Source organism: Rhodovulum sp. YNF3179 (genome assembly GCF_050586465.1).
Taxonomy (GTDB): Bacteria; Pseudomonadota; Alphaproteobacteria; order Rhodobacterales; family Rhodobacteraceae; genus CAJXYS01.
In genome coordinates this window covers 6,856-60,739 of sequence record NZ_JBOCEG010000004.1, presented here as the reverse complement: position 1 = coordinate 60,739, position 53,884 = coordinate 6,856, and the positions used below count along the sequence as shown (strand labels likewise).

Genomic DNA, 53,884 nt, shown 5'->3' with positions numbered 1-53,884 from the left:
GAGGACGAAACCGGCGCGGAGGTGCCGCTCAGCCATGCCGAAGGCGAGGTGCTGCGGCTCTTCCTCGACAGCCCCAAGCGGCTGATCTCGCGCGCGCAGATGCAAGAGGCGCTTGGCGGCGCGGCGGGCGAGAGCTTCGACCGCGCGATGGACGTGCGGGTGTCGCGCCTGCGCACGAAACTTGGCGAGGATCCGCGCAACCCACGGCTCATCAAGACGATCTACGGCGCGGGCTACATCTTTCTCGGCGAGGTGGACTGGGCGTGACCCTCAGCCGAGCCGGGCGGCCGCACCGGCCAGGACCCGGAGCCCCGTGACCAGGTCACCCTCGCCGGTGTCCTCGTCGAAGCTGTGACTGATCCCGCCGATCGAGGGCACGAACAGCATCCCTGCCGGCATCAGCCGGGCCACGCTTGCGGCATCGTGCAGCGCCCCCGATGGCATCCGCCGCCAGCGCCCGGGCACCTCCGCCTCGGCGGCGCCGGCGAAGGCCTCCTGAACGCCCGCATCCATCGCGACCGGGGGAAGCCCCAGCATCGGCCCGCTGCCGACCTCGAGTCCCCGGTCGGCGGCCGTCTCCTGGGCGGTCTCGCGGATGATCTCCTCCATCCGGTCGAGCCGGTCCGCATCCCCGTCACGCCACTGCATGGAAAAGGTGACCGCCCCCGGCACCACGGAAGCGGCGTTCGGATGCACCGAGACGTGACCGATGGTCCAGACGGTTTCCGGGGCCACCACGCCGGCCAGGCGCGCGTTCAGCGCCGTGGCGAAGGCCGCCAGCCCCTGCACGGCATCGCGGCGCAGATGCATCGGGGTGGTGCCGGCATGGTTCTGCTGCCCGGTGAAGGTGATGCGCATGTCGCGGATCCCGACGATGGAGGTGACGACGCCGATGGCCTCCGCCGCCTGGTCCAGAACCGGCCCCTGCTCGATATGCATCTCGAGGAAGGCGCTGAACCGGGCCGGGTCGAGGAAATCATCGGCCATGTCCGCCATGCGCCCGCGCGCCTCCGCAAAGCGCGTCCCGCCGGCATCGGTCAGGACATCCACCTCGTCCAGCGGTCGCACCCCTGCCCAGATCGAACTGCCGGTGGTCACGCCGAAGCGGCCTTCCTCGTCCTGGAAGGAGACGACCGATATCGCCGGTCCGCCCGACTCCAGGCTGGCCCGCGCCACCTCCAGCGCGCCGATCACGCCGAGCGCCCCGTCGAGCCAGCCGCCTTCGGGCTGGGTATCGCTGTGCGAGCCCAGGAGCAGCCCGCCACCGTCGGGATGCAGCCCGAAAAGATTGCCGACGGGGTCGAAATGCGGCGCCAGGCCTGCCGCGCGCATGCGATCGGCCAGCCACGCCCGCGCGGCGATGTCGGTCTCGGAATAGGCCGGGCGCACGACCCCGGTGCCCTCGGCCCCAATGGCACGGAGCGCGTGCAGGTCGGACAGGAATCTCTGGGGATCGACGGGGATCATGGGCGGCCTCCTCTGGCGGGTCCGCCGCAGTCTGGCAGGCGGCGGATCGCCCGTCAATTTATCATGATAAATTGACGGGCAACCCTGCCATCCTCGTCGCGCGCCGTCACTCGGCCGCGATCTCCTCGGCCTTTTCGACCCGCACGGCGGCGAACTTGAATTCCGGGATCTTGCCGTAAGGATCGAGCGCCGGGTTGGTCAGCACGTTGGCGGCCGCCTCGACGAAGGCGAAGGGCACGAAGACCATCTCGGGCGAGACGGCGCGGTCGGCCCGCGCCATCAGCCGGATCGATCCGCGGCGGGTCGTCAAGCGCACCATCCCCCCCGGCTCCACCCCGATCTTGCGCAGGGTCGCGGGATGCATGGAACAGTTGGCCTCGGGCTCGACCGCGTCGAGCACGCGCGCCCGCCGGGTCATCGACCCCGTGTGCCAATGCTCCAGCTGACGGCCGGTGGTCAGGATCATCGGGAACTCGGCATCCGGCACCTCGTCGGGCGCCACGACCGCCGCCGGCGCGAAGCGCGCCCGCCCCTCGGCCCGGGGGAACCCGTCGCCGAAGACGATCGCCTGGCCCGGATCCTCGGGCGAGAGGCTCGGATAGGTGACCGCGTTCTCGCGCGAAAGCCGGTCCCAGGTGATGTTGTCGAGCGACGGCATGACCTGCTTCATCTCGGCGAAGACCTCCGAGGGATGCTCGTAGTCCCAGTCGAGCCCCAGCCGCCGGGCCAGGTCCACGGTGATGCGCCAGTCCTCGCGCGCCGCGCCCGGGGGCGCGACCGCGGGCCGGCCCATCTGGACCTGCCGGTTCGTGTTGGTGACGGTGCCGGTCTTCTCGGCAAATGCCGAGGCCGGCAGGATCACGTCGGCGAAATTGGCGGTCTCGGTCAGGAAGATGTCCTGCACCACCAGATGCTCGAGCCGGGCCAGCGCCGCGCGGGCGTGATCGACATCCGGGTCCGACATGGCCGGGTTTTCCCCGAGGACATACATGCCGCGGATCCGGTCGTCATGAACCGCGTCCATGATCTCGACGACCGTCAGCCCCGGGTTCGGGTCGATCTCACTGCCCCAGAGGCTGCGGAAGGTGTCGCGCGCGGCGGCGTCGCTGACTTTCTGGTAGTCGGGCAGCACCATCGGGATCAGCCCGGCATCCGAGGCGCCCTGAACGTTGTTCTGCCCGCGCAGCGGGTGAAGCCCGGTGCCGGGGCGACCGACATGCCCCGTCATCAGCGCCAGCGCGATCAGGCAGCGGGAATTGTCCGTGCCGTGGATGTGCTGGGAGATTCCCATGCCCCAGAAAATCATGCCCGCCCGGGCCGTGGCGAAATCGCGCGCCACCTGGCGCAGCGTCTCGGCCGGGACACCGCAGAGCTCGGCCATCTTCTCGGGGGCGAAGTCCTGCAGATGAGCCTTCTCGGCCTCCCAGTTCTCGGTAAAGGCCTCGATATATTGCTGGTCGTAGAGTCCCTCTTCGACGATCACATGCATGATCGCGTTCAGCATCGCCACGTCCGTGCCCGGCTTGAACTGCACCCGGTGCGTGGCGAAGCGGCCCAGCCCGACGCCCCGCGGGTCCATGACGATCAGCTTGCCGCCGCGCTTGGCGAACTGCTTGAAATAGGTCGCCGCGACGGGGTGGTTCTCGATCGGGTTGGCCCCGATCACGATCGCCACGTCGGCGTTCTCTATCTCGTTGAAGGTCGCCGTGACCGCGCCGGAGCCGACGTTTTCCATCAGCGCCGCGACCGACGAGGCGTGGCAGAGCCGCGTGCAGTGATCGACGTTGTTGTGACCGAAGCCCTGGCGGATCAGCTTCTGGAACAGATACGCCTCTTCATTGGTGCACTTGGCACTGCCGAAGCCGGCCACCGCCGATCCGCCATGGGCGGCGCGCAGCCGCGCCAGCCCGCCGGCGGCGGCCTCCAGCGCCTCGTCCCAGCTGGCCTCGCGGAAATGGGCGGACCAGTCGGCCGGGTCCACGTTCAGGCCCTTGGGCGGCGCGTCGGCGCGCCGGATCAGCGGCCGGGTCAGGCGGTGCGGGTGATGGATGTAGTCGAAGCCGAACCGGCCCTTCACGCAGAGCCGGTTCTCGTTGGCCGGGCCGTCGACGCCGTCGACATACTTGATGCGGCCGTCCTTGACCTTCATCGACACCTGGCAGCCCACCCCGCAGAAGGGGCAGACCGACTGAACCTCCTCGTCGTAGTCGGCGCTGTCGCCGAGCTGCTCCGCGTCGAGGACCGTGGCCTCCATCAGCGCGCCGGTGGGACAGGCCTGGACACATTCCCCGCAGGCCACGCAGGTCGACTCGCCCATGGGATCGTCGAAATCGAAAACCGGGAAACTGTCGTGCCCGCGGCCGGCCATGCCGATCACGTCGTTGACCTGGACCTCGCGGCAGGCACGGACACAGAGATTGCACTGGATGCAGGCATCGAGGTTGACGCGCATCGCCACGTGGCTGTCGTCGAGCAGCGGCACGCGGTCGGGCTCCAGCGCCGGGAAACGGCTCTCGGCCACGCCCTGCAGGGCGGCCATCTCCCAGAGATGGGACGACCGGTCATGCGCCTCCTCGCGCGGCGGCTGATCGGCGAGCAGAAGCTCCATCACCAGCTTGCGGCTCTTCTCGGCGCGGTCGCTGCCGGTGGTGACGACCATGCCCTCGGCGGGCTGGCGAATGCAGGACGCCGCCAGCACCCGCTCGCCCTCGATCTCGACCATGCAGGCGCGGCAATTGCCGTCGGCGCGGTAGCCCGGCGCATCCTTGTGGCAGAGATGCGGGATGCGCGTGCCTTCGCGCTTGGCCACCTCCCAGATGGTTTCGCCCTCTGCGGCGGTGACCTCTCGACCGTCGAGCGTGAAGGTGATCCTGTCGGTCATCGCGCGGCTCCTTCTCGGTCCGGACGCTTCCGGACTTCGTTCTCAGGCCCCAGCTTAGATCATATCCGGACCCGCTCCAAAATGCGGATGCCGACCGGATGAAGCCCGTTTGCGCCAGATCGCCGGGACGGCCTTTCCTCCGCCCGCGGGGCTGGGTAAGGAAGGCGCAAGGAGGTGGGCATGGGCGAGATCATCCTGATCCGGCACGGGCAGGCGAATTCCGCGGCACAGGACGAGGAAAGCTATGACAGGCTGTCGGCGCTCGGCGCCGAGCAGGCTGCGTGGCTCGGGGACTGGCTGCGGGAAACGGAGCCGCGATTCGACGCGGTTCTGACCGGCAGCCTGCGCCGGCACCGCGAGACGCTGTCCGCGATGGGCGACGGGCTGGGCCCGCAGGCCGCCATCGACGACCGGCTCAACGAGATGGACTATTTCAACCTCGGCCGCGCGCTCCAGGAGACGCGCGGGGTGCCGATGCCGGGGCCCGAGGAGTTCGCCGCCCACGCCCCCCAGGTCATGGAGGCCTGGCACCGCGCCGAGATCATGGGCAACGAGACCTTTTCCGAGTTCGAGCTGCGGGTCACCGACGTGCTTCACGAGGCCGCGACGCCCGGTCGGCGGGTGCTCTGCGTGACCTCGGGCGGCGTGATCGGGATGATGGTGCGCAGCCTGCTCGGGCTCGACCCGCGGCGGCTCGCCCATTTGCTGCTGCCGATCCTGAACAGCTCCATCCACCGCGTGCACGTGACGGATCACGGCACCTTCCTGGCCGGGTTCAACGCGACCCCGCATCTGGACCCGCCGGACCGCGCCCATGCGCGCACCCATTTCTGAGGGAGAGAGCCGATGACACATCTCTGGGTCCGGGCCGAAAGCCGCCCGAGCGAACAGCGGGTCGGGCTGACCCCCGCGGGCGCGCGGGCGCTGATCGCCCGCAGATTCCGCGTCACGGTGGAACGCTCCGGCACGCGGGCGATCGGGCTCGCCGGCTATCACGACGCGGGCTGCGAGATCGCGCCCGAGGGCAGCTGGCCCGACGCGCCGGGCGACGCCATCGTGTTCGGCCTCAAGGAACTGCCCGATGACGGCACGCCGCTGCGCCATCGTCACGTCATGTTCGGGCATGCCTACAAGGGCCAGCCGGACGGGCCGCGCCTGCTGGCGCGGTTCAGGGCCGGGGGCGGCACGCTCTACGACCTGGAATACCTCGTCGACGGGGCCGGGCGGCGCGTCGCCGCCTTCGGCTACTGGGCGGGCTATGCCGGGGCGGCGGTCGGGCTGAAGGTCTGGGCCGCGCAGCAGGCCGGCACGCTGCAGGGACCTGCCCGGATCGGCGTCTACGACGGTCGCGATTCCCTTCTGGACGACCTGCGCGGCGACCTGGTCGCGGGCCTTTCCAACGGCGCCGAGGCACCCCGGGTCATCGTGATCGGCGCCCTGGGGCGGGTGGGCACCGGCGCCGGCGACCTGGCCGGGGCGCTCGGGCTTTCGGTGACGCGCTGGGACATGGCGGAGACGGCCCATGGCGGCCCCTTCCCCGAGATCCTGGACCACGAGATTTTCGTCAATTGCATCCTGGCCCGGCCCGGCGTGCCGGTCTTCGTGCCACGGGAGGCCATCACCGCGCCCCGCAGGCTGACGGTGATCGCGGATGTCTCCTGCGACCCGGGCAGCGCCTACAACCCGGTGCCGGTCTACGACCACGCGACCAGCTTCGACGACCCGGTGATCCGCGTCACCGCCGGCCCGCCGCCGCTCGACGTGACGGCCATCGACAACCTGCCCTCGCTGCTGCCGGTCGAGTCGTCCGAGGACTACGCGGCGCAGCTCTTGCCCTCGCTCGAACGCCTCGACAGGATCGGGGCCGGCGTCTGGGGCCGCGCGAAGGCGGCATTCGACGAACACAGCAGAGACATCTGAAAGGAGGCCGGCATGGCAAGGATTCACTGGTGCGGGACGGGACTGTCGGCGGTGCCGGGGCTGCGCCGCCTGATCGAGACGGGCCGGGACGTGACGGTCTGGAACCGGACGCCGGAAAAGGCGCGCGAGGCCGTGGGCGACCTGACCGACCGGATCGAGGCCTTCTCCAGGGACGCGCTCGCCGCACAGCTCTCGGCCGGCGACGTGGTCGTCTCGATGCTGCCGGCCGACTGGCACGTGCCGCTGGCGGAGCTCTGCCTCGAGACGGGCGCGCATTTCATCTCGTCGAGCTATATCGCGCCGGAGATGCGCGCGCTCGACGACAGGGCGCGCGCCGCCGGGCTCTGCCTGGTCAACGAGGTCGGGCTCGACCCCGGGATCGACCACGCCATGGCGCACTGGCTGGTCGCCGACTACAAGGCGAGCGATGCCTTTGACCCGGCCAACAGCGTCTCCTTCACCTCCTATTGCGGCGGCATCCCGAAGCATCCGAACCCGTTCCGCTACAAGTTCAGCTGGTCGCCGCTCGGCGTGCTGAAGGCGCTCAAGTCCCCGTCGCGCTCCATCGCCGGGGGCGCGGAGCTGAACGTGGACCGTCCCTGGGACGCGCTATCCAGCTTCACCGCGCCGCTGCCGGAGCCCGAGACCTTCGAGGTCTACCCCAACCGCGACTCGCTTCCCTTCATGAAGGACTACGGTTTCGGCGCGGACTGGACCGTCGAACAGTTCGTCCGCGGCACGCTTCGGCTCGGCGGCTGGTCGAATGCCTGGGCGGACGTCTTCCGCGAGATCGAGGCGATGGAGGACGGACCGGAGGCCGAGGCACGGCTGAAGGAGATGTCGGACCGCTTCTGGGCAGAGAACGCCTACGAGGAGGGAGAGCCCGACCGGGTGGTGCTCTTCGTCACGCTGAAGGCGGCGCGCGACGGCGTGGCCGTCTACCACAAGACCTACGCGATGGATGCCTGGGGCGACGAGAGTGGCAATGCCATGGCGCGGCTCGTCTCGATCCCGGTCTCGCTGGCGGTCGAGGCCGTCCTGGCCGGCGAGATCGCGCCCGGCGTCTCGGCGGTGCCGAGCGACCCCGAGCTGGTGGCGCGCTGGATGAAGATGGTGGGCCGGCTCGCCCAGCATCTCGAGGTGGTGGATCACCTGGCCGGCTGAGCGCCGGCCGCTTCGCGGCGGATCATGCCTCCGGCGGGGATATTTGGACCACCTGGAGGGCGGGGATCAGAGGATCCCCTCCTCCGCCTCCTCGACGGAGATGCCGAGCCGGTCGAGCCCGTCCTCGAGGTAATCCGACAAGAGCGGGACGCCCATGAGGTAGGATTCGGTCGGGCCGGTGGCCTCGACCTTGGCGGTCTGGATCGCCTCGGCGAGATCTTCCGGTTCGTAGGTCTCGCGGCCGATCCACATCACCGCCACGAGGCTCGCCTTCTCGTCGTCGTTGAGATCGGCGATGTACTGGCGCAGTTCGTCCTCGGTCGCGTCGCTCGGGCGGTTCTCGAGGATCGAGTCGGCATCGGCATCGTCGCCGGGCGAATCCCAACGGCCGACCTTGGCGTCGAGTTCGCGCGCGCGCACGATGACGCGGGCGACCTTTTCGGGACTGATTTCAAGCGCTTCGATCATGGCTGGTCCTCCTGCCGCATGGGGGCGGTTTTGCCTGCATTCTGGGGCCAAGCGCCGCCGGCCACAAGGGCCCGTGATCAGCGTTTCGCGCCGAACAGCCGGAAATAGAGCGGCGCCGGCAGGAACTGGCTGGCCCGGAAGATCCAGGAAAAGACGCGGGGGAAATTCGTCTGGAACCGCGTCGCCCTCATCGCGGCGACAACGTGGTCCGCGGCCGGTTCGGGATCCATGATGAAGGGCATCTCGAAATCGTTCTTGTCGGTCAGCCGCGTGCGGATGAAGCCGGGATTGACGAGGCTGACCTTGACGTTGCTGCGGTTGAGATCGGCGCGGATGTTCTCGGCCAGGTGCATCAGCCCGGCCTTGGAGGCCCCGTAGCCGATGGCGCCGGGCAACCCGCGGAACCCCGAGAGCGACCCGACGATCACCACGTGGCCCCGGTCCCGGGCGGCGAAGCCGGGCACCACGCGCCCCAGCACCCGGGCCGCGCCGGTCAGGTTCACGTCGAACATCGTCTCGACCTTGTCCGGATCCCAGTCGGCGGTTTTCATCGGCCAGTAGGCGCCGGCCAGCCAGACGATCCCGTCGATCTCGCCCGTCTCCGCCACGGCCGCGGCGACCGCGTCGCTGTCGGTGACGTCGAGCGGCACCACGCGCGCGGTGCCGGGCAGCTCCGCGGCCAGGGCCGCCAGCCTCTCGGCGTTGCGGGCCGACAGGATCAGCTCCGCCCCGTCGGCGGCGAGCCGTTCGGCCAGGGCGCGGCCCAGCCCCTCGCTCGCGCCGACGAGCCAATAGCGTTTCCCGGCGAGCGCGCTCAAGGCCTTGGCCTCATCGTGGCGACCAGTTCGGCCACCTTGATGCCGAACTTGCGGAACTGGCTGCGGTTCATGATCGCCCCGTTCTCCATCAGGTACATCCAGTCGGTCACGTCCAGGACATGGCCGCCGGCCTGTTCGGGCAGCCGGATGCGGTAGTCGAGACGCACGGTCGCGCCTTCCTGCCGGCCGCGGCCGGTGCCGATGATGTCGGGCGCTTCCGCGGCGATGGTTCCGTCATCGGCGACCCGCAGCGTCCAGCAGCGGTCCTGGGTGGTTCCGGTGTCGTAACGGAAAGCCTCGGTCATGGTTCCGCAATCCCCGTCCCAGCGCGCCTCCATGTCGGCTACGAATCGCGAGGTGACCTTGCCGAGCGGGCCGTAGATCAGGCCCTCCGACAGGATCGGGCCGTTCAGACGCTCGCGGATGTCGAAGGCCGGAGCCGTGCCGGCGTAGTCGGCAGGACGCTGGGCACGGAACCCGGCATAGCGCCGGGCCAGCCAGACCGCGGCCAGGGCAAGCGCGGCGCCGATCAGCAGACTGGCAAGGGAAAAACTCATGAATCCTCCTTCAGCGGCGTCGTGGCCAAGAGGCCGACCGCAACGAATTTCAGGGCGCAGGGCAGCGCGGCATAGAGCAGCGTCAGCGTCAGCAGCGCAGAGGGCGGGTTGTCGGTCCCGCTTTCGAAGCCGCTCGCCTCGAGGAGCGGCAGCAGGATGGCCGCGGCGAAGGCCAGCGTGAACTTGGTCACGAAGGACCAGAGCCCGAAGCCCTGGCCCGCCTCGGGGGCGACCCGGGCGAGGCGTCCGGCAAAGATCGCCGGCAGCAGCGTCATGTCGGCGCCAAGCGCGGCACCGGAGGCGAGGCAGACCAGCGCGAAGAGGGTCGTGTCGCCCGCGCCCAGGAAGACCGCCACGCCGAAGGCCGCGATCGACAGCAACATGCCCGCCATCAGCACGCGCTTGGCGCCGTGGCGTTCCGCCGCCCGCCCCCAGAGCGGGGCGGCCGCTGCGGCGGAGATGAAGAAGAGCAAAAGCAACGGTCCGTCCCAGCCGGGGGCCTGCAGGCGGGATTCGACGAAGAACAGGAAAAGCGTCGAGGTCACGGCGACCGGCGTCGCGTTGACCAGCGCCACGATCAGCAGACGCCGCGCGACCGGGTCCGACAGAACCGTCAGCATGCCGGTGCCGCCGACGGCGCCGGCCCGCGACCACTCGGGGCGCATCAGCCAGCCCGCGAGCAGCGCCAGCGCCGCGAAGCCCGCGGCGAAGGCCGCGAAGGGATGGCCGGTGAGCTGCATCGCGAGGTTGGGCGCAATGGCCGCGAGGCAGACCCCCAGCAGCGCGCCGGTCTCACGCCAGGCCGCGAGCCGCACATGGCCGCGATCCCCAAGCCGGGCGGCCGTCCGAACGCCCTGAGCGTAGAAGTTGATCGTCAGGAAGCTGAAGGCGGTGAAGAGCCCGGTCAGGCAGAGCCCGAACCAAAGCAGGGGCGCCACCGGCGGGGACATCGCGAAAAGCGCCAGCATAGAGATCGCCAAGAGCGCGACGCCAAGGCCGACGGCCAGCCCGCGACGCGCGGCCAGGCGTTCGGATATCCAGCCGAGCGCCGGGTCCTGCACCACGTCGATGAGCCGCAGCCCGAAAAGCACGGCGCCGAGCGCCGCCAGGCTGACCCCGTATTCGTCGACGTAGAATTTCGGCGCGTGGATATAAATCGGCAGCCCCGCCGCGGCGAGCACGCCGGCGAAGACCGAATAGGCTGGCAGGCGGGGCGCGGCCGCGCCGGTCACCGGGTCACCTCGTCGGCCGGCGGCGGCGGCACGCGGCGGAACGGCGCGCGCTTCCACCAGAGCTTGAGCGCCTGCCAGTGGATCAGCGCCAGCACCCGCCGCGAGCCGAACGGCCGGGCCAGGCACGCGCCGAGGATGCCGCGGTTTGTCAGCGGCACGCGCCGACCCGTCAGCGTGGCGAGCAACCCGCCATCGGGGGCATCGTAGTCGATCCAGATCCCGACCCGGTCGTCGCGAATGTCGAACCGAAAGCTGTAGCCGCCCGCCACCGGCTGGAACGGCGAGACATGGAAGACCTTGCGGGCGCTGAGCCGGTCCGTGGCCGCGATCGGGCGCAGGTCGTCGTGGTGACAAAGATAGGAATGACGCTGGCCGAAGGTGTTGTTGACCTCGGCCACGACGACACGCAGGCGGTCGGCGGCGTCGAGCACCAGCCAGAAGCTGACCGGGTTGAAGACATGCCCCAGCACCCGCGGCTGCGCCATGAGGAGGATACGGCCGTCGGCCACGCGGTCCAGGCCGTGGGCGGCGAGGACCTCGTGCAACCAGGACGCGCCCCGGCCCGCGCCGCGGTCGCCGCCGTGATCCACGTCGTGCAGCGCCATCAGGTTGCCGCGGTTCCGGCTGAACAGCCCCGGTCCGGCAGCCGTGTCCGAAAGGTCTGTCAGGACGTAATCCACCCGGTAGCGGAAGGCGTTTTCCACCGCCCCCTTGCGCCCGTGAAAGGTCTCGCCGCGGATATGATCCAGCGTTACGCCCAAGCGGCCTGCCTCCGCATCGCCTCGACGACATCGACGGCACTGGCGAGGCCATCCTCGTGGAAGCCGTTTTTCATGTAGGCGCCACAGAACCAGCTGCGGTTCTGCCCCTGCAGCGCCCGCAATTCGCCCTGCGCGCGCAGCGCCGCACGATCATAGACCGGGTGGTCGAAGCTGGTGACGTCGTGGACGAGGTCGTCGCGCAACTCACGCTGGGGGTTCAGCGTCACGAAGAGCGGGTCGTCTTTGGGAATCGGCTGCAGCGAGTTCATCCAGTAGGTCAGCGGAATCCGGTCGCCCCCGGTCGTTTCCTCGTCGGCCTTGTAGACCCAGGAGGCCCAGCAGCCCCGCCGCTCCGGCATGAAGCTTTCATCGGCATGGAGCACCGCCGTGTTGGGCTGGTAGCGGATCGCCCCGAGGGCCGCGCGTTCCTCGGGGGTTGCGTCGGCCAGCATGCCGAGCGTGACGTCGGAATGCGTGGCGAAGATCACCTCGTCGAACACTTCCTCGACACCGCCCCTGGCGCGCAGGGTCACGCCCGCAGGCCCGCGGCGCACCGACGCGACCGGCGCGTTGGTGCGGATCTCGGCGCCCCGGGCGCGGATGGCGGCCTCGAGCCGGCGCACGTATTCGATGGAACCGCCCTGCACGGTGTACCACTGACGCTGCCCCGTCGCCTGCAGAAGCGCGTGGTTCTCGAAGAACCGAACCAGCGCCTGGGCCGGAAACTCGGTCATCTTTTCGACCGGCGTCGACCAGATCGCCCCCGAGATCGGCAGGAAATAATAGTCGCGGAACCAGCGCCCCAGCCCCAGAACCTCGAAGAGTTCGCCGAGCGTCATGTCGGGGTCGCGCGCGGTCTCGACGGCCTTGCGATTGAACTTCATGATATCCAGAAGCATGTCGTAGTAGCCGGGCCGCAGCACGTTGCGCCGCTGCGCGAAGATGCTCGAGAAGCTGCGCATGGAATATTCCAGCCAGCCGCCGCGGATCGAGGCGCCGAAGCTCATGTTGCTCTCGGCCACCGGCACGTCGAGCTCGGCGAAGAGTTTCGTCAGCTTGGGGTAGTTCTGGTAGTTGAACACGATGAACCCGGTATCGACCGGCTGATCGCCGCGTTTGCCGGCCAGTTTCGTCCGGGCATGTCCGCCCAGGCGGTCCTCGGCCTCGAACAGGGTCACGCGGTTCTCGCCCGCCAGCATGTGCGCGGCCCCGAGGCCGGAGATGCCCGCCCCGATCACGGCGATGCGTTTCGGGGTGGCGGGTGGATGTTCGAATGGCATGGAGGCTCCGCTCGTGTCGTTTTTGCTTACTTGCTGTTTACGCTGCCTTACCGGGCGCAGATCACAAAATCTTTTTGCATTCGAAGGTGATCCAGTTCCCGACGCCGTGCGTAATCTGGGCATGTTCGACGCCGAGACCCTGGACAAACCGGATGCATCGCCTGTCCGACCCCTATATCGTAAGGGGAAGGACATCCCGCGAGACACGACAGGACAGGTATCGGTGACGGCCAGCGAGGAAAAGGACAGCCAGTGGATAGAATGCGTCATACGCATCAGGGAACAGGCGGATCAGGCGGCCTTCGCGGCCCTGTTCCGGCATTTCGCCCCGCGGGTGAAGGCGTTCCTGATGAAAGGTGGTGCGGACGAAGCCCTGGCCGAGGAATGCACGCAGGAGGTCATGGCGACCCTCTGGCACAAGGCGCATCTCTTCGATCCCGCACGGGCGAGCGTGGCGACCTGGGTCTTCACGATCGCGCGGAACCGGCGGATCGACGCGCTGCGCCGCCAGCGGCGCCCCGAGCCGGAGGACCTGCCCTGGGGGCCGGAACCCGAACCGGACCAGGCCGAGATCATGGGCCTGCAACAGGACACCGAACGGTTGGGCGAGGCGCTTGCCCAGCTGCCCGAGAAACAACGCAGCCTGATCGAGCGGGCCTATTTCGGCGAGTTGAGCCACAGCGAGATCGCCGCCGAAACCGGATTGCCGCTTGGCACGATCAAGTCGCGGATTAGATTGGCGCTGGACCGGCTGCGTCATGCAATGAACTGAGTTGAACGACGACGGATGAAGATGGACAAGATCACGCACCACCTCGATGACAGGCTGTTGATGGCCTATGCCGCGGGTACCCTGCCCGAGGGCTTCAACCTCGTGGTGGCGACCCACATCTCGCTTTGCGACGAGTGCCGCGCCCGGCTGGGCGAATTCGAAGCCGTCGGCGGTCAGGTGCTGGAATGGGGCGACACGGTCGCACTGGCCGATACGAGCCTGGAACAGACGCTTGCGCGGATCTGCGGTGACGCGCCCGCCGGGGACGACCGGAAGACCATGCCGCAGCGTTCCTCGGTGTTTCCGGCGCCGCTGCGCGACTACGTGGGCGGCGATGCCGACGCGGTGCACTGGCGCGCCGTCGGTGGCGGCGTCCGCCAGGCGATCCTGCCGACGTCGAACGAGGCCACCGTGCGGCTGCTGCACATCCCGGCCGGTGCGGCGGTCCCCGATCACGGCCACCGCGGGACAGAGCTGACGCTCGTCCTGCAGGGCGCCTTCCGCGACGAGGAAGATCGCTTCGCCCGCGGGGATATCGAGATCGCCGACGAAGAGGTGCAGCACACGCCCGTCGCAGAGGCGGGAGAGGACTGCATCTGCCTGGCCGCCACGGACGCGCCGCTGCGCTTCCGCGCGCTGATCCCGCGCCTGGCGCAACCGTTCCTGCGGATCTGAAGCGGGCCGGCGGGCGGTCAGTCCTCCGACCCCGTCGCCAGGCTCGCGGCAAGCTTTTCCCCGGGCGTCTCCGGCGCCAGCTCCTCGAAGTCGAAATTGTCGAGCCGCCGCGCGCGCTGCCCGGCCTTGCCGGCGGAAATCTTGATCTCCGAGATGTCTTTCTGCGCCAGCGCGAAATGCCGGTCGAGGTTCTCGACCCGGTCCCCGAGCCGTTCGACGTCCTTGTGGAGCAAGCCGAGTTCCCTGCGGATCGCACCGGCCTGCTCGCGCATTCGCGCATCCTTCAGCACCGCGCGCATCGTGTTTAGCGTCGCCATGCAGGTCGTGGGCGAGACGATCCAGACACGCTTGGCGAAGCCCTCGCGCACGAGATCGGCGAAATTCGCGTGCAGTTCGGCATAAACGGCTTCCGACGGCAGGAACATCAGCGCCCCATCGGCGGTTTCGCCGTCGATGATGTATTTCTCCGAGATCGCCCGGATATGCGCGCGCAACGCGGTGCGCATCTGGCGCGCGGCCTCCTGTACCTGGGCCTGGGTCTCGGCGGCGCGCAATGCCTCGTAGGCTTCCAGCGGGAACTTCGAGTCGATCACGATCGGGCCGGGCGGGTTCGGCAGGTGGATCAGGCAATCGGCGCGCTTGCCGTTCGCAAGCGTCACCTGGAAGCTGTAGGCATCCGAGGGCAGCGCCTTGGTCACGATGTCGTTCAGCTGGATCTCGCCGAAGGCGCCGCGCGTCTGCTTGTTGGACAGGATATCCTGAAGGCTGAGCACGTCGCCCGACAGTTTCTCGATATTGGCCTGGGCCTTGTCGATGGTTGCCAGCCGTTCCTGCAGCTCGGTGAGCGAGCGCGTGGTGCGCACCGCCGTTCCGTGCAGGGTCTCGCCCATCGATTTCTGCACTTCCTCGAGCCGCCGTTCCATCGTCTGGACCATCTGCGACTGCGCCAGCGACTGTGCCTCGGACACGTGGCGCAGGCCGCCCGACAACTGGTGCTGGCCGTCCGAGAGCGCGCGCACCTGTTCGCCCAGCTGGGCCATGTGCCGTCCCAGCGGCTCCGCGGCGCGTGCCGACCGCGATGCCGACCGAACGGCCAGAACGACGAGCAGCAGAAGCAGAAGCAGCACCGCGCCCAGCCCCAGCCCCGCCAGCACGAGCGGATCGTCGAGCGCATATGTGGTTCCGCCAATTTCCATCACGCGCGCCCGAACAGCTTCTCGATATCGGCGAGCTTGAGCTCGACATAGGTGGGACGGCCGTGATTGCACTGGCCGGAATGGGGCGTCGCCTCCATCTCGCGCAGCAGCGCGTTCATCTCCTCGGCCCCCATGCGCCGGCCCGATCGCACCGAGCCGTGACAGGCCATGCGCGACAGCACCGCCTCGATCCGCGCGCGCAACGCCTGGCTTTCGCCGAGATCGGCCAGCTCGTCCAGGATATCGCGCAGAAGGGCCCCGGCATCCACCTCGCCCAGCACCGCCGGGGTCTCGCGCACGGCGACCGCGCCGCCGCCGAAGGGCTCGACCACCAGGCCGAGCGTGGCCAGCTCGTCCGCCCGCGCCAGAAGCCGCGCGGCATCGTCATCCGACAGCTCCACGATCTCGGGGATCAGCAAGGCCTGCGCGGCGACACCGCGTTCGGCCATCTCGCGTTTCAGCCGTTCGTAGACGAGCCGCTCATGGGCCGCGTGCTGGTCGACGATCACGATCCCGTCGCCGGTCTGCGCGACGATGTAGTTCTCGTGCAGCTGCGCGCGCGCCGCGCCCAGCGGATGCGCCTCGGCATCCGGCGCCGGCGCCGCGTCGATGATCGCCTCGGTCCGCGCCGAGGGGCCGGTCCAGTCGGCGGCGGGCTCGGCAAGGCCGGGGGCGGCGGGGGCCTGCGCGGCCCAGGCGGCCGCACGCGCCGGGGCCGAGGGCCGGTCCATCTGGTAGACCCGCGCACCGCCCGCCTGCCCCTCGGGCCGGAAGGCCCCGAGCGCCGCGCCCGCCACCGTGGAGGACGCCCGGTGCCCGGCCTCCGCCAGGGCATGGCGCAGCGCCGAGACGATCAGGCCGCGTGCCACGCCGGGTTCGCGGAAGCGCACCTCGGCCTTTGCCGGATGCACGTTCACGTCGACACGCTCGGGCGGGCAGTCGAGGAAGAGCGCCGCCGCCGGATGCCGGTCGCGGCTCAGGAAATCCATGTAGGCGCCGCGCAGCGCGCCGATCAGCAGCTTGTCGCGCACGGGGCGGCCATTGACGAAGAGGAACTGCGCCACCGCCGAGCCGCGCGAATAGGTCGGCAGCGCCGCGAAACCGCTGAGCGCTAGGCCCTCGCGCTCGGCGTCGATCCGGAGGGCGTTCTCGACGAACTCGGCCCCGAGCACCCGCGACAGGCGCGCGGCCAGCGCGTCGAAGAGATCCCCGCTGCCGGCATCGGCGCGGAACGTGACGCGCCCCTCGCCGCCGCCGGATACGTCCGCCAGCGTGAACGCGACGCGCGGCTCGGCCATGGCAAGGCGCTTTACCACGTCCGTGATCGCCTGCATCTCGGCCCGGTCGGTCCGCAGGAACTTGAGCCGCGCGGGCGTGGCGAAGAAGAGATTGCGCAGTTCCACCACCGTGCCGCCCGACAGGGCCGCCGGCTTGACCGGCCCGACCCGCCCCCCGTCGACCGCGATGGTCGCGGCCTCCGCCGCGCCGGCGCTGCGCGAGGTGATCGTCAGCCGGCCCACGGCCCCGAGCGAGGGCAGCGCCTCGCCCCGGAACCCGAAGGAATGGATGTTCAGCAGGTCTGACCCGTCGATCTTGGAGGTCGCGTGCCGCGCCACGGCCAGCGGCAGATCGTCCGCGGCAATCCCGCAGCCGTCATCGGTGATCCGGATCAGCGTCTTGCCGCCATCGGCGATCTCGATCCGCACCCGCCGCGCCCCGGCATCCAGCGCGTTTTCCACCAGCTCCTTGACCGCCGAGGCCGGGCGCTCCACCACCTCGCCCGCGGCGATCCGGTTGATCGCCGCCTCGTTCAGCTGACGGATGACCGGTGGATTCGGGCTTATGTTGGGGTCGGTTGCGCGCATACCACAACCGATAGCATGCGATACGCCGATTCGACCACCGGAATGGTCATTGCGTCGCGCTTAGACCCTCGGGCTGCCCGACCACCACGAAATGCAATTCATCCGGCTGCAGAAGCCGGGCGGCGACACGCTTCACGTCGTCGAGGGTCACCGCGTTCATCCGGTCGTTGCGGGTCTCGATATAGGTGATCGGGCGCCCCGCGAACTGCATGCCCGCCAGGATGCGCGCGATCGCCCCGTTGCCGTCGAACCGCAGCGGGTAGGCACCCGTGATGTATTTCTTCGCGGCCTCCAGTTCGTCGGCGCTGACGCCGTTCTCAGCCACGTCGGCCCATTGTTCGCGGACGAGCTGCACGGCTTCGGCGATGCTCTCATTGGCCGACGCGACCTGCCCCATCACCAGCGCTGCGTGTTCCATCGGCGCAAGGAAGCTGTAGACCCCGTAGGTCAAACCGCGTTTCTCGCGCAGTTCGGTCATCAGCCGCGACTGGAATCCGCCGCCGCCAAGAATCTGGTTCATGATATGAGCGGCGAAAAAGTCCGGGTCGGTTTCGTCCATGCCCGCATGTCCGAAGACGGCGACGGACTGCGGGGTCTCGAAGGGCACGACCGTCGTGCCGCCCGCAAGCTGCACCGCGACCTCGTCGGGCATCGGCGCGCCTTCCGCCGGCAGGTCGCCGAGCAGCCGGTCGAGCAGCGGGCCAAGCGCCTCGGCGGTGATGTCGCCGACAACGCCGACATACAACCGGTCGCGGGCGATCGTGGCGGCATGGGCGGCCAGGATGTCGTCGCGCGTCAGCGCCGTGACGCTTTCCCGCGTGCCGTCCGGCGCATGCCCGTAGGGATGATCGCCGAAGGCCAGCCGGTCAAAGGTGCGGTTGGCGATCGTGCGCGGATCCTTTTCATCCGAGGCGATGGTCGAGAGCACCTGTCCCCGCACGCGTTCCAGCGCCTGCGGATCGAAGCGCGGCGCCACCAGCGCCTTGCGCAACAACTCCAGGGACTGCTCGCGGTTCTCGGTCAGGAATCGTGCCGACACGCTGACGGAATCCATCCCCGAGTTGAAGCTGAAGCGCGCGGCCAGGTCCTGCCGGGCCTTCAGGAAGCCCTGCGCGTCGAGATCACCGGCCCCCTCCTCGAGTAGCGCGGTCATCAGGTTGACCGCCCCGCGGCGATCCGGTGCATCGAGGCTGGTGCCGCCTTTGAAGCGCAGTTCCAGCGCGGTGAAGGGGATGGAATGGTCCTCGACCAGCCAGGCGGTGATCCCCCCGGGCGAGGTCACTTCCTGGATGTCGACGGCCGCGCGCGCGGGCAGCGATGCGCCGACAACGAGAACGAAGGCCGCGATCCAGCGCATCATCATTGGGTCACCTCCTGGTCGGAGCGCATGATCCACCCGGTCACCGAGGCTTGCCGGTCGAAGACATCCTCGGCGGCGGCCAGGATCTCGTCGGCGGTGATGGATTGCAGCACCTCGGGCCAGGACTGGACGTCCTCGACGGTCAGACCGATGCTGAGCGCCGCGCCGTAGCGGCGGGCCAGCGACTGAAGGTTGTCCTGCTCGTAGATGAGCGCAGCCCGCATCTGCCCCTTCACCCGTTCCAGCTGCTCGGGGTCCACGCCCTCCGCCAGGAACGCCTGCAGGACCCGGTCGAGCGCCGCCTCCGCCTCTTCAAGCGAGACGCCGTCGGCCGGCACCACATACATGCCGAAGCGCGTGGGGTCGTAGCTCGTCGGGTTGTAATAGGCAGAGGTCGCGATGGCGATCTGCGCGTCCAGTTGCAGCTTTTCCCCAAGCACCGAGGTCAGCCCGCTGCCGCCCAGAAGGTCGGCCAGGATCGAAAGCGCGGCGGCCCGGCGCTGATCGCCGCTGTTCCGTTCGGGCGCGAGGTAGTTGCGCATCACATAGGGCTGCGCGACACGCGGGTCGCTGTAGCGCACACGCCGCTCGGCCAGGTGCGGCGGCTCGGCCGGGCGCACGCGCGGCGGCAGGTCGCCCGACGGCGCGATGGGGCCGTAATGGGCCTCGGCAAGTGTCCGAACCTCGGCCGGGTCGACATCGCCGGCCACGACCAGCGTCGCGTTGTTGGGGGCATAATAGGTGCGGTAGAAATCCAGCGCCTTTTCACGATCGAGTTCGGCGATCTCGGACCGCCAGCCGATTACCGGCCGGCCATAGGGATGGTTGAGATAAAGCGCCGCGCGCTGCTGCTCGGCGAAAAGCGCGTTGGGCTCGTTCTCCACGCGCTGGTTGCGTTCCTCCAGGATGACGCCGCGTTCGGTATCGGCGTGCTCTTCGGTCAGGGCCAGGTCGCGCATGCGGTCGGCCTCGAGTTCCATCATCAGGCCCAGGCGATCCGCGGCAACCCGCTGGAAATAGCCGGTGAAATCCGGCGCGGTGAACGCGTTGTGAGAGCCGCCATTGGCCTTGACGATCGCGTCGAAATCGCCCGGCGCCAGCTCGTCCGTGCCCTTGAACATCAGGTGCTCGAGGTAATGCGCGACGCCCGACAGGCCCGCGGGCTCGTCCGCGGCGCCGACGCGATACCAGACCATGTGGACGACCACCGGGGCGCGGTGATCCTCGATCACGACGGCCGTCATGCCGTTGTCGAGTTCGAAGGTGGTCACGTTCTCGGCCGCCATGGCCGAGAACGGCAGCAGCGCCAGCAGGACGGCGGCAATCCGGGCAATCATTGGTGGCGTCTCCCGTTGAAGGCTTCGGGTAGAAGATAATCGCGCAACGGCGCGTTCAACACTGTCTGACGCGGATGTGAGCCGTCATTCCGCCGGTTCGGGCGGCGCGGCGGGCGTGCGCACCCCGGCGCGGCGGAACCGCTCCAGCTCGGCGTAGCGGTCGAGCGACATGCGCCGGTAGGCCTTGTAATAGACATTCACGTTGAAAAGCCGCTCCAGCAGCCGGCCATTGTTGTCGCGCCGCCATTCGAGGTCTTCGCGCGCCAGGACCGTGCGGATATCGGGGGCCACGCCGAAGCGGGTCGCGTAGCTGACCAGCCCGCGTTCCGAGGCCGGCACGCCGTCGCGGCCGAGAACCGCGGGGCTGCCGCCCAGCGCGGCGACCGCGTCGGCCTCGGGCGTGGCATCGGCGCGGTTCGGCCCGCCGGGATTCGGCGCGGGCAGGGCGGCGTAGTCTTCGGGCATCTCCAGCGGCTTGTTGGGCACGATGCCGAACTCGTCAGGAGTGTCGGAGCTGAGGTTCATCAGAACCGGCGTCCGGTCGCCGCAGGCCGCCAGCGTCACCAGCAACCCGAGCCCAAGAACCAGCCCCTTGCGCACAGCCCTCATGCGGTCCTCCATCGATCCCTAGGCCGCAGGTTTAACGCAACTTCCACGGCCCGTCACCCGTTCTTCTCGGTCACGCCGAAGACCGCAAGCCCTATCGCGCCACCGAAGATTCCGACGTCGGCCAGGTTGAAGGCGTAGGGGTTGTCGATCCCGCAGCAGGACATGTTCAGGAAATCGGCAACCGCCCCGTAGAGCACGCGGTCGAGCGCGTTTCCGACCGCGCCGCCGGCGATGGCCCCGGCCAGGGCGCGGTCCAGCGGCCGCACGAGACGGGCCCGCGCCCACCAGATCAGCCAGCCCGACACGGCCAGCGCCAGCAGCATGAAGCCCCAGCGCACCAACTCCGCGTCGTCGGCGAAAAGGCCGAAATTGACGCCCCGGTTCCAACCCATGCGGAAATTGAGAAATGGCGGCAGGACGTCGATCGCCAGCCGATGCTTAAGGTCCATCAGGTGCACGATGACCAGCTTCGACCCCTGGTCGAGCGCGAAGACCAGTGCCGCCATGCCCCAGAACCAGCGCATCCCCGTCTCCTCAGTGCCGGAAATGGCGCATGCCGGTGAAGACCATGGCGAGCCCGGCCTCGTCGGCGGCCGCGATCACCTCCTCGTCGCGCATCGACCCGCCCGGCTGGATCACCGCCGTCGCCCCCGCCTCTGCCGCGGTCAGCAGCCCGTCGGCGAAGGGAAAGAAGGCATCCGAGGCCACGACGGACCCGACCGTCGGCGGCACTTCCATGTCCAGGGCCTCGGACATGTCGCGGGACTTGCGCGCGGCGATGCGGGTGGAGTCGACCCGGCTCATCTGGCCGGCGCCGACGCCCACTGTGGCGCCGCCCTTCACGTAGACGATGGCGTTCGACTTCACGTGCTTGGCCACGCGCCACGCGAACAGCATGTCGGCCATCTCCGACTCGCTGGGCGCGCGCCGGGTCACGACCTTCAGCGCCGCCGGGTCGAGCCGCCCGGTATCCTTGTCCTGCACGAGCAGGCCGCCCGCGACCTGCCGGAAGGCGGTCATCGGCGCCCCCGGATCGGGCAGGCCGCCCGTTGTCAGCAGGCGCAGGTTCTTCTTGGCGGCGAAGACCTCGCGCGCGGCGGCGTCGGCCTCCGGCGCGATCACCACCTCGGTGAAGATGCGCGCGATCTCCTCGGCGGTCTCGCGGTCGAGCGGCGCGTTCAGCGCCACGATGCCGCCGAAGGCCGAGGTCCGGTCGCAGTCATAGGCGCGGCGGTAGGCGTCGACCAGCGTCTCACCCCGGGCGACGCCACAGGGGTTGGCGTGCTTGATGATCGCGCAGGCCGGCCCCTCCGCCGGGTCGAACTCGGCCACCAGCTCGAAGGCGGCGTCGGTGTCGTTGATGTTGTTGTAGCTGAGGGCCTTGCCCTGCAGCTGCGTCGCGGTCGCCACGCCGGGGCGCGCGCTGCCGTCGGTGTAGAAGGCTGCCGCCTGGTGCGGGTTCTCGCCATAGCGCAAGGCCTGCGCGAGCGTGCCGGCAAAGGCGCGGCGGCGCGGCGCCGTCTCGCCCAGCGCGCCGGCCATCCAGTTCGACACCGCCGCGTCATAGGCCGCGGTGCGGGCATAGGCGGTCTGTGCCAGCCGCTGCCGGAAGGCGTATCCCGTCGCCCCGTCATTGGCGCCCATCTCCTCGAGCAGGGCGTCGTAATCCTCGACATCCACGACGACGTTGACGAAGGCGTGGTTCTTGGCCGCGGCCCGGATCATGGCCGGGCCGCCGATGTCGATGTTCTCGACACAGGTCTCGTAATCCGCGCCCTGCGCGACCGTCTGCTCGAACGGGTAGAGATTGACCACCAGCAGGTCGATCGCCCCGATGCCGTGGGTCTCCATCGCGGCGAGGTGGGCATCGTCGTCGCGCAACGCCAGGAGCCCGCCATGGACCATCGGGTGCAGCGTCTTGACCCGGCCATCCATCATCTCGGGAAAGCCGGTGATCTCGGCGACGTCCTTGACCGCGAGCCCCGCCTCGCGGATCGCGCGGGCCGTGCCCCCGGTCGAGACCAGCTCCACCCCGCGCTCGGCGAGTGCGCGGGCCAGGTCGGTCAGCCCGGTCTTGTCGGAAACGGATAGCAGCGCGCGGCGGACGGGCACGAGATCGGTCATGTCTCTCCTCGGGGTCGGTTCGGGTCTCGGTTCAGTGGACCGGTTCCTCGTCCTCCGCAAGGTCTCGCAACCCCGTCGGGGTCTCTTGCGCCTTGGCCAGGGACCAGTCCACTTGCGTCGCATAGTCCATCACGACGGAAGAGAGAACGATCTGTTTTGTCGCGCGGGGCTTCAGCCGCCCTTTCTCGAGATAGACGCTGGTCTCGAGCGACAGGGTCGCCTTGCCGTCATGGCGGAAAACCCAGACCTCGCCCGACTTCAGCGTCAGCGAGACCGCCGCGCCGCCCATGTCGAGCGTGGCGTCCACCTCGGGATGCAGGTGAAAGCGGATGTCGAAGGGCACACCGCGCAAGGCGGTACGGTCGAGAAGATGCTCGAAGCGGATGCGCTCGCCCTCGCCGAAGGCGCCGAGCGTGTCGGCCCCGGCAAGGTGACGGCCATCGCGCCCCAACTCCAGCCACCGCCGATGGGTCAGGCCGTGGCTCTGCACGTAGCCGTCATGGCTCGCGATAAGCTCGAACGCCTCGGGCCCGCTCATCTGCTGCGTCTCGACGCGGCGCGGCCGGTCGACCAGCAGTTCGCGGTAGCGGTTGCCCGTCCAGCCCGTGGGTCCGAGCCGCGACGAGGAGTAGCCGTCGACCACGACCGTCGAATGCGAGGGCGTCGCCCGCCCCGCACGCCGCCAGGCTTCGCCGAAACTGCCGCCTGCCCCGCAGTTGACGATGAGCGGCCGGCGCCCCGAGGTCACCTCGAAGGCCAGCGTGGAGGCGTGACCGTCATGGGAGGCTTCCGTCACCGGGGGCGGCGCGGCATCCATGATCAGGCTCGTCCGGCCGGCCGAGAGCCGCACGAAGCCCATCGCCGGGCCGCTGCGCGGACGGGGTCGCACCCGGGCCTCGGCCAGCGCATGGTCCAGCCGCCCGGGCGCGCCGCGCCCGCCGCCATGGAAACGGGCCAGCCCGCCATCACTGTGGCGCAGGGCGCGCAGCGTCGGCGCGATGCGGGAGATTGCCTCGAGATGGGCGGGATCGGCCGGCCGGTCCGCAGCGTCCAGCACGGCCGCGGCCCAGCTGAGCAGTGTGAAAACCTCCAGCAGCTCCTCCGGGTTGCGGGTCGGCAGGCCGCCCTCGGAATCGATCGACCGCCGGCACTCGGCGCCCAGCGCCCGGACGCCGGGCTTGACCAGCCGCTCCATGCCCTCCAGCGCGAGCCCGGCGGAAACCAGCCCGGCCGCGGCCTCGAAACGGGGCAGGCCCGGGCGCGAACTCTTCCAGCGGCGGTTGAGAAAACGCGCCTGGCGCGCAAGCGCCCGGAAATAGGCCTCGCGCGCACCGGCGTCCTGCCCCGCCATCAGGAACAGCGCGTGGTTGATCCAGCGGATCAGCCGGCGCCCGGCCAGTTCGGGCGTCCAGCCCGGCCCGCGCCCGGTGCCGTAACGCGCGATCCAGTCGGCAAGCCAGGACTGCGCCAGCCGGCGCGCCCGGCTGTCGCCCACCGCGGCCAGGTCGTCGAGCCACGCAAAGCTGTGAACCGCCTCGCGGAAAGGTTGGTCGGGCGGCTCGATCTGCCAGATCGACGCGCCCGGCGCCTCGAAGAGATGGCCCTCGAACATCAGGTTGCCGGCCAGCAGCTGACGCCCCCGATGCGGGCTGCCGATGCTGCGGGGCTCGGGCTGCGAGACGAAGGCCGTTGCGCCGCGCGACAGACCGGAGAGCCGCGCATGAAGCCGGGTCATGCCCTGTGACCATCTCTGCGCCAGCCCCACCGACGGGGCCGCGGCTGCCTGTTGGGTCGCCGCCATGGATCGCCTTGCCTGCCCTGTTGTGTTCTTGGGCCGCAGGATAGCCCGGCGCGCCCACCCTGTCACCGGTCCGGCGTCGCGGCACCGTCGGGGCGTGTCAGCCCTGCACCAGGCAGGCGATGTAGAACCCGTCCATTCCGCCCTGCTCGGCCCAGAAATCCGGGCGCAGGCGCAGCGCGCCGCCGGGCGCGGCGGCCTCCGCCGGCAAGCCCAGCGCGGACGGGTCGAGCGGCCGCTGTTCCAGCGCCGGATGACGCGCCAGCGCGGCCGCGATCTGGTCCTCGCCCTCGGCGGGCAGGAGCGAACAGGTGCAATAGACGAGCCGCCCGCCCGGCGCGAGCCAGCCGGCGGCTCGGTCCAGCAGCCGTGCCTGCAGGTCGGTCAGCGCCGCGATATCGCGCGGTTTCCGGACATGGGGCAGATCGGGATGCCGGCGGATGGTGCCCGTCGCGGTACAGGGCGCATCCAGCAGGATCGCATCCGGCGCGTCCGCCGGCGCCCAGTCCAGCGCGTCGGCCACGACCGTTTCCGCGGCAAGCCCCGTCCGCGCAAGGTTTTCCGCAACCCTTTCCATGCGCGGCCCCGAGATGTCGAGCGCCGTCACCCGCGCGCCGGCCGCGGCCAGCTGCATCGTCTTGCCGCCCGGTGCCGCGCAGAGATCGAGGACGGCCTGCCCCGCCACCGCGCCGAGACACCGTGCCGGGATCGCCGCGGCGGCATCCTGGATCCACCAGCGGCCCTCGGCGTAGCCGGGCCATTCGGACACCTGCCCGCCAGCCGCGCGGCGCAGGCTGCCCGTGGCCAACCGCGCGGCCCCGAGCGCCTTGGCCAGCGCGTCGGTCTCAGCGGCCGGTTTCAGGGTCAGGTCAAGCGGCGCGCCGGCCTCGTGCGCGGCCTCGATCGACAGGACGGCGGGCTTGCCCCAGGCGGTGACGAGGGGCTTGCGCAGCCAGCCCGGCAACCGCTCGGGGCCCGCCTCCGCCCAGGGTCCGGCACCGGTCTCCACCGCCCGGCGCAGCACGGCGTTCGCCAGCTTGGCGAGCCGGCCGGTCTTGCGGTCCGCCCGCATCAGCCGCACGCCGGTATCGACGGCGGCATGGACCGGCACGTGATCGTGGAAGTGCTCGACCACCGCCAGGCGCAGGACGTTGCGCGCCTTGAGCGGCGGGGGCTTGGCCAGGTGCGGCGACAGCACCGCGTCGGCCCGCCCGAGGTTGCGCAGGACGGTCAGTGCCAGCCGCTGCGCGCGGGCACGATCGGCGGGCACGAGCGCGTCGAGGCCCGGCATGGCGTCGCTCAGCATCTGGCCCTCGGCGAGGACGGCCTGCAACAGCCTCAGCGCGGCGCGGCGGGGGGCAAGCCCGGTGGATGGTTTGCGATCCTTGTCGGTCATCGGCGAAGCCGTATATCAAGGGGGGAACCCGCACAAGAAAGCGCGTGACATGACCGACGAGACAGAAACGACAAGGCCCGACCTGCCACCCGCGGCGCGCCGCGCGCTCGAGGAAGCCGCCGCGCGCAAGAAAGCTGCCCAGGAGGCGGCGCTGCCGCCCGAGCTGGCCGGGCGCGACGGACCCGAGCCAACCCGTTACGGGGATTGGGAAAAGAAGGGCATCGCCATCGATTTCTGAGCCCGCACAGGGCTCAGCGCAGGTTCAGGTTGGCCATGTCGCCCTGGCCACGTTCGCCGATGAAACGGATGCGCTGCCCGTCGGTCTGCACGATCTGGCAGTCGTTCTCGAAACTGCGGTCGCCCGCCTGCATCTCGCGGCAGAAGTAATTCCCCTGCCAGGCCCAGCGGCCGGTCACGTCGCGGCCGAAGGCCGACCCGTCGATCCCGCCCTCGGGCGTCACGCGAAGATTGACGAAGAGCGCCGAAAGCGTGCGCCCCTCGACGATCGACAGGAATTCGGACTTGCTGGTGACGCGCTGCAACTCGGCTGCTGCAACGGTGGGCAGGGCGGCGGCGAGGGCCGCGGCAAAGAGCATCGGTCGGATCATGTCTGCGTCCTCCTGCCCCCTATACGACGCAGAGGGCGAAGCGGATCACAAACCGAGCACGTCGAGCATGTCGTATTCCCCGGGCTTCCGGTCCTGCCCCCAGAGCGCCGCCTTGACCGCGCCCCGGGCGAAAAGCCTGCGGTCGCTGGCGACGTGACGCAGGACGATGCGCTCGCCTTCGCCCGCGAAGATCACGTCATGCTCCCCGACGATGTCCCCGCCCCGTATCGCGTGGAAGCCGATGGCACCGTGCGCGCGTTCGCCGGTCAGGCCGTCGCGGGCGCGGTCGGCCACGTCGTCCAGCCGAACGCCACGACCCTCAGCCGCGGCCTCGCCCAGCATCAGCGCGGTGCCCGAGGGCGCGTCGACCTTGTGGCGGTGGTGGGACTCGACCACCTCGATGTCGAAATCGGCATCGAGCGCCGCCGCGACCTGCCGGGTGACCTGGACCAGAAGATTGACGCCCAGGCTCATATTGCCGGCGCGCACGATCACGGCGTGGCGGGCGGCGGCGGCGATTTTCGCCAGGTCGTCCTCTGACAGCCCGGTGGTCCCGATCACGTGGGTGCAGCGCGCCTGCGCGGCCAGCGCGGCATGGTCCACCGTGGCCGCCGGCGCCGTGAAGTCGATCACCGCGTGGGCATGCGCGATCACCTCGAGCGGGTCGTCACTGACCGTGACTCCCATGGCGGCGGCGCCGAGACAGTCCCCGAGATCCCGCCCGATCCAGTCATGGCCCGTGCGTTCGGTCACGCCGGCCAGGTGGGCGGCGGGATTTTCCCGAACCGTGTCGATCAGCATCCGCCCCATGCGGCCGGAGGCGCCCATGACGGCTATCCCGGTGGTCTCGCGCATCGCCTTCTCCTCTCGCGTCTGGCACGGGTGTATCCGCTTGCGCGCAGCTTGGCAAAGCCCCGGTTGCAGCAGCGGGCGGCTTCGCTTATGTGGGCGCGACGAGGTGACCCCATGAGCAAGAAATCCTTCAACAGCGGTGCCGGCCCGTCGCAACGCCAGCTGCGCGTCGGCGAACTGATCCGGCGCACGCTCTCGGACGTGCTGAACCAGGGCGACGTGCACGACCCGGACCTGAACCGGATGTCGATCACCGTCGGCGAGGTGCGCACTTCGCCCGATCTGCGCGTCGCGACGGTCTTCGTGCTGCCGCTGGGCGGCGAGGGGCGCGACGCCGCGATCGAGGCGCTGAACCGCAATCGCGGCGAACTCCGGCGCCAGCTGAACCGGTCGCTCACGCTGAAGCATTCGCCGGAGCTGCGCTTCGCCATCGACGAAACCTTCGACCGGATGGACGAGACCCGTCGCCTGCTGGAAAGCGACGAGGTGCAGCGCGACCTCGAAGACGGCGACGACGGCGCGGTCTGACAGGACAACGGGGACGGGCATGGGACGGAAACGCTCGAAGGGTCGCGACATTTCCGGCTGGCTGGTGGTGGACAAGCCCGCCGGCGTGACGTCGAGCGCGGTGGTCAACAAGGCGCGCTGGGCTTTCGGCGCGAAAAAGGCCGGCCACGCGGGAACGCTCGACCCGATGGCGACCGGGGTGCTCGCCATTGCCTTCGGCGAGGCGACGAAGACCGTGCCCTATGTGACCGACGCGCTGAAGGCCTATCGTTTCACCGTCCGGCTCGGGCAGGCCACGAACACCGACGACGCCGAGGGCGAAGTGATCGAGGCTTCCGACACCCGCCCGACCGATGACGAGATCCGCGCCGCGCTGGTGCGGTTCCGGGGTGAGATCATGCAGGTGCCGCCGGCCTTCTCGGCGGTCAAGATCGACGGGGAGCGCGCCTACAAACGCGCCCGCGCCGGCGAGGACGTGGCGCTTGCGGCCCGCCCGCTCTGGGTCGAGGAGCTGGAACTCGTCGACCGGCCGGACGCCGATCATGCCGTGCTCGAGATGGTGTGCGGCAAGGGCGGCTACGTCCGCGCGATCGCGCGCGACCTCGGGGCGGCGCTGGGCTGTTGCGGCCACGTGGCCGCGCTGCGCCGGATCTGGTCCGGCCCGTTCGAGGCCGAGGACGGCATCGCCTTCGACCTGCTGGACGAACTGGCCAGGACACCGGAACTGGACGCGTATCTGCTGCCGCTCGAAACCGGGCTTGCCGATCTGCCGGAACTGCGCTGCACGCCCGAGGGCGCGGCGCGGCTCAGGAACGGCAACCCGGGCATGGTCCTGACGGCCGAGGCCGCGTATGGCGAAGAAGCCTGGGCAAGCTACGACGGCCACCCGGTCGCGATCGGGATCTACAAGGCGGGCGAGCTGCACCCCAGCCGGGTCTTCGCCCCGGGCGCATGATCGAACGCGCGCACCAGAAGGGCGACGCCCATTCCGTCGCCGTCTATTCCGACTGCGAACGCTACCGCTATGCGCTGACACGGGTCTGGGACCCTGATGGCACCCGGGCGCTCTTCGTGATGCTGAACCCCTCGACCGCGACCGAGGTTCAGAACGACCCCACGGTGGAGCGCTGCGAACGGCGGGCGCGGGCGCTCGGCTTCGGCGCGTTCCGGGTCTGCAACATCTTTGCCTGGCGCGAGACCGATCCTCGCAAGATGCGGGCGGCCGCCGATCCCGTCGGCCCCGGGAACGACGCCGCGATCCTCGAGGGGTGCGCCTGGGCCGACCGCATCGTCTGCGCCTGGGGCACGCACGGGGCGCATCTGGGGCGCGGCGCGGCGGTCGAGGCGCTGATGCGCCGCACCGGCCGGCCGCTTCATCACCTGGGCCTGACCAAGGACGGCCACCCGAAACACCCGCTCTATATCGGCTATGCCCGCCAGCCGGAGCGCTGGCGGAACGAAGGGGCCTGACAGGCGCGCCCGGATCGGTTGGAATGCAGCCTGCGAAGGCAGCGCGGGGCGTTGCTGCCGCCGGCGGCGCAGACGGGAAACGAGGAAGGAACGGCGATGCCGGTCATACCGGGCTTCACGCGGCGGCGAATCGATACCAACGGCATCACGCTCTCCGTGCAGGAGGCCGGAAACGGCGCGCCGCTCATCCTGCTGCACGGTTATCCGGAAACCGGAATGTGCTGGGGGAAGATCGCCGCGCGCCTGGCTGACCGGTTCCGGGTGCTCGTCCCCGACCTGCGGGGCTACGGCGAAAGCGACGCCCCCGACGACGACACGGCGCACAGCGTCTATTCCAAGCGCGAGATGGCCCGCGACATCGCCGGGCTCATCGACGCGGCCGGCCATGACCACGCCGCGGTGATCGGCCACGACCGCGGCGCGCGGGTGGCCTACCGGATGGCGCTCGACATGCCGGAAAAGGTCACCCGGCTCGGGCTGATCGAGATCGTCGCGACCGGCGATTTCTGGGAAGCCTGGAACGCCGAGATCGCGATGGCTGCCTATCACTGGACCTTCCTTGCCCAGCCCGCGCCGCTGCCCGAGCGCATGATCCGCGCCGATCCGACCGCCTATCTCGACTGGACGCTCTCCAGCTGGACCGCGGCGCAATCGCTCGATTGCTTTTCCGCCGCCGCGCTGGAAAGCTACCGGACACAGATGCGGGACCCCGCGCGGGTCGCGGCCATGTGCGCGGATTACCGCGCCGGCGCCACCACCGACCGGTGGCACGACGCGGCCGACCGCGCGGCGGGGCGTCGCATTCAGGCGCCGTTGCGCTATCTTTGGGCGGAGACGGGTTTCCCGGCCCGCACCGGGGATCCGCTGGCGCTGTGGCAAGCCTGGGCCGACCGCGTGACCGGTCGCCCCGTCGCGGGATGCGGGCATTTCGCGATGGAAGAGGCGCCCGACGCGGTGCTGGAAGCGTTCGCGGACTGGCGAACAGAAGAGGATGAGAGCGACGCATGACCAGCGAGCGCGACCGCGAAGAGGACCGTCTCTCCGGGCTGACCGACGAGATCGTGGCACTGCGCGTCGAGCTTGCGCGCCTCAACAGCCATCGTTTCATCCGCATCCAGAACTCGGCCTGGCGGTTGATCGGCATGCAGTTCGCGCGCGGACTCGCCTTCGGGCTGGGCTCGGTCGTCGGCGCGTCGCTGCTGGTCTCGGTCGTGGTCTTCCTGCTCTCGGAGATCGACTTCATCCCGATCATCGGCGACTGGGCCGCGCAGATCGCCCGCGAGGTCCAGCAACTCGAGCCGTGACTCCCCCCTTTTCTTCGCCGGGCTTTTCCCCTATACGGCCGCATCCGCCAGAGGGGCGGAGCCTCTCCACGGGCCTTGCTGGACGACATCCCGGCTTGCGCCATGAACACATGAAAGGAGACCCCGATGTCGATCACGACGGCTGAAAAGCAGGAACTGGTCAAGGAATTCGGCACCAAGGACGGCGACACCGGCTCGCCCGACGTCCAGGTCGCGATCCTGACCAAGCGCATCACGACGCTGACCGAGCACTTCAAGACCCACAAGAAGGACAAGCATTCCCGCCGTGGACTTCTGAAGCTGGTCGCCCAGCGCCGCAAGCTGCTCGACTATCTGCGCGGCAAGGACGAGGATCGCTACCGCGACCTGATCAAGCGCCTCGGCATCCGCCGCTGAGCGCCTGCGCGCACCGGACATCCGGAACGCCCGCGCCGCCTGGCGCGGGCGTTTTGCGTTGTGGCGGGCATTCGCGGCGCAGGTGGAACCCCGGCACCGTCGCGGGCCGGCAGATCACCGCCAAGAGGCGCGAACGCGGCGCCGTGATCCTGATCGCGGACGCGGCCCGCCGGCCCCGGCGGGGCAGATACGTGGCCTTTACCCGCCCGGTGCGAGTCCCGGCCGGCACGACCCGGGTTCGGCCTCCACGATGGCGAACGTCCAGGGGCTGAGCACCGTGTCCGGGTCCTCGAGCAAAACCTCCCCGACGGTCAGCGCCGACAGGGCCTTTTGCACCCCGTCCTCGTTGAGCGAGACATTCGCGCGGGAGATCAGGGAACTCAGCGTCCTGTTGGTGCTGTTCACCCCCCAGGAGCGGATCGCCATCTCGCCTCGCAGCTCGTTCTGGCTGGCCGCGACCGCTGCGGACAGCAGGCCGTCCAGCTCAAGGTTTCGCGTCCTCGAAACGATGTCCGCGGTCACCCGGACCCCGACGCCGACACGTTGCAGCCCGGCACCCGGATCCTCTGGCCGGCAGGGCTTGTTCGTGAAGGCGATCACGTATTTCTCGAGGCGATACTTTCCGCGACCGATCGAAGCCGACGATCCAAGGTAGCTCAGGCGCCCGTTCTCCTGCTGTTCGTAAAGCCTGGTCTCCGCCTGCACGATGGACAGCCGGTTCCGGATATCTTCCCGGCTACGGTCCGACCAGCATTCCCCGCCTTCGATGCAGCCGCCGTTTGCATCCCGCCAGTTCTGGACCGGCTCCACGAAAAGGGCATGATCGCCGCCCCGGGAAATCGGGAAGAAGCCTTTAGGCTGCACGCAGGCCGCCAGCAGCAGGGCCGTCAGGCCAAGAGGAAAGATCACTCTCATCACTCGCACTCACTCTCGTCGGGCCCGGCACATGTTCGGGCGTCTTCACCACAGGCGCGCGGATCGACACACAGCGGCAACCGCCGCGCCTGGCAGAAGCCTAGCAGGCCTGCACGCGGGCCGGTAGCGCCACATCCCGCTTTCCTCCGGCGCGCATTTCCTGTAAGCCGCGCGCATCTGAGACGTGAGGCCACGGCCCCCGGGCGCATACGTAGGATGAGGGGGCGGCGGCAATGGGGCCGCCAAGCAAACGGGAGAGCCGGAACGCCGGCCGCTTCCAGATAGGATACGCTAGATGTTCAAGACGACGAAACGTGAAATCGAATGGGGGCAGGATACGCTGACCCTCGAAACGGGCAAGATCGCCCGCCAGGCCGACGGCTGCGTGGTCGCCACCTATGGCGAAACCTCCGTGATGGCCGCCGTGACCTTCGCCAAGGAAGCGAAGGAAGGTCAGGATTTCTTCCCGCTGACCGTCCATTACCAGGAAAAATACTATGCCTCCGGCAAGATCCCCGGCGGCTTCTTCAAGCGCGAGGCGCGCCCGTCCGAGAAAGAGACGCTGACCGCCCGCCTGATCGACCGGCCGATCCGTCCGCTCTTCGTGGACGGCTTCAAGCACGAAGTGCTGGTCATGTGCACCGTGCTGAGCCACGACCTTGAAAACGACCCCGACATCGTGGCGATGATCGCGGCCTCGGCGGCGCTGACGCTGTCGGGCGTGCCGTTCCTCGGCCCGATCGCGGGCTGTCGCGTCGGCTTCGCCGATGGCGATTACGTGCTGAACCCGACCGTGGACGACATGGATCACCTGCGGTCCAACCCCGAGCAGCGTCTCGACCTGATCGTCGCCGGCACCAAGGACGCCGTGATGATGGTCGAGTCCGAGGCCTACGAGCTGTCCGAGGAAGAGATGCTGGGCGCCGTCCAGTTCGGCCACGAGCAGATGCAGCCGGTGATCGACATGATCGTCGACATGGCCGAAGACGCCGCGAACGAGCCGTTCGACTTCCAGCCGCCCGATTACAGCGCGCTCTACGACCGCGTGAAGGCGCTGGGCGAGGCGCCAATGCGCGCGGCCTTCGCGATCCAGGACAAGCAGGAACGCCAGACCGCCATTTCCGAGGCCCGCGCGGCCGTCAAGGCCGAGCTGACCGAGGACGAACTGGCCGACGCCAATCTCGGCGCGGCCTTCAAGAAGCTCGAATCCGCGATCCTGCGCGGCGACATCATCGAGGGCGGCGCCCGGATCGACGGGCGCGACAACCAGACCGTCCGCGCGATCGAGAGCGAGGTCGGCATGCTGCCGCGCACGCATGGCTCGGCGCTCTTCACCCGGGGCGAGACCCAGGCGCTGGTCGTCACCACGCTCGGCACCGGCGAGGACGAGCAGATCGTCGACGCGCTGCATGCCTCGTCGCGATCCAACTTCCTGCTGCACTACAACTTCCCGCCCTACTCGGTCGGCGAGGTTGGCCGCGTCGGCCCGCCGGGACGCCGCGAGATCGGCCATGGGAAGCTGGCATGGCGGGCGCTGCAAGCGGTGCTGCCGCCGACGACCGACTTCCCCTACACGATCCGCCTCGTCTCCGAGATTACCGAGTCGAACGGCTCGTCCTCCATGGCGACGGTCTGCGGCTCGTCGCTCAGCATGATGGATGCGGGCGTGCCGCTGAAGTCGGCGGTGGCCGGCGTGGCCATGGGCCTCATTCTCGAGGAAGACGGCCGCTTCGCCGTGCTGACCGACATCCTGGGCGACGAGGACCATCTCGGCGACATGGACTTCAAGGTCGCCGGCACCGAGGACGGCATCACCTCGCTGCAGATGGACATCAAGGTCGCGGGGATCACGCCCGAGATCATGCGCCAGGCGCTGGCGCAGGCCAAGGACGGCCGGATGCACATCCTGGGCGAGATGTCCAAGGCACTGTCCGAGGCGGGCGACTTCTCTGTCCATGCCCCGCGCATCGAGACCATGCAGGTCCCGACCGACAAGATCCGCGAAGTCATCGGTTCGGGCGGCAAGGTGATCCGCGAAATCGTCGAGGTGTCGGGCGCCAAGGTCGACATCAACGACGAGGGCATCATCAAGATCGCCTCGTCGGACGGCGAAGCCATCAAGAAGGCCCACGACATGATCCACGCGATCGTGGCCGAACCCGAAGTGGGCGAGATCTACACCGGCAAGGTCGTGAAGATCGTCGATTTCGGCGCCTTCGTGAACTTCTTCGGCAAGCGTGACGGGCTGGTCCATGTCAGCCAGATCGCCGACCGCCGGCTGAAGCATCCCTCCGACGCGCTCGAAGAGGGCCAGGAGGTCAAGGTCAAGCTGCTGGGCTTCGACGATCGCGGCAAGGTGCGCCTGTCGATGAAGGTCGTGGACCAGGAGACCGGCGAAGAGATCACCGAAGACGCGTAAGGCGCGCCACGCCGACACGAAAGAAAAAAGGCCCCGGAGCGTGATCTCCGGGGCCTTTCGCGTTCCGGGGATGCCGGGCTTACGCCGGCGCCTTGATCTTGCGGAGATAGGGGAAGACCTCTTCCACCTCGCCGAAGCGGTGCCTGGCATCCGCGGTCGAGACCGACAGCGCCACGATCATGTCGTCACCCTTGCGCCAGTCGGCCGGCGCGGCCAGGTCCTTGCCATCGGTGGCCTGGATCGCGTCGAGCGCCCGCAGGATCTCGTCGAAGTTGCGCCCGACCGACATCGGGTAGATCAGCATCAGCCGGATCTTCTTGTCCGGGCCGATGATGAAGGTCGTGCGCACGGTCGCGGTGTCGTTGGCGGTGCGCCCGTCGGGCAGGTAGGCCTCCGCCGGAAGCATGTCGTAGAGCTTGGCGATGTCCAGCCCGTCGTCGGCGATGATCGGGAAGGTCATGTCGGCCTTGCCGTAGCTCTCGACGTCGGCCTTCCATTTCAGGTGTTCGGCCACCGGATCGACGGAGATGCCGATCACCTTGGTGTTGCGCCTGGCGAATGCCTCGGAGAGGTTCGCGGCGGCGGCGAACTCGGTGGTGCAGACCGGCGTGAAGTCCTTGGGATGGCTGAACAGGACGGCGTAGCCATCGCCGATCCAGTCATGGAAATCAATGTTCCCCTCGGTGGTGTCCGCGGTGAAGTTCGGGGCGACGTCGTTGATACGCAGGGCCATGAAATCCTTCCTCTTGGGGCATGCGGGATGTGCGACTCGTGGGTCATAGGTATCCAGCGCTGCATCTGCATGAACCCCCCGCCTTGCGGAAACCGGGGCCCGGTGACAGAGTGTCGCGCGACCAGACCAGAAGGGGACGGACCATGCTCGAGAAACGGGACTTCTATATCGGCGGGGAATGGACGGCGCCGGCCGCAGGCAGCGATTTCGAGGTGATCGACCCCTCGACCGAAGATGCCTTCGCGGTGATCTCGCTCGGCGGCCAGGCCGATACCGACCGGGCCGTGGCCGCGGCGCGCGACGCCTTTCCCGGCTGGATGGAAACGCCGCCGGCCGACCGGATCGCTGTGCTGGAACGGCTCTACGACGTCTACAAGTCCCGGATGGACGAAATGGCCGCCGTCATCAGCCGCGAGATGGGCGCCCCGATCGACATGGCCAAGGCCCAGCAGGCACCGGCCGGGCTTGGCCATATCAAGAATTTCATCCGCGCCGCGCGCGACTTCGCGTTCGAGCGCCCGCTCGGCCCGCATGCGCCCGATGACCGCATCCTGATGGAACCCGTCGGCGTCTGCGGCCTGATCACGCCCTGGAACTGGCCGATGAACCAGGTCACGCTCAAGGTGATCGCGGCGATGGCGGCGGGCTGCACCATGGTCCTCAAGCCCTCCGAGATCGCGCCGCTCTCGTCGGCGCTCTTCGCCGAGATGGTCGACGCCGCCGGGTTCCCGCCCGGGGTCTTCAATCTGGTCAACGGCGACGGGCCCGGCGTGGGCACGCAGCTCTCGGCCCATCCGGATGTCGACATGATCTCCTTCACCGGCTCGACCCGCGCCGGGATCGCGATCTCGAAAACCGCGGCGGACACGCTGAAACGGGTCCACCTGGAACTGGGCGGCAAGGGCGCCAACCTGGTCTTCGCGGATGCCGATGAAAAGGCGGTCAAGCGCGGCACGCTGCATTGCTTCAACAATACCGGGCAAAGCTGCAACGCGCCGACCCGCATGCTGGTCGAGGCCAGCGCCTACGAACAGGCGGTGGAAACCGCGCGCGCGGTGGCCGAGAAGATGGCCGTCGGCCCCGCCGACGCCGAGGGTCGCCACATGGGCCCGGTGGTCAGCCAGGCCCAGTTCGACAAGGTGCAGGACCTGATCCAGAAGGGCATCGACGAGGGCGCGCGCCTGGTGGCCGGCGGCCCCGGCCGCCCCGAGGGGTTCAATCGCGGCTGGTTCGTCCGCCCCACGGTCTTTGCGGATGTCACCAACGACATGACCATCGCGCGCGAGGAGATCTTCGGCCCCGTGCTCTCGATCATGCCCTTCGAGACCGAGGAAGAGGCCATCGCCATCGCCAACGACACGCCCTACGGGCTGACCAACTACGTCCAGAGCGCGGACGCGGCCCGCCGCAACCGCGTGGCACGGCGGCTCCGGTCGGGCATGGTGGAAATGAACGGCCAGCCCCGCGGCGCCGGCAGCCCCTTCGGCGGCATGAAGGCCAGCGGCAACGGCCGCGAAGGCGGCGTCTGGGGCATCGAGGACTTCCTCGAGGTCAAGGCCGTCAGCGGCTGGGGCGGGGCGTGACCGCCCCCGTCCAAGTGGCCCAAATATCCCCCGCGCGGCGCGCATGAAATCCGGCGCCGCAGGCGCCGTCAGCCCCCGCCGCCAGAGAAGTCGTAGCGGAAATTGCAGTGACTCGCGCCGCCCAGGATGGTCTGGGTGCGGCTCAGCCGCGCCCCGGGATTGAACCCCTCGATCAGGGCGAAATCCCGGTTGCAGGACAGCACCGCGCCCAGCTCCTCGATCCCGAGCGCGCGGTAAAGCTCGGCATAGCGGCAGCGCGTGACGTTGAAGGACAGCGTCTCGTCGGTCTGCTCGAGAACCTCGATCTCCAACGCGTCGTCGCGCGTCCAATGCTGCAGCGTCTCGAGAAACGCCTCCGGCCCGTCACCGTACCGCTCCGACAGCGCCGCGCCCTGGTCCTGCGCGATCTTCACCACCGTGTCGCGCACCACCTCCAGCACCGCGTCCCGGCCGAAGCGATCGGCCAGCGCCTCGACGATCGGCGCGACGATCCGGGCCTCGGTCTCGCGGCGGGTCAGGACGCCAAGCGTCTCGGTCAGGCGGTCGGGGGGCGGGGGTGGGCTGTCATCCGTCATGGGGCCAGTCTAGGCGCCGGGCCTCAGAACGGGCAAGGGGCCGAGAAGCTCATGCCCACGCCGCCATCAGGATGGCGCAGCCGCAGGCTCTCGGCATGGAGCTGCAGCCGGTCGGCGGCCGTCAGCGCCGCGCCGCTGGCGTAGAGCGGATCGCCCAGGATCGGGTGGCCGATCTCCTTCATGTGGACGCGCAACTGGTGGCTGCGCCCGGTTTTCGGAAACAGCCGCAGCCGTGTCGCGTCCGCCTCGCGCCTGACCACGCGCCACGTGGTCTCGGCGGGCTTGCCGGCATCGAAATCGACCTTCTGGCGCGGGCGGTTCGGCCAGTCGACGATCAGCGGCAGCGCGACCGTGCCGGTTTTCTCGACCACATGCCCCCGGACCCGCGCCACGTAAACCTTGCGGACATGGCGCCGTTCGAACTGAAGCCCGAGATGGCGCTGTGCCGCGCGCGTCAGCGCGAAGACCATGACGCCGGAGGTATCGAGATCCAGCCGGTGCACCAGCAGCGCCTCGGGGAAGGCCGCCTGCACGCGGGCCAGCAGGCAGTCGGCCATGTGCGCCCCGCGTCCCGGCACCGACAGCAGCCCGGCCGGCTTGTCGACCAGCAGCAGGTGGCTGTCGCGGTGGATCACGTCGGGCGCGCCCGGTGGCGGATCGTAGACGAAATCGTTCATCGGCGCCCGGGATAGCATGGCGGAGGCCGGGGGAAACCCCCCCGGCGCCTCAATACTCGTCGAGATGCGGCAGGCCGTCGGCGCCGATCTCGTAATAATCGCCTTTCCAGCGCGTGAAGATGTGCTTCTCGAGCGTCAGCCCCGTGGGCGCCTCCAGCGCGCCGCCGGAGACCGAGATCCTGTCGTCGCCGTCCATCTCCCAGAACAGCGTCGCGCCGCAGCGGCTGCAGAACCCCCGCCGGGCGAAATCGCTCGACCGGTACCAGGCCAGGCCCGTCTCGGCGGTAAGCCGCATCCGGTCCCGCGGCACCTCCGTCGAGGCCCAGAAATGGCCCGAAACCTTGCGGCATTGGCCGCAATGGCAGGCGGTCACGGGTCGGGCCGGACCCTCGATCTCGAAGGCCACGGCCCCGCAAAGACAGCTCCCCGTCAGCATCTTCTCCTCCTCGATGCGGTTGCCGCTCCAGACTGCCCCAGCGCGGCCGCGATGCAAATTCATTTCGGCGGGCCATCGGGGGGTGTCTCGGCTATGCTGGCCGGGCCATGACCCGGAGGCGCGCCGCCATGAACCCGAACCGCCAGCTGATCGACCGCATCCAGGCCCTCGAGGAGGACCTGGAGCGGGAATTCGCCGCCCGGCGCCGCCAGTTCGCCTACCGGCTGGAGCGCGGCCGCGTGATCTTCGAGGACTCGGTACGACAAAGCCATCACGGCTTTCGCCGCGGGCTGCGCGACTACCTGCGCCATCCCAAGCCGCTGGTGGTCCTGACCGCCCCGCTGATCTACGGCCTGATCGTGCCGCTGGTCCTGCTGGATCTCTGCGTGACGGTCTACCAGCTGGTCTGCTTCCGGGTCTACCGCGTCCCGCGGGTCCGCCGCGGCGACTACATCGTCATCGACCGCCAGCATCTCGGCTATCTTAACGCGCTGGAAAAACTCAACTGCGCATATTGCGGCTATGCAACCGGCCTCATCGCCTATGTCCGCGAAATCGCCGCACGGACCGAACAGTTCTGGTGCCCGATCAAGCATGCCCGCCGGGTCGAGGGCATCCATTCCCGCTATCCAGGTTTCGCCGAATACGGCGATGCCGCGGCCTACCACCAGGAGCTGGAAGAGTTGCGCGCGGCGCTGCGGACCCGGCGCGACTGACCCGACCGGCAGGGTTCCGCTAGCGGCCCGGCTATCGGTTTTACATTGCCGATGCGCGGCGTTAGGCCCGGCGCCAATCGAGCAACACCGAAAAACATCAAGGAGTCACATGCTCAACCGACGTGTGCTGCTGCGCGGCGGGCTCGCCGCTGCGGCCTCTACCCTCTCGAGCCCGGCGCTGGCCGGGACCGACTACAAGCTCCATCTTCTGCGTGAACGCACCGGCGAGGTGTTTCACGGCGTCTATATCCGCGATACCTTCTTCGGCGGCCCGAAAGTCGACCCGGATGCCCTGCCGGAGATCGACTGGATCCTGCGCGACATCCTGACGGATGCCACCCGGCGGATGGATCCGGACCTGCTGTTGCTGGCGCTGCGCATCCAGGTTCGGACAGGCGGTGCGCCGCTCGTCGTCACATCGGCCTTCCGAACGGAGTCCACCAATGCGCGGGTCGGCGGCGCCCCGCAAAGCCGCCACATCACGGCCCAGGCGCTCGACATCAAGATCGCGGGCAAGAGCACGACCGACATCGCCGCCATTGCGCGGGAAGCCGGCGCCGGGGGCGTCGGGCGCTACCCGCGGCGGGGCTTCGTGCATGTCGATACCGGGATGCGACGCGACTGGGTCGGCTAAGCCGCGCTCAGGCCCACCAATCCGCGCTCTGCATCTCGCGCAGCCGCGACGCCGTGCGCTCGAACTCGAACGAGCCTTCGCCCTCGACGTAGAGCCGCTCGGGCACGGCCGCGGCCGAAGCCACCAGTCGCACCTTCGCCTCGTAGAGCGCATCGACCAGCGTCACGAAGCGCTTGGCCTCGTTGAAGTTCGACCGCGAGAGTTGCGGGATGCCGTGCAGGATCAGCACCCGGACCGCGCCCGCGATGGCAAGGAAATCGGCCGGCCCGTGCGCCTGGCCGCACAGGTCCCAGAAACTGGCCCAGCCGACGCCGTTGCGGAACGCGGGCAGCACCACCTCGCGGCCCTTCACCGGCAGGTGCAGCGGGTCCCCCGGACCGCCCGCGAACTCGTCCCAGATCGTGGCGAGGGCGCGCCGGGCACGTTCGTCGGCCGGCGTGAAATAGACCTGACCGCCGGCCAGCCGGTCCTGGCGATAGTCGTTCGGGCTGTGCAGGTGATGGATTTCCAGCCGTGCGTTCAGCATGTCGATGAAGGGCAGAAAGAGCTGCCGGTTCAGCCCGTCCTTGTAGAGATCCTCGGGCGGCCGGTTCGACGTTGTCACGACCGCCACCCCGGCCTCGAACAGCTTCTCGAAGAGACGGCCGACGATCATCGCGTCGGTGATGTCCGTGATCTGCATCTCGTCGAAGCAGAGCAGCCGCACGCGGTCGGCCACCTCGGCGGCCACGGGGGCGATGGCGTCGTCCGCACCGGTCTTGCGGATCTCGTGCAGGCGCGCATGGATCTCCTGCATGAAGGCGTGGAAATGGACCCGCCGCTTGGCCTCGACATGCGTCTCGTCGAAGAAGAGATCCATCAGCATCGACTTTCCGCGCCCGACGCCCCCCCAGATGTAGAGCCCCGTCGGCGCGTCGGCCGGTGCCTTGCGGAAAAGCCCCTTGAGAAAGCCGCCCCCGGAGGCCGCGCGCTGCGCCTCCAGCGTCTCGCGGATGGCCTCCAGCCGATGGAGCACGGCGATCTGCTCGGGATCGTAGCGCAGCCTGTCCGCCGCGACCCGGGCTTCGTAGACCTCTTCCAGCGTTTGCGGCATGGCACCCCTCGTTCGACCGGCGCGGACCATAACGGGCGCTTGCCGGAAGATCGACAAGAAAAGATCCGTCCCCCGGCAGGATGCCGGCGCGGCCGCCGCGGCCCTTGTCCGGCTGCCGCTGCGCGCGGCGCCGCGGGCGACGCGCCGGCCGGGCGCGGCGCGCCGGGGTTCAGGCGGTGTCTCGCAGGAAGGTACGGATCGCGCCCAGCACCGCCTTGGGATGCGTGTAGACGAGGCCGTGACCGGCCCCGGGGATCTCGGTCTGCACGGCCGCGGGATTGGCGGCGCCCAGCGTCGCCGCGTTGCCCGGCGGTATCACCGGATCGGCCGCGCCCCAGACGGCCAGCACGGGAACCCGCGCGGCGGCGAGGGCGCGGTGGCCGTCGGTCATGTCGGTGCCCAGCGTGTGGCGCTCGCTCGACAGCACGGCCTGGAGAAACCCGCGGAACCGCGTCATGCGCTCGAGGTTCCGTCCCATTTCCGGGATCACGCTGCCCGCCCCGACGGTCCGGGCCAGGCGCCTGCCGTAATACCCGCCCAGCACGGTGAAAAGCCAGTCGCCCAGGACCGGCACCCGGGCACAGAACCGGAGGAACCCGTCCGGCACATAGCGGAACCCCGCCGGGGCGATCAGGATCAGCCGCGCCACGCGCTCGGGGTGCTGCGCCGCCCAGTCCGCCGCGATCAGCCCGCCCATGGAATAGCCGACCAGCGTCACCGGGCGGGTGAAGCCCTCGGCCGCGATCAGTTCGTCGAGCTGCTGGGTGAACAGAGCCGGCGTCTGCCGGCCGAGCGGGCGCGCCGAGTAGCCCCGTCCGTAAAGATCGAAAGACAGCACCCGGAACCCGGCCCGCGTCAGCCCCGGGATCATCGCGTTCCAGACGAAGCTCGGGGTGGTGAGCCCGTGCACCAGGATCGCGGCCGGGCCGTTTTCCTCGCCGTGCCAGCGGTAATGGGTCGGCCCCCGCGAAAGATTGGCGAACCGGCCGGGCGCCGCGCGGCGGGTCCGGGCATTGACCGGCTTGCGGAGCAGCTCCACCAGCGCCCAGGCCCCCGCGGCGGCCAGGAAAAGGGCGATCAGCCCCGCCATGCGGCCAGCACGTAACGGCCGGTCATCAGGTCGAGATGCGCGCCGCCCCCGTTCTTGAACAGCGTGATCTCGCCGGCATCCTGCCGGGCGAAACCGCCGCCGGGCAGGTCGTAGTAATCGGCCTGGATATCGGCTTCGGAAATCGCGCCCGCGGCCAGCGGGATCTTCAGCTCGCCGATATGGCCGATGGTGGTGTCCCGGCTGTCCACGAAGATGCGCGCGCGCTGCAGCGCGGTATCGTCGGCCTCGCGCATGTCCGGGCGGAAGGCGCCGATCAGGTCCAGGTGCTGACCGGGCCGCAGCCACGCGCCGCGGATCACGGGCTCCTTCGCCATCGTGGCGCAGGTTATGATGTCGGCCTCGGCCACCGCGGCTTCGAGATCCGGCGCGACGGCGATCCCGACCCTGCCGGCGAACTCGGCCGCAACCGCCGCGGCGCCGGCGGGCGTGCGGTTCCAGACGGTGAACTCCGCGTCCGGGAAGGCGGCGGAATAGGCATCGACCAGCGACCGCGCGACGGTGCCCGCGCCGACGACGAGGATGCGCCGGCTGTCCGGCCGCGCCAGCCGGCGGGCCGCCAGCAGCGAATCGCCGGCCGTCTTCCACTTGGTGACGAGGTGGAAATCCACCACCGCCTCGAGTTCACCCGTGCCGTCGGCATAGAGGCACATGCCGCCGTTGATGGTGGGTTTGCCGGCGTCCGCGTTGCCCGGAAAGATCGTGGCGGATTTCACCGCGATCCCCATGCCGTCGATCCAGGCCGCGCGGTTCAGCAACGTGTCGTCGCCACGGTAGAGGAAGCCGTCGGTGATCTCGGCGCGCGGCATCTCGTGACCAGCCGCCAGCGCGTCGGTCAGTGCGATCCAGTCCATCCGGGCCTCGGCGTCGAAGCCGATGATTTCCACGCTCATGCCGCGTCCTCCTCTGTCAGCAGGCCATGGGCCACGAGTTCGGCCGCCCAGCCCGCGGCGCCCTCGAACCGGTGGGCCCGCCAGCCACGCGCCCGCGCCGCGGCGATGTTGTCGGCGCGATCGTCGGTGAACAAGAGCCGATCGGGCGCGATCCCGCAATCGGCCTCCACCATGGCGTAGATCTCCGGCTCAGGCTTGATCACGCCCATGTGGCCGGAAATGTAGCGCCGGTCGAATTCCGACAGGAAGTCATATTCCGTCTCGGCGATCTCGAAGCTGCCAATGCCGAAATTGGTCAGGGCGAAGACCGGCACGCCGCGGGCGCGCAGCGCCCGCAGCAGCCGCACGGACCGGTCGATGGCCGGGCGTGCCATCTCGAGCCAGCGATCATGCCACATGCGGATATGCTCTGCGAAGTCCGGATAGGCCGCGGCCGTGGCATAGATCGTCTCGCGGAAATCGGCGCCCCGGTCGACGGCGTCGTTCATGCCGTGCAGGTCCACCGTCGCGAAGAGCCGCTCGCGATCCTCGACCGGCATCACGGTGTCGTAGAAGCGCTCCGGCTGCCATTCGATCAACACGTTGCCGATGTCGAAGATCACCGCCTCGGGTCTGGGCATGCGCCGCTCCTCTGTCCGTTCCGGCCCGTTCTAGCCCGGTCGGCGCGGCTTGGAAACCGCGCTCAGCCCTGCGCGGCGGCCCGAAGCGCCCGGTCGAGCGCATCGAGGAACCGCGCGCGGTCCTGCTTGCCGAACCCCCGCCCGCCGCCCTGGCGGAACGGATCGGCGGCGCGCAGGTCGGCCATCAGGTCCCGCGTGGCGAGCAGGTTGCCGATATTCGCCTCGGTAAAGGGGCGCCCGTCATGCCCCAGCACCGCGGCGCCGGCGGCGATGCATTTCGCGGCCAGCGGGATGTCGGCCGTCACCACCACGTCGCCCGGCCCGGCCCGGTCCGCGATCCACATGTCGGCGACGTCCGGACCCTCGGGGACGTAGACCACCTCGACCAGCGGGTGCGGCGACGGCCGCAGCCCGCCATTGGCGACCAGAAACAGCGGAACGCCGTGCCGCTCGGCCACGCGCTCGGCCTCGGCCTTGACCGGGCAGGCGTCGGCATCGACGAAGACGCGGCTCAACGGCCGCTACCCGTAGAGCGCATCGGCGTGAAAGGCGACGTGATCCTCCATGAAGGAGGCGACGAAGAAATAGCTGTGATCATAGCCCGGCTGCATCCGGAACTGCGCGCCCTGCCGCCGCTCGGCGATGGCACCGGCAAGCGCCTCGGGCATCAGGCGGTCGAGGAACTGGTCATCGGTGCCCTGGTCGATCAGCATCGGCCCGTCGAACCCCTCGGTGCGCATCAGGAGCGTCGCGTCATGCGCCGCCCAGTCGGCTTCGTCGGCGCCCAGGTAGGCGGTGAACTGCTTGCGTCCCCAGTCCGACACGGTCGGATGCGCGATCGGCGCGAAGGCCGAGACGGAGCGGAACCGGCCCGGCAGCGACAGGGCCATGGTCAGCGCCCCGTGACCGCCCATGGAATGGCCGGTGATCGCCTGCGCGTCCTCGTCGAGCGGGAAATCGTTGAAGACCAGGCGCGGCAGTTCCCCGGTCACGTAGTCCCACATCCGGAAATGCGGGGCCCAGGGCGACTCGGTCGCGTTCACGTAGAACCCCGCCCCCTGGCCGAGATCGAAGGCATCGTCATCCGCGATCCCGTCGCCGCGCGGACTGGTGTCGGGAAAGACCAGCGCGATCCCGTGCTCGGCCGCCCAGCCCTGCGCACCGGCCTTTACCATGGCGTTCTCATGGGTGCAGGTCAGCCCCGAGAGATACCAGAGCACCGGCACCGGCCCGTCGCCGGCGGCCGGCGGCAGGTAGAGCCCGAAGGTCATGTCGCAGCCACAGACATCGGAGGGATGGGCATAGACCCCCTGCACCCCGCCGAAGGCCCGGTTTTCGGAGATGGTCTGCATGGCGCGTCCTCCCTGTTGTCGGGATCGGGGTAGCGCGCCGCCGCGGGTGGGGCAAGCCCGGAACCGCCTAGCCCAGGCCGCTGACCCAGCCGATCACCAGCGACAGGGTCAGGATGCTGGCGGCCGTCGAGATCAGGATCGTCGCCGAGACCCGCGTCGGCGCCACGCGGTAATGCTGGGCCAGCATGTAGACGTTGCCCGCCGTCGGCAGCGCGGCGGCGGCGATCATCACGCCGGCGGCGTAGGGCTCCACCGGGAAAAGCAGCAGCGCCGAGAGCGCCACCGCCCCCGGGTGCAGCACCAGCTTGGAGAAGGACAGCCAGGCCGCCACCTCGACCCGCTCGGCCGATTTCGAGGCCAGCGAGGCCCCGATGGCGAAGAGCGCCCCCGGTGTCGCGGCGGAGCCCAGCAATTCCACGAAGGCGTTGAGCGGTCCCGGTATGGGCAGCGCCAGCGCCGACCAGGCCAGCCCCAGGGTGATCGACACGATCATCGGGTTCTTGATCAGCCCCTGCCCGACCGTGCGCAGGATGCCCAGCGACATCCGCCCGTCCCGCGCCCCGGTGATCAGGATCACGATCAGGCTGCCGAAGACGATGAGATCGACGGCCAGCACCATCATCACCGGGCCGATCGCGCGATCGCCCAGCAGCAGCACCAGCATCGGGATGCCCAGGAAGCCGACATTCCCGATCACCGCGCACTGCGCCTCGACCGCGGCCTCCTCCACCCCCTTGCGCCGCAAGAGCGCCACCGCGGTGGCGAGCAGGTAGATCGCGGCGGTGGCCCAGAGATAGGCGGCGATGAAGATGCCGTCGAACACCTCGTCCAGCGAAAGATTGGCCGAGAAGCGGAACAGCATCGCCGACAGCGCGAAGTAAAAGACGAATTTCGTCAGCCAGGCGGTGGCCGCCTCGGTAAAGAAACCGGTCCGCCCGGCGCCGTAACCGACACCGATGATGGCAAAGAACGGCAGGGTCTCGAGGAAGATCGCCAGCATGGGCAGGCGCTTAGCATGCGCCGCCCCGGCCTGCCAGACCTGCCTAGCCGCCGCCGATCAGAACCCCGGCCGCGAAGACCAGCGCACCGCCCAGGACAACCTGGAAGGTCGCGCGCAGGAAGGGCGTTTCCATGAAGCGGTTCTGGATCCAGGCGATGGCCCAAAGCTCGATAAACACGACCACGATCGCGGTGATCGTCGCGGTCCAGAAGTCGGGGATCAGGTAGGGCAGCGCATGGCCGAGCCCGCCCACGGTCGTCATCACGCCCGAGGCGATACCGCGCTTGAGCGGGCTGCCGCGGCCCGACAGTTCCCCGTCGTCCGAAGCCGCCTCGGTGAAGCCCATCGAGATCCCGGCCCCGACCGAGGCCGCGAGCCCGACGAGGAAGGTCGTCCAGGTGTCCTGCGTGGCGAAGGCGGTGGCGAAGATCGGCGCCAGCGTCGAGACCGAGCCGTCCATGAGCCCTGCCAGGCCCGGCTGCACCCAGGTGAGGACGAACTGGCGCTTCGCGACGCGGCTTTCCTCGTCTTCGGCCTCGGCGCCGAGATGTTCCTCGGCCAGGCCCACGGCGGTTTCCTGGTGCCCGGCCTCGGCGGCGGCGAGATCACCGAGCAGCTTGCGCGTATCGGCGTCCTGCGTGCGTTGCGCGGCCTTGCGGTAGAAGGCCTCGGCGTCGCGCTCCATCATCGCGGCCTCGTCGCGGATCCGTTCCAGCCCGAGATTCTCGATCAGCCAGACCGGCCGGCGCGAATAGTATCCGGCGACGTGCTCGCGCCGGATCAGCGGGATCACGTCACCGAAGCGCTTCTTGTGCAGGTCGATCAGCCGCTGGCGATGGCCGTCCTCTTCCTCGGCCATGCCGTCGAAGATCTTCGCCGTGGCCGGGTAATCCTCGCGCAGCTTCTCGGCATAGCTCCGGTAGATGCGCGCGTCGTCCTCCTCCGACGAAATGGCCAGCGCCAGGACCTCTTGCTCGTCAAGGTCCGCGAAACGCCGCCGCGAGGATACGCCTGGGATCATGGGACACTCCATTTCTTTAGAACGATTCTAAACTAGCACCGGTGGCGCGATGTGCAAACCGACTCCGGCCAGGCTGCGACAATAGTGAACGGCTTGGTTCATTTTCGGCTTGATATCTGAACCGATCGGTTTATTTTAAAAAGTGAACCAACCAGTTCATTTTGGAGTGCCGCGATGACCCGTATCCTGACCGCCCTGTTCCTCGCGCTCGCTGCCGGTCCGGCCGCCGCCGGGGGGATCTTCTTCGATTTCCCGGTGCTGACCTGGCCCGAACCGGCCCCCGCCCCGGCAAGCCGGGACACCGCCGCCGACACCCTCGCCCCGGCCCCGTCGCGATGATCCGCGCCGGCGCGCTTGCAGCCCCGGAACTCGGCGGACTAAACTCCGCCGGGGGATGGGGAGACCACGCATGAGCACTGCCGCGGCCGAGATCAAGAAAGGCCGGAAATTCGACCAGGTGCTCGAGGGCGCGCGCATGATCTTCATGCGCGACGGCTTCGAGGGCGCCAGCGTCGACGATATCGCGCGCGCCGCCGGGGTCTCCAAGGCGACGCTCTACAGCTATTTCCCCGACAAGCGGCTGCTCTTCCTCGAGGTGGCCCGCATGGAATGCAACCGCCAGGCCGAGGAAGCGCTGGCCGTCATGGACACCGCGGCCCCGCCGGAGGTTTTCCTGCGCGAGGCCGGCGGACGCATCCTGACATTCTTCCTATCGGATTTCGGCCAGCAGATGTACCGCATCTGCGTCGCCGAGTCCGCGCGTTTCCCGGAACTCGGCTGTCGCTTCTACGACTCCGGCCCGGCGCTGCTGCGCGACCGCCTGACGACCTACCTCTCCGAGGCGGAGGCGCGGGGCGAATTGCGGATCCCCGATATGGACCTTGCCGCCAACCAGTTTGCCGAACTGTGCAAGAGCGACCTCTTCGTCCGGTCGATCTGCGGCGTCGCCGGCGAGATCACCCAGACCGACATAGGCCGCGTGGTCGACGGGGCGGTGGAGATGTTCCTCGCGCGCTACGGCACGGGCCGGGGGTAACGGGGCCGTCCGGCCGGCGGGGCGCTCAGCCCTTCTTTTTCCGCTCGGGCTTGATCCGGGCACGCAGCCCGGTGCCGCTGCGCTCGACCTCGAAATGGCCGGTCTTTTCAAGCAGGTCCGACAGCTTGGGGCTGCCATAGGTGCGCGGGTCGAAATCCGGGTTCGCCGCCACGACCTGTTGGCCAAGCCGGCCGAGCGCCACCCATTCGGCCTCTTCGTCGAGACTGCGGAGCGCCGCCGTCAGCAACGGCACCGCCTTCGAGGGCGGCTCCTTGCGGGCGCTTGTCCCGCCCCGCCCGGCGCCCCGGCCGGTTTCGGTCTCGCCCGCCTCCGACGCCAGCAGGTTCTCGACGAAGATGAACCGCTTGCACGCCTTGCGGAAGGCGTCCGGGGTCTTTTTCTGGCCGATCCCGTAGACGTCGAGCCCCTGTTCCCGGATGCGGCTGGCGAGCCGGGTGAAATCGCTGTCCGACGAGATCAGCACGAAGCCGTCGAAGCGGCCCGAATGCAGGATGTCCATCGCGTCGATGACCAGCGCGATGTCGCTGGCGTTCTTGCCCACGGTATTGGCCGGCGAATGGTGCGGCACCAACGCGTAATGCGCCAGGCGGTCAGACCAGCCCTTGAGCTGCCCGCTGGAGAAATCACCGTAAATCCGGCGGACACTCGCCTCGCCCAGGCTGGCGATCTCCTCGAAGATCGCCTCCGCCCATTGCGGCGAGGTGTTGTCGGCGTCGATCAGGACGGCGAGAAGCGGTGTGCTGTCTGTGCTGGCGGCCATGGGCCCTCCGCTGTCAAAGGTGGCGGTACATCACGAGCGCGTCGACATAGCCCCTGTCCGGATGGCGAAACGCGCCTGGCAGGCGTCCGACCACATCGAAACCGTAATCGGCCCAGATGGCAATGGCGCGGCTGTTGGTCTCGACCACGAAATTGAACTGCATCGCGCGGTAGCCGGTCGCCCGCGCGGTCTCGAGCGCGTGCTCCAGCATCGCCCGCGCCACGCCCCGCCCGCGCGCCGCAGGCGCGGTGACGAAGCCGGCATTGGCCACATGCGCCCCGCCACCGCCCTGGTTCGGCATCAGGTAATAGGTCCCCAGCACCGTGCCGTCCGCATCCTCGGCAAGATAGGTCCGGTGCGGCGCACCCAGCCACCAGGCGAGCGCCGCGTCGCGGGACAGGCCCGGATCGACCGCATAGGTGTCGCCGGCGCGCAGGACCGGTTCGAGAATGGACCAGGTCCGGTCGGCATCCGCCGCCGTCGCGGGCCGGATCGACAGGCCGGTCACCGGGTCAGTAGACGACGACCGACCGGATCGACTTGCCCGCGTGCATCAACTCGAAGCCCTCGTTGATCTCGTCGAGGCTCAGCGTGTGGGTGATCATCGGGTCGATCTCGATCTTGCCCTGCATGTACCAGTCCACGATCTTCGGCACGTCGGTGCGCCCGCGCGCCCCGCCGAAGGCCGTGCCTTTCCATGTCCGGCCCGTGACCAGCTGGAACGGCCGGGTGGAGATTTCCGCGCCCGCCGGCGCCACGCCGATGATGATCGACTCGCCCCACCCCTTGTGCGCGCATTCGAGAGCGGCGCGCATCACCTGCACGTTGCCCGTCGCGTCGAAGCTGTAATCGGCCCCGCCCTTGGTCAGGTCGACGAGGTAGGGCACAAGGTCGCCCTCGACCTCGCTCGGGTTCACGAAGTCGGTCATGCCGAAGCGTTCGGCCATCTCGCGCTTGGCCGGGTTCAGGTCCACGCCCACGATCTGGTCGGCCCCGATCAGCCGCAGCCCCTGGATGACGTTCAGCCCGATACCGCCCAGGCCGAAGACCACCGCGCGGCAGCCTGGCTCGGCCTTGGCGGTGTTGATCACGGCCCCCACGCCCGTGGTGACGCCACAGCCGATGTAGCAGACTTTTTCAAAAGGCGCCTCGGGGTGGATCTTGGCGACGGCGATCTCGGGCAGGACCGTGTAGTTGGAGAAGGTCGACGTGCCCATGTAGTGCAGGATCGGATCGCCATCGAGCGTCGAGAAGCGCGAGGTGCCGTCCGGCATCACGCCCTGCCCCTGGGTCGAGCGGATCGACTGGCAGAGATTGGTCTTGGGGTTGAGGCAGTATTCGCATTCCCGGCATTCCGGCGTGTAGAGCGGGATGACGTGGTCGCCCTTCTTCACGCTGGTCACCCCGGGCCCGGTGTCGACGACGACCCCGGCGCCCTCGTGACCGAGGATCGCGGGGAAAAGCCCCTCGGGGTCGGCACCCGACAGGGTGAAATCATCGGTGTGGCAGATGCCGGTGGCCTTGATCTCGACCAGGACTTCGCCCTCCCGCGGGCCGTCCAGGTTCACGTCCATGATCTCGAGCGGCTTTCCGGCTTCGGTGGCGACGGCGGCGCGGGTCTTCATCTTTGGCCTCCCTGGGCGACTGGCTCTGCCCGGGAGTCTGTTCCAAACCGCGCCGCGGTGCAACGCCGCCCTGCGCCGGACCGCGGCCATTTTGCGACGGATTGGCGCCGCCAGCGCGCCGATATCAGTCCTTTTCGATGCGATAGTCCTGGTGGCAGGCCTTGCAGGCGCCACCGATGCCGCCCATCGCGGCGCGAAGCCCGTCGAGATCCGTGACGTCACCGGCCCGCGCCGCGGCGACGGCGAGATCCTCGGACTTCGCGGTGAAATCGCCCCAGTTCTCCCAGATCTCCGGGCTGGCCTCGGAGACGTCCGACATCTCGCCCGACTCGAAGAGCGCCGGGATGCGCGCAGCTTCCGCCTCGAGCACCGCCGCCGCGGCCTGGGCGTCCGCCGCGTCGAAGGCGCGCTTGCCGGTCGCCATCCCGCCAAGGATCTTGGTATTGTCCGCGACGGTTTTCATGGCCTCCATCCGGGTTTTCACGTCGCCGCTGGCGCCCTCGTGGGCGGTGGCCGCGGCGCCGGCGCCGAGAAGGGCCAGAACGGCGAGGCTGCGGGTCAGGCTGATCATCGGGATCTCCTCTGTGGATTTTTCCTGCAGTTAAGCTGATGCACCCCCGCCGCCTGTCCCGCCAGAGCCGTTCACGTTTTCTTGAACGCGCGTCCCCGGCGTCAGCCAGGGCCGGAGCAGCGCAACCGGGTGAGCCCTGAGCGTCAGCCGGAGCGCCGCGTAATCCTCGACCACTTCCTCGCCCTCGCTCATCGCGGGCAGCGCAACCGCCGGTTCGGCGATGGCCTCGCCGTCGATGTCCCGCTCGAAAAGCGGCAGCGGCGCCGCGCCGCCGACAGCCTTCGCCGCCCAGAGCGCCGCGCGCCGCGAGAGCCCCATGTCGGCGAAGGCGTCGGCCTCGGCCAGCGCCGCCAGCATGTGCGGCGGCACGCCGGCACGACGCCAGACGTCCTCGACGCTGCGATAGCCGTTGCCACGCGCCGCCGGAATCCAGGCGGCCTCAGCCGCGCTCAGTGCGCGCACCTGGCGCAAGCCGAGGCGCAGCGCCAGCCCGCCCCGCCCGTCCGGCTCCATGACGTTGTCCCAGTAGGAATGGTTCACGCAGACCGGGCGCACCTCGACCCCGTGTTCGCGCGCATCGCGGACGATCTGCGCCGGCGCGTAGAACCCCATCGGCTGGCTGTTCAGCAGCGCGCAGGCGAAGATCCCCGGATGGTGGCACTTGAGCCAGGCCGACGCATAGACCAGGAGCGCGAAACTTGCCGCGTGGGATTCCGGGAAACCGTAGCTGCCGAAGCCCTCGATCTGGGAAAAGCACCGGTCCGCGAAGTCCCGGTCGTAGCCGTTCCCCAGCATCCCCCGGATGAAGCGGCCGCGAAACGCGCTGACATCGCCGTGTTTCTTGAAGGTCGCGAGGGAGCGGCGCAGCCTGTCGGCCTCGTCGGGGGTGAAGCCCGCCCCGATGATCGCGATCTGCATCGCCTGTTCCTGGAAGAGCGGCACCCCCAGCGTCTTGCCCAGGACATCCCCCAACGCGTCGGAAGGAAACTGCACCGCCTCCTCGCCGTTCCGGCGGCGGATGAAGGGATGCACCATGTCCCCCTGGATCGGGCCGGGACGGATGATCGCCACCTGGATCACGAGATCGTAGAAGGATCGCGGCCGCATCCGTGGCAGGAAATTCATCTGCGCGCGGCTCTCGACCTGGAAGACCCCGAGCGAATCCGCCTTGCAGAGCATCCGGTAGACCGCCGGATCCTCCTGCGGCAGCGTCGCCAGCGTATAGTCCGCGCCGTGATGCTGCGCGAGCAGGGCGAAGGCCTTGCGGATGCAGCTCAGCATCCCCAGCGCCAGCACGTCGACCTTCAGGATGCCGAGCGCGTCGATGTCGTCCTTGTCCCAGCAGATCACGGTGCGGTCCTCCATCGCCGCGTTCTCGATCGGCACCAGCGCGTCGAGCCGGCCGGCGGTGATGACGAAGCCGCCCACGTGCTGGCTGAGATGCCGGGGAAAACCCTGGATCTCGCCCACCAGCCGCAGCGTCTGCGCCAGCCGGCGATCCGACGGGTCGAGCCCGATTTCCCGGAGCCGCGCCGCGTCCAGCGCCCCCGGGCCGCCCCAGCCCCAGACCTGGCTCGAGAGCGCGGCGACCGTGTCCTCCGACAGCCCCATCGCGCGGCCCACCTCGCGGATGGCACGCTTGCCGCGGTAATGGATCACGGTCGCGCAGAGCCCGGCGCGATGACGGCCATAGCGCTCGTAGATGTGCTGGATCACCTCCTCGCGGCGCTCGTGCTCGAAATCCACGTCGATATCGGGCGGTTCGTCCCGGGCTTCCGAGACGAAGCGCTCGAAGACCATGGTGCCGATCTCGGGACTGACCGAGGTCACGCCCAGGCAGTAACAGACCACGGAATTCGCCGCCGACCCGCGCCCCTGGCAGAGGATTCCCCGCGACCGGGCGAAGGCCACCACGTCATGGACGGTCAGGAAATAGGGCGCGTAGCCGAGCTTGCCGATCAGGCGCAGCTCGTGCTCCATCAGCGCAACGACCTTCCCGGGCGCACCGTCGGGGTAACGCCAGGCGAGACCTTCGCGCGCCAGCCGCTCCAGCCGGGCCTGGGGCGACTCGCCCGGCGCCACCTCGGAGGGATATTCATAGGCGAGCTCGTCCAGGCTGAACCGGCAGCGCGCCGCAATGGCCCCGGCGCGCGCGACGGCCGCCGCGTGGCCACGGAAGATCCGCCGCATCTCCGGCGCGCTGCGCAGGCGCTGCTCGGCATTGGCCTGGGCGGCCCGGCCGAGCCGGTCCACCGTCACGCCCTCGCGGATGCAGGTCAGCACGTCCACCAGCTGCCGCCGCGCCGCGCGATGCATCACGGGGGCCGCCGAGGCGACGGTCGGCAGGCCGAGCCGCCGCGCCAGCCGGTCGAGCCGGCCGAAGCGCCGCGCATCCTGCCCGTCGTAGCGCGGCGCCATCACCAGCGCCACGGCGCCGGGAAAACGGCGCGCCAGCCGCCGGGCCGCGCGCAGCCATCCCCGCGCGGCCCGCGGCGCGGAGGTTTCCGGCGGGTGGAGCAGCATCTCCATCCCTGCACCCCGGTCCAGGAGATCGTCGAGCGCCAGGTCGCAGGCGCCCTTGGCCGCCCGGAGCCGCCCGGCGGAGAGCAAACGGCAAAGCCGCCCCCAGGCGGCGCGGTCACGCGGCAGGGCGGTCACGGCCATGCCGTCACGCAGCACCAGTTTCGCGCCCGGCACCAGCCGCGGCACGCAGACAAGATCGGCCGACGGGGCCTCCGGCGCCCCGGCCGGGCGGGGCGGACCGGCGACCAGGCCACCCGACTCCGCCGCCCGGCGCCCTTCCACGGCGCGGGCCAGTTCGCGCAGTGCCACATGCGCCCGCACCAGCCCCGCCACCGAGTTCTCATCCGCGATCGATATGGCGGGCAGCCCGAGAAGCCCCGCCTCGCGGGCGTATTCCTCCGGATGCGCGCCCCCCGTCAGGAAGGTGAAGTTCGAGGTGAGTCCCAGTTCGGCAAACGGCATGACTCCATTTTATTCACCTTTTGTTCTCATGTGGAGTCCGGTTCCGCCACAGGGCCGCTGCGCGGCGATTCCATGCCTCCGGCGGGGATATTTCCGCCACTTGGAAACATCCACCCTTCCAAGTGGTCCAAGTATCCTCGCGCGCGCAAGCGCGCGAAACAACCCGCCCGAACGGGCGGCCGGGGTCTTGGGGGGGGTGGGGGGGGGGAGGGGGGGGGGGGGAGGGGGGGAGGAAGTCCGCGACCCCCCAGGAATCGGTGTCGCCGTTCGAGGGCAAAACCCTGGTTCTCCCAT

56 protein-coding genes (1 of these 56 cut by a window edge) are annotated in these 53,884 nt (G+C 69.3%); 19 read left to right on the top strand and 37 right to left on the bottom strand.

The window, feature by feature from the left end:
- Positions 1 to 267: the 3' end of a response regulator transcription factor gene (locus ACQ5SP_RS08000; RefSeq protein ID WP_430937842.1), read on the top strand. It extends 453 nt beyond the left edge of the window; 267 of the gene's 720 nt are visible here — the last part of the coding sequence; its start codon lies beyond the left edge, outside the window; it ends in the stop codon at positions 265 to 267.
- A gap of 3 nt (positions 268 to 270) precedes the next feature.
- Here ACQ5SP_RS08000 and ACQ5SP_RS07995 read toward each other — a convergent pair whose 3' ends face one another.
- Entirely contained in the window at positions 271 to 1,467 is a 1,197-nt protein-coding gene (locus ACQ5SP_RS07995; protein WP_430937841.1) for a hydantoinase/carbamoylase family amidase, read from the bottom strand.
- Between the two features lie 106 nt (positions 1,468 to 1,573).
- Positions 1,574 to 4,348, bottom strand: a complete 2,775-nt coding sequence (gene fdhF / locus ACQ5SP_RS07990; RefSeq protein ID WP_430937840.1) for a formate dehydrogenase subunit alpha — start codon at positions 4,346 to 4,348, stop codon at positions 1,574 to 1,576.
- A 180-nt stretch (positions 4,349 to 4,528) separates the two neighbouring features.
- Here fdhF and ACQ5SP_RS07985 point away from each other — a divergent pair, with 180 nt between their 5' ends.
- The 3 genes from ACQ5SP_RS07985 to ACQ5SP_RS07975 are packed head-to-tail and all read left to right on the top strand — an operon-like array spanning position 4,529 to position 7,432.
- Positions 4,529 to 5,182, top strand: coding sequence for a histidine phosphatase family protein (locus ACQ5SP_RS07985; protein ID WP_430937839.1), 654 nt, complete (start codon positions 4,529 to 4,531; stop codon positions 5,180 to 5,182).
- A gap of 12 nt (positions 5,183 to 5,194) precedes the next feature.
- A complete protein-coding gene (locus ACQ5SP_RS07980; RefSeq protein WP_430937838.1) occupies positions 5,195 to 6,268 on the top strand; it encodes a saccharopine dehydrogenase in 1,074 nt (357 codons plus the stop codon).
- 12 nt (positions 6,269 to 6,280) lie between these two features.
- The gene (locus ACQ5SP_RS07975; RefSeq protein ID WP_430937837.1) at positions 6,281 to 7,432 is read left to right on the top strand and encodes a saccharopine dehydrogenase family protein; all 1,152 of its coding nucleotides are present in this window, start codon (positions 6,281 to 6,283) and stop codon (positions 7,430 to 7,432) included.
- 66 nt (positions 7,433 to 7,498) lie between these two features.
- On the opposite strand, the gene ACQ5SP_RS07970 is transcribed toward ACQ5SP_RS07975, so the two are convergent.
- The 6 genes from ACQ5SP_RS07970 to ACQ5SP_RS07945 form a co-directional block, all read right to left on the bottom strand.
- Positions 7,499 to 7,900, bottom strand: coding sequence for a DUF3775 domain-containing protein (locus ACQ5SP_RS07970; protein WP_430937836.1), 402 nt, complete (start codon positions 7,898 to 7,900; stop codon positions 7,499 to 7,501).
- Positions 7,901 to 7,977: 77 nt separating this feature from the next.
- On the bottom strand, positions 7,978 to 8,718 hold the full coding sequence (locus ACQ5SP_RS07965) for an SDR family NAD(P)-dependent oxidoreductase (protein WP_430937835.1): 741 nt from the start codon (positions 8,716 to 8,718) through the stop codon (positions 7,978 to 7,980).
- Positions 8,715 to 9,275, bottom strand: coding sequence for a DUF3833 domain-containing protein (locus ACQ5SP_RS07960; protein WP_430937834.1), 561 nt, complete (start codon positions 9,273 to 9,275; stop codon positions 8,715 to 8,717). The genes ACQ5SP_RS07965 and ACQ5SP_RS07960 overlap by 4 nt, the downstream gene beginning before the upstream one ends.
- Entirely contained in the window at positions 9,272 to 10,507 is a 1,236-nt protein-coding gene (locus ACQ5SP_RS07955) for an MFS transporter (RefSeq protein WP_430937833.1), read from the bottom strand. Before ACQ5SP_RS07955 ends, ACQ5SP_RS07960 begins: the two co-directional genes overlap by 4 nt.
- Positions 10,504 to 11,268 carry a DUF1365 domain-containing protein gene (locus ACQ5SP_RS07950; RefSeq protein ID WP_430937832.1) on the bottom strand — a complete coding sequence of 255 codons (765 nt, stop codon included), beginning with the start codon at positions 11,266 to 11,268 and terminating at the stop codon, positions 10,504 to 10,506. The genes ACQ5SP_RS07955 and ACQ5SP_RS07950 overlap by 4 nt, the downstream gene beginning before the upstream one ends.
- Positions 11,259 to 12,548: an NAD(P)/FAD-dependent oxidoreductase gene (locus tag ACQ5SP_RS07945; protein ID WP_430937831.1), complete on the bottom strand. Its 1,290-nt coding sequence runs from the start codon at positions 12,546 to 12,548 to the stop codon at positions 11,259 to 11,261. The genes ACQ5SP_RS07950 and ACQ5SP_RS07945 overlap by 10 nt, the downstream gene beginning before the upstream one ends.
- A 223-nt stretch (positions 12,549 to 12,771) precedes the next feature.
- Here ACQ5SP_RS07945 and ACQ5SP_RS07940 point away from each other — a divergent pair, with 223 nt between their 5' ends.
- Both ACQ5SP_RS07940 and ACQ5SP_RS07935 read left to right on the top strand, forming a co-directional pair.
- The gene (locus ACQ5SP_RS07940) at positions 12,772 to 13,320 is read left to right on the top strand and encodes a sigma-70 family RNA polymerase sigma factor (protein ID WP_430937830.1); all 549 of its coding nucleotides are present in this window, start codon (positions 12,772 to 12,774) and stop codon (positions 13,318 to 13,320) included.
- Between the two features lie 15 nt (positions 13,321 to 13,335).
- Positions 13,336 to 13,995, top strand: a complete 660-nt coding sequence (locus ACQ5SP_RS07935) for a ChrR family anti-sigma-E factor (RefSeq protein WP_430937829.1) — start codon at positions 13,336 to 13,338, stop codon at positions 13,993 to 13,995.
- A 17-nt stretch (positions 13,996 to 14,012) separates the two neighbouring features.
- Here ACQ5SP_RS07935 and ACQ5SP_RS07930 read toward each other — a convergent pair whose 3' ends face one another.
- The 9 genes from ACQ5SP_RS07930 to ACQ5SP_RS07890 form a co-directional block, all read right to left on the bottom strand.
- Positions 14,013 to 15,194: a DNA recombination protein RmuC gene (locus ACQ5SP_RS07930; RefSeq protein ID WP_430937828.1), complete on the bottom strand. Its 1,182-nt coding sequence runs from the start codon at positions 15,192 to 15,194 to the stop codon at positions 14,013 to 14,015.
- Entirely contained in the window at positions 15,191 to 17,056 is a 1,866-nt protein-coding gene (gene mutL / locus ACQ5SP_RS07925; protein WP_430937827.1) for a DNA mismatch repair endonuclease MutL, read from the bottom strand. Before mutL ends, ACQ5SP_RS07930 begins: the two co-directional genes overlap by 4 nt.
- Before the next feature lie 46 nt (positions 17,057 to 17,102).
- On the bottom strand, positions 17,103 to 18,419 hold the full coding sequence (locus ACQ5SP_RS07920) for a M16 family metallopeptidase (protein ID WP_430937826.1): 1,317 nt from the start codon (positions 18,417 to 18,419) through the stop codon (positions 17,103 to 17,105).
- On the bottom strand, positions 18,416 to 19,753 hold the full coding sequence (locus ACQ5SP_RS07915) for a M16 family metallopeptidase (RefSeq protein ID WP_430937825.1): 1,338 nt from the start codon (positions 19,751 to 19,753) through the stop codon (positions 18,416 to 18,418). Before ACQ5SP_RS07915 ends, ACQ5SP_RS07920 begins: the two co-directional genes overlap by 4 nt.
- A gap of 84 nt (positions 19,754 to 19,837) precedes the next feature.
- Positions 19,838 to 20,362 (bottom strand): DUF3035 domain-containing protein, encoded by a 525-nt coding sequence (locus ACQ5SP_RS07910; protein ID WP_430937824.1) that lies wholly within the window; start codon positions 20,360 to 20,362, stop codon positions 19,838 to 19,840.
- A gap of 53 nt (positions 20,363 to 20,415) precedes the next feature.
- Positions 20,416 to 20,886, bottom strand: coding sequence for a signal peptidase II (lspA, locus tag ACQ5SP_RS07905; RefSeq protein WP_430937823.1), 471 nt, complete (start codon positions 20,884 to 20,886; stop codon positions 20,416 to 20,418).
- 10 nt (positions 20,887 to 20,896) lie between these two features.
- A complete protein-coding gene (gene purH / locus ACQ5SP_RS07900) occupies positions 20,897 to 22,486 on the bottom strand; it encodes a bifunctional phosphoribosylaminoimidazolecarboxamide formyltransferase/IMP cyclohydrolase (RefSeq protein ID WP_430937822.1) in 1,590 nt (529 codons plus the stop codon).
- A 31-nt stretch (positions 22,487 to 22,517) separates the two neighbouring features.
- A complete protein-coding gene (locus ACQ5SP_RS07895) occupies positions 22,518 to 24,287 on the bottom strand; it encodes a heparinase II/III family protein (RefSeq protein ID WP_430937821.1) in 1,770 nt (589 codons plus the stop codon).
- Positions 24,288 to 24,384: 97 nt separating this feature from the next.
- A complete protein-coding gene (locus ACQ5SP_RS07890; RefSeq protein WP_430937820.1) occupies positions 24,385 to 25,680 on the bottom strand; it encodes an RsmB/NOP family class I SAM-dependent RNA methyltransferase in 1,296 nt (431 codons plus the stop codon).
- 49 nt (positions 25,681 to 25,729) lie between these two features.
- Between ACQ5SP_RS07890 and ACQ5SP_RS07885 the strand changes: the two genes are divergently transcribed.
- Entirely contained in the window at positions 25,730 to 25,918 is a 189-nt protein-coding gene (locus tag ACQ5SP_RS07885) for a DUF1674 domain-containing protein (RefSeq protein ID WP_430937819.1), read from the top strand.
- Between the two features lie 13 nt (positions 25,919 to 25,931).
- Here the strand turns inward: ACQ5SP_RS07885 and ACQ5SP_RS07880 are convergent, their stop codons facing one another.
- Both ACQ5SP_RS07880 and dapB read right to left on the bottom strand, forming a co-directional pair.
- A complete protein-coding gene (locus ACQ5SP_RS07880) occupies positions 25,932 to 26,288 on the bottom strand; it encodes a dihydrodipicolinate reductase (RefSeq protein WP_430937818.1) in 357 nt (118 codons plus the stop codon).
- Positions 26,289 to 26,333: 45 nt separating this feature from the next.
- A complete protein-coding gene (gene dapB, locus ACQ5SP_RS07875; RefSeq protein WP_430937817.1) occupies positions 26,334 to 27,143 on the bottom strand; it encodes a 4-hydroxy-tetrahydrodipicolinate reductase in 810 nt (269 codons plus the stop codon).
- A gap of 111 nt (positions 27,144 to 27,254) precedes the next feature.
- On the opposite strand from dapB, the gene rbfA reads away from it, so the two are divergent.
- The 6 genes from rbfA (at position 27,255) to rpsO (ending at position 30,817) form a co-directional block, all read left to right on the top strand.
- Positions 27,255 to 27,668 (top strand): 30S ribosome-binding factor RbfA, encoded by a 414-nt coding sequence (gene rbfA / locus ACQ5SP_RS07870; protein WP_430937816.1) that lies wholly within the window; start codon positions 27,255 to 27,257, stop codon positions 27,666 to 27,668.
- Between the two features lie 19 nt (positions 27,669 to 27,687).
- The gene (gene truB / locus ACQ5SP_RS07865) at positions 27,688 to 28,602 is read left to right on the top strand and encodes a tRNA pseudouridine(55) synthase TruB (protein ID WP_430937815.1); all 915 of its coding nucleotides are present in this window, start codon (positions 27,688 to 27,690) and stop codon (positions 28,600 to 28,602) included.
- Complete coding sequence (locus ACQ5SP_RS07860; protein WP_430937814.1) at positions 28,599 to 29,117, top strand: DUF1643 domain-containing protein; 519 nt, start codon at positions 28,599 to 28,601, stop codon at positions 29,115 to 29,117. The genes truB and ACQ5SP_RS07860 overlap by 4 nt, the downstream gene beginning before the upstream one ends.
- Positions 29,118 to 29,213: 96 nt before the next feature.
- Positions 29,214 to 30,125, top strand: a complete 912-nt coding sequence (locus tag ACQ5SP_RS07855) for an alpha/beta fold hydrolase (protein WP_430937813.1) — start codon at positions 29,214 to 29,216, stop codon at positions 30,123 to 30,125.
- A complete protein-coding gene (locus tag ACQ5SP_RS07850; protein ID WP_430937812.1) occupies positions 30,122 to 30,421 on the top strand; it encodes a DUF5665 domain-containing protein in 300 nt (99 codons plus the stop codon). The genes ACQ5SP_RS07855 and ACQ5SP_RS07850 overlap by 4 nt, the downstream gene beginning before the upstream one ends.
- A gap of 126 nt (positions 30,422 to 30,547) precedes the next feature.
- Entirely contained in the window at positions 30,548 to 30,817 is a 270-nt protein-coding gene (gene rpsO / locus ACQ5SP_RS07845; RefSeq protein WP_430937811.1) for a 30S ribosomal protein S15, read from the top strand.
- 198 nt (positions 30,818 to 31,015) lie between these two features.
- Here the strand turns inward: rpsO and ACQ5SP_RS07840 are convergent, their stop codons facing one another.
- Positions 31,016 to 31,741, bottom strand: coding sequence for a hypothetical protein (locus ACQ5SP_RS07840; protein ID WP_430937810.1), 726 nt, complete (start codon positions 31,739 to 31,741; stop codon positions 31,016 to 31,018).
- Between the two features lie 286 nt (positions 31,742 to 32,027).
- Here ACQ5SP_RS07840 and pnp point away from each other — a divergent pair, with 286 nt between their 5' ends.
- Positions 32,028 to 34,151, top strand: a complete 2,124-nt coding sequence (gene pnp / locus ACQ5SP_RS07835) for a polyribonucleotide nucleotidyltransferase (RefSeq protein WP_430937809.1) — start codon at positions 32,028 to 32,030, stop codon at positions 34,149 to 34,151.
- Positions 34,152 to 34,230: 79 nt separating this feature from the next.
- On the opposite strand, the gene ACQ5SP_RS07830 is transcribed toward pnp, so the two are convergent.
- Positions 34,231 to 34,884: a peroxiredoxin gene (locus tag ACQ5SP_RS07830; protein ID WP_430937808.1), complete on the bottom strand. Its 654-nt coding sequence runs from the start codon at positions 34,882 to 34,884 to the stop codon at positions 34,231 to 34,233.
- 143 nt (positions 34,885 to 35,027) lie between these two features.
- On the opposite strand from ACQ5SP_RS07830, the gene ACQ5SP_RS07825 reads away from it, so the two are divergent.
- Positions 35,028 to 36,467: an aldehyde dehydrogenase family protein gene (locus ACQ5SP_RS07825; RefSeq protein WP_430937807.1), complete on the top strand. Its 1,440-nt coding sequence runs from the start codon at positions 35,028 to 35,030 to the stop codon at positions 36,465 to 36,467.
- A gap of 68 nt (positions 36,468 to 36,535) precedes the next feature.
- Here the strand turns inward: ACQ5SP_RS07825 and ACQ5SP_RS07820 are convergent, their stop codons facing one another.
- From ACQ5SP_RS07820 to ACQ5SP_RS07810, 3 genes are read right to left on the bottom strand one after another with little or no spacing between them, the layout of a single operon-like run.
- Positions 36,536 to 37,042 (bottom strand): L-2-amino-thiazoline-4-carboxylic acid hydrolase, encoded by a 507-nt coding sequence (locus ACQ5SP_RS07820; protein WP_430937806.1) that lies wholly within the window; start codon positions 37,040 to 37,042, stop codon positions 36,536 to 36,538.
- Positions 37,043 to 37,065: 23 nt separating this feature from the next.
- Positions 37,066 to 37,737, bottom strand: a complete 672-nt coding sequence (locus ACQ5SP_RS07815; protein ID WP_430937805.1) for a pseudouridine synthase — start codon at positions 37,735 to 37,737, stop codon at positions 37,066 to 37,068.
- Positions 37,738 to 37,768: 31 nt separating this feature from the next.
- On the bottom strand, positions 37,769 to 38,155 hold the full coding sequence (locus ACQ5SP_RS07810) for a GFA family protein (RefSeq protein WP_430937804.1): 387 nt from the start codon (positions 38,153 to 38,155) through the stop codon (positions 37,769 to 37,771).
- A gap of 107 nt (positions 38,156 to 38,262) precedes the next feature.
- Between ACQ5SP_RS07810 and ACQ5SP_RS07805 the strand changes: the two genes are divergently transcribed.
- Positions 38,263 to 38,871: a hypothetical protein gene (locus ACQ5SP_RS07805; protein WP_430937803.1), complete on the top strand. Its 609-nt coding sequence runs from the start codon at positions 38,263 to 38,265 to the stop codon at positions 38,869 to 38,871.
- Positions 38,872 to 38,980: 109 nt separating this feature from the next.
- Entirely contained in the window at positions 38,981 to 39,505 is a 525-nt protein-coding gene (locus ACQ5SP_RS07800) for a YcbK family protein (RefSeq protein ID WP_430937802.1), read from the top strand.
- A 7-nt stretch (positions 39,506 to 39,512) separates the two neighbouring features.
- Here the strand turns inward: ACQ5SP_RS07800 and zapE are convergent, their stop codons facing one another.
- From zapE to mbfA, 8 genes are all read right to left on the bottom strand, one after another.
- Positions 39,513 to 40,598, bottom strand: a complete 1,086-nt coding sequence (gene zapE, locus ACQ5SP_RS07795) for a cell division protein ZapE (RefSeq protein WP_430937801.1) — start codon at positions 40,596 to 40,598, stop codon at positions 39,513 to 39,515.
- Between the two features lie 169 nt (positions 40,599 to 40,767).
- A complete protein-coding gene (locus tag ACQ5SP_RS07790; protein ID WP_430937800.1) occupies positions 40,768 to 41,688 on the bottom strand; it encodes an alpha/beta fold hydrolase in 921 nt (306 codons plus the stop codon).
- A complete protein-coding gene (locus tag ACQ5SP_RS07785) occupies positions 41,676 to 42,599 on the bottom strand; it encodes an ornithine cyclodeaminase family protein (RefSeq protein ID WP_430937799.1) in 924 nt (307 codons plus the stop codon). The genes ACQ5SP_RS07790 and ACQ5SP_RS07785 overlap by 13 nt, the downstream gene beginning before the upstream one ends.
- Complete coding sequence (locus ACQ5SP_RS07780) at positions 42,596 to 43,219, bottom strand: HAD-IA family hydrolase (RefSeq protein WP_430937798.1); 624 nt, start codon at positions 43,217 to 43,219, stop codon at positions 42,596 to 42,598. Before ACQ5SP_RS07780 ends, ACQ5SP_RS07785 begins: the two co-directional genes overlap by 4 nt.
- Before the next feature lie 62 nt (positions 43,220 to 43,281).
- On the bottom strand, positions 43,282 to 43,734 hold the full coding sequence (locus ACQ5SP_RS07775; RefSeq protein WP_430937797.1) for a YaiI/YqxD family protein: 453 nt from the start codon (positions 43,732 to 43,734) through the stop codon (positions 43,282 to 43,284).
- A 6-nt stretch (positions 43,735 to 43,740) separates the two neighbouring features.
- Positions 43,741 to 44,571 (bottom strand): S-formylglutathione hydrolase, encoded by an 831-nt coding sequence (gene fghA / locus ACQ5SP_RS07770; protein WP_430937796.1) that lies wholly within the window; start codon positions 44,569 to 44,571, stop codon positions 43,741 to 43,743.
- A 67-nt stretch (positions 44,572 to 44,638) separates the two neighbouring features.
- Entirely contained in the window at positions 44,639 to 45,571 is a 933-nt protein-coding gene (locus ACQ5SP_RS07765; RefSeq protein WP_430937795.1) for an AEC family transporter, read from the bottom strand.
- Between the two features lie 43 nt (positions 45,572 to 45,614).
- Positions 45,615 to 46,592: an iron exporter MbfA gene (mbfA, locus tag ACQ5SP_RS07760; protein WP_430937794.1), complete on the bottom strand. Its 978-nt coding sequence runs from the start codon at positions 46,590 to 46,592 to the stop codon at positions 45,615 to 45,617.
- Positions 46,593 to 46,766: 174 nt separating this feature from the next.
- On the opposite strand from mbfA, the gene ACQ5SP_RS07755 reads away from it, so the two are divergent.
- Both ACQ5SP_RS07755 and ACQ5SP_RS07750 read left to right on the top strand, forming a co-directional pair.
- On the top strand, positions 46,767 to 46,931 hold the full coding sequence (locus tag ACQ5SP_RS07755) for a hypothetical protein (RefSeq protein WP_430937793.1): 165 nt from the start codon (positions 46,767 to 46,769) through the stop codon (positions 46,929 to 46,931).
- 70 nt (positions 46,932 to 47,001) lie between these two features.
- Positions 47,002 to 47,628: a TetR/AcrR family transcriptional regulator gene (locus ACQ5SP_RS07750; RefSeq protein WP_430937792.1), complete on the top strand. Its 627-nt coding sequence runs from the start codon at positions 47,002 to 47,004 to the stop codon at positions 47,626 to 47,628.
- A gap of 25 nt (positions 47,629 to 47,653) precedes the next feature.
- Here ACQ5SP_RS07750 and ACQ5SP_RS07745 read toward each other — a convergent pair whose 3' ends face one another.
- The 5 genes from ACQ5SP_RS07745 to ACQ5SP_RS07725 form a co-directional block, all read right to left on the bottom strand.
- Positions 47,654 to 48,409, bottom strand: a complete 756-nt coding sequence (locus ACQ5SP_RS07745) for an NYN domain-containing protein (protein WP_430937791.1) — start codon at positions 48,407 to 48,409, stop codon at positions 47,654 to 47,656.
- 13 nt (positions 48,410 to 48,422) lie between these two features.
- A complete protein-coding gene (locus ACQ5SP_RS07740; RefSeq protein ID WP_430937790.1) occupies positions 48,423 to 48,917 on the bottom strand; it encodes a GNAT family N-acetyltransferase in 495 nt (164 codons plus the stop codon).
- A gap of 4 nt (positions 48,918 to 48,921) precedes the next feature.
- Positions 48,922 to 50,034 carry an S-(hydroxymethyl)glutathione dehydrogenase/class III alcohol dehydrogenase gene (locus ACQ5SP_RS07735; protein WP_430937789.1) on the bottom strand — a complete coding sequence of 371 codons (1,113 nt, stop codon included), beginning with the start codon at positions 50,032 to 50,034 and terminating at the stop codon, positions 48,922 to 48,924.
- Between the two features lie 124 nt (positions 50,035 to 50,158).
- Complete coding sequence (locus tag ACQ5SP_RS07730; protein ID WP_430937788.1) at positions 50,159 to 50,605, bottom strand: c-type cytochrome; 447 nt, start codon at positions 50,603 to 50,605, stop codon at positions 50,159 to 50,161.
- Between the two features lie 30 nt (positions 50,606 to 50,635).
- On the bottom strand, positions 50,636 to 53,590 hold the full coding sequence (locus ACQ5SP_RS07725; protein ID WP_430937787.1) for an error-prone DNA polymerase: 2,955 nt from the start codon (positions 53,588 to 53,590) through the stop codon (positions 50,636 to 50,638).
- Between the last annotated feature and the right edge of the window lie 294 nt (positions 53,591 to 53,884).

What these genes read in the sequence shown, in the direction of transcription:
- ACQ5SP_RS07995 (WP_430937841.1), bottom strand. Translation starts at nt 1,467, where the DNA reads ATGATCCCCGTCGATCCCCAGAGATTCCTGTCCGACCTGCACGCGCTC.
- fdhF (WP_430937840.1), bottom strand. Translation starts at nt 4,348, where the DNA reads ATGACCGACAGGATCACCTTCACGCTCGACGGTCGAGAGGTCACCGCC.
- ACQ5SP_RS07985 (WP_430937839.1), top strand. Translation starts at nt 4,529, where the DNA reads ATGGGCGAGATCATCCTGATCCGGCACGGGCAGGCGAATTCCGCGGCA.
- ACQ5SP_RS07980 (WP_430937838.1), top strand. Translation starts at nt 5,195, where the DNA reads ATGACACATCTCTGGGTCCGGGCCGAAAGCCGCCCGAGCGAACAGCGG.
- ACQ5SP_RS07975 (WP_430937837.1), top strand. Translation starts at nt 6,281, where the DNA reads ATGGCAAGGATTCACTGGTGCGGGACGGGACTGTCGGCGGTGCCGGGG.
- ACQ5SP_RS07970 (WP_430937836.1), bottom strand. Translation starts at nt 7,900, where the DNA reads ATGATCGAAGCGCTTGAAATCAGTCCCGAAAAGGTCGCCCGCGTCATC.
- ACQ5SP_RS07960 (WP_430937834.1), bottom strand. Translation starts at nt 9,275, where the DNA reads ATGAGTTTTTCCCTTGCCAGTCTGCTGATCGGCGCCGCGCTTGCCCTG.
- ACQ5SP_RS07945 (WP_430937831.1), bottom strand. Translation starts at nt 12,548, where the DNA reads ATGCCATTCGAACATCCACCCGCCACCCCGAAACGCATCGCCGTGATC.
- ACQ5SP_RS07935 (WP_430937829.1), top strand. Translation starts at nt 13,336, where the DNA reads ATGAAGATGGACAAGATCACGCACCACCTCGATGACAGGCTGTTGATG.
- mutL (WP_430937827.1), bottom strand. Translation starts at nt 17,056, where the DNA reads ATGCGCGCAACCGACCCCAACATAAGCCCGAATCCACCGGTCATCCGT.
- ACQ5SP_RS07920 (WP_430937826.1), bottom strand. Translation starts at nt 18,419, where the DNA reads ATGATGATGCGCTGGATCGCGGCCTTCGTTCTCGTTGTCGGCGCATCG.
- ACQ5SP_RS07915 (WP_430937825.1), bottom strand. Translation starts at nt 19,753, where the DNA reads ATGATTGCCCGGATTGCCGCCGTCCTGCTGGCGCTGCTGCCGTTCTCG.
- ACQ5SP_RS07910 (WP_430937824.1), bottom strand. Translation starts at nt 20,362, where the DNA reads ATGAGGGCTGTGCGCAAGGGGCTGGTTCTTGGGCTCGGGTTGCTGGTG.
- lspA (WP_430937823.1), bottom strand. Translation starts at nt 20,886, where the DNA reads ATGCGCTGGTTCTGGGGCATGGCGGCACTGGTCTTCGCGCTCGACCAG.
- purH (WP_430937822.1), bottom strand. Translation starts at nt 22,486, where the DNA reads ATGACCGATCTCGTGCCCGTCCGCCGCGCGCTGCTATCCGTTTCCGAC.
- ACQ5SP_RS07895 (WP_430937821.1), bottom strand. Translation starts at nt 24,287, where the DNA reads ATGGCGGCGACCCAACAGGCAGCCGCGGCCCCGTCGGTGGGGCTGGCG.
- ACQ5SP_RS07890 (WP_430937820.1), bottom strand. Translation starts at nt 25,680, where the DNA reads ATGACCGACAAGGATCGCAAACCATCCACCGGGCTTGCCCCCCGCCGC.
- ACQ5SP_RS07885 (WP_430937819.1), top strand. Translation starts at nt 25,730, where the DNA reads ATGACCGACGAGACAGAAACGACAAGGCCCGACCTGCCACCCGCGGCG.
- ACQ5SP_RS07880 (WP_430937818.1), bottom strand. Translation starts at nt 26,288, where the DNA reads ATGATCCGACCGATGCTCTTTGCCGCGGCCCTCGCCGCCGCCCTGCCC.
- dapB (WP_430937817.1), bottom strand. Translation starts at nt 27,143, where the DNA reads ATGCGCGAGACCACCGGGATAGCCGTCATGGGCGCCTCCGGCCGCATG.
- rbfA (WP_430937816.1), top strand. Translation starts at nt 27,255, where the DNA reads ATGAGCAAGAAATCCTTCAACAGCGGTGCCGGCCCGTCGCAACGCCAG.
- truB (WP_430937815.1), top strand. Translation starts at nt 27,688, where the DNA reads ATGGGACGGAAACGCTCGAAGGGTCGCGACATTTCCGGCTGGCTGGTG.
- ACQ5SP_RS07860 (WP_430937814.1), top strand. Translation starts at nt 28,599, where the DNA reads ATGATCGAACGCGCGCACCAGAAGGGCGACGCCCATTCCGTCGCCGTC.
- ACQ5SP_RS07855 (WP_430937813.1), top strand. Translation starts at nt 29,214, where the DNA reads ATGCCGGTCATACCGGGCTTCACGCGGCGGCGAATCGATACCAACGGC.
- ACQ5SP_RS07850 (WP_430937812.1), top strand. Translation starts at nt 30,122, where the DNA reads ATGACCAGCGAGCGCGACCGCGAAGAGGACCGTCTCTCCGGGCTGACC.
- rpsO (WP_430937811.1), top strand. Translation starts at nt 30,548, where the DNA reads ATGTCGATCACGACGGCTGAAAAGCAGGAACTGGTCAAGGAATTCGGC.
- pnp (WP_430937809.1), top strand. Translation starts at nt 32,028, where the DNA reads ATGTTCAAGACGACGAAACGTGAAATCGAATGGGGGCAGGATACGCTG.
- ACQ5SP_RS07830 (WP_430937808.1), bottom strand. Translation starts at nt 34,884, where the DNA reads ATGGCCCTGCGTATCAACGACGTCGCCCCGAACTTCACCGCGGACACC.
- ACQ5SP_RS07825 (WP_430937807.1), top strand. Translation starts at nt 35,028, where the DNA reads ATGCTCGAGAAACGGGACTTCTATATCGGCGGGGAATGGACGGCGCCG.
- ACQ5SP_RS07820 (WP_430937806.1), bottom strand. Translation starts at nt 37,042, where the DNA reads ATGACGGATGACAGCCCACCCCCGCCCCCCGACCGCCTGACCGAGACG.
- ACQ5SP_RS07815 (WP_430937805.1), bottom strand. Translation starts at nt 37,737, where the DNA reads ATGCTATCCCGGGCGCCGATGAACGATTTCGTCTACGATCCGCCACCG.
- ACQ5SP_RS07810 (WP_430937804.1), bottom strand. Translation starts at nt 38,155, where the DNA reads ATGCTGACGGGGAGCTGTCTTTGCGGGGCCGTGGCCTTCGAGATCGAG.
- ACQ5SP_RS07805 (WP_430937803.1), top strand. Translation starts at nt 38,263, where the DNA reads ATGACCCGGAGGCGCGCCGCCATGAACCCGAACCGCCAGCTGATCGAC.
- ACQ5SP_RS07800 (WP_430937802.1), top strand. Translation starts at nt 38,981, where the DNA reads ATGCTCAACCGACGTGTGCTGCTGCGCGGCGGGCTCGCCGCTGCGGCC.
- zapE (WP_430937801.1), bottom strand. Translation starts at nt 40,598, where the DNA reads ATGCCGCAAACGCTGGAAGAGGTCTACGAAGCCCGGGTCGCGGCGGAC.
- ACQ5SP_RS07790 (WP_430937800.1), bottom strand. Translation starts at nt 41,688, where the DNA reads ATGGCGGGGCTGATCGCCCTTTTCCTGGCCGCCGCGGGGGCCTGGGCG.
- ACQ5SP_RS07785 (WP_430937799.1), bottom strand. Translation starts at nt 42,599, where the DNA reads ATGAGCGTGGAAATCATCGGCTTCGACGCCGAGGCCCGGATGGACTGG.
- ACQ5SP_RS07780 (WP_430937798.1), bottom strand. Translation starts at nt 43,219, where the DNA reads ATGCCCAGACCCGAGGCGGTGATCTTCGACATCGGCAACGTGTTGATC.
- fghA (WP_430937796.1), bottom strand. Translation starts at nt 44,571, where the DNA reads ATGCAGACCATCTCCGAAAACCGGGCCTTCGGCGGGGTGCAGGGGGTC.
- ACQ5SP_RS07765 (WP_430937795.1), bottom strand. Translation starts at nt 45,571, where the DNA reads ATGCTGGCGATCTTCCTCGAGACCCTGCCGTTCTTTGCCATCATCGGT.
- mbfA (WP_430937794.1), bottom strand. Translation starts at nt 46,592, where the DNA reads ATGATCCCAGGCGTATCCTCGCGGCGGCGTTTCGCGGACCTTGACGAG.
- ACQ5SP_RS07755 (WP_430937793.1), top strand. Translation starts at nt 46,767, where the DNA reads ATGACCCGTATCCTGACCGCCCTGTTCCTCGCGCTCGCTGCCGGTCCG.
- ACQ5SP_RS07750 (WP_430937792.1), top strand. Translation starts at nt 47,002, where the DNA reads ATGAGCACTGCCGCGGCCGAGATCAAGAAAGGCCGGAAATTCGACCAG.
- ACQ5SP_RS07745 (WP_430937791.1), bottom strand. Translation starts at nt 48,409, where the DNA reads ATGGCCGCCAGCACAGACAGCACACCGCTTCTCGCCGTCCTGATCGAC.
- ACQ5SP_RS07735 (WP_430937789.1), bottom strand. Translation starts at nt 50,034, where the DNA reads ATGAAGACCCGCGCCGCCGTCGCCACCGAAGCCGGAAAGCCGCTCGAG.
- ACQ5SP_RS07730 (WP_430937788.1), bottom strand. Translation starts at nt 50,605, where the DNA reads ATGATCAGCCTGACCCGCAGCCTCGCCGTTCTGGCCCTTCTCGGCGCC.
- ACQ5SP_RS07725 (WP_430937787.1), bottom strand. Translation starts at nt 53,590, where the DNA reads ATGCCGTTTGCCGAACTGGGACTCACCTCGAACTTCACCTTCCTGACG.